Source organism: Enterocloster aldenensis (genome assembly GCF_003434055.1).
GTDB lineage: Bacteria > Bacillota > Clostridia > Lachnospirales > Lachnospiraceae > Enterocloster > Enterocloster aldenensis.
On the sequence record NZ_QVEX01000001.1, the window covers coordinates 173015 to 230169 of the forward strand.

The 57155-nt window shown below is 45.0% G+C and carries 58 protein-coding genes (2 of these 58 running past the window's edge); 20 read left to right on the forward strand and 38 right to left on the reverse strand.

Annotated elements, in window-relative coordinates:
• The 4 genes from DWX59_RS00725 to DWX59_RS00740 form a co-directional block, all read right to left on the reverse strand.
• Positions 1–378 carry the 5' portion of a CehA/McbA family metallohydrolase gene (locus DWX59_RS00725; RefSeq protein ID WP_117555392.1) on the reverse strand. Its footprint begins 537 nt before the window's first position, so the window shows 378 of its 915 coding nt (coding positions 1–378); it begins with the start codon at positions 376–378; its stop codon lies off the left edge, out of view.
• A gap of 28 nt (positions 379–406) precedes the next feature.
• Positions 407–1246, reverse strand: a complete 840-nt coding sequence (locus DWX59_RS00730) for a carbohydrate ABC transporter permease (protein WP_117555393.1) — start codon at positions 1244–1246, stop codon at positions 407–409.
• A gap of 1 nt (position 1247) precedes the next feature.
• Positions 1248–2150, reverse strand: a complete 903-nt coding sequence (locus DWX59_RS00735) for a carbohydrate ABC transporter permease (protein ID WP_117555394.1) — start codon at positions 2148–2150, stop codon at positions 1248–1250.
• A gap of 80 nt (positions 2151–2230) precedes the next feature.
• Complete coding sequence (locus DWX59_RS00740; protein ID WP_117555395.1) at positions 2231–3565, reverse strand: ABC transporter substrate-binding protein; 1335 nt, start codon at positions 3563–3565, stop codon at positions 2231–2233.
• Between the two features lie 209 nt (positions 3566–3774).
• Here DWX59_RS00740 and DWX59_RS00745 point away from each other — a divergent pair, with 209 nt between their 5' ends.
• The 3 genes from DWX59_RS00745 to DWX59_RS00755 all read left to right on the forward strand — a co-directional run bounded on the left by DWX59_RS00745 (position 3775) and on the right by DWX59_RS00755 (position 6277).
• Positions 3775–4581 carry a DeoR/GlpR family DNA-binding transcription regulator gene (locus DWX59_RS00745; protein WP_117555396.1) on the forward strand — a complete coding sequence of 269 codons (807 nt, stop codon included), beginning with the start codon at positions 3775–3777 and terminating at the stop codon, positions 4579–4581.
• Between the two features lie 134 nt (positions 4582–4715).
• Entirely contained in the window at positions 4716–5522 is an 807-nt protein-coding gene (locus tag DWX59_RS00750; protein ID WP_117555397.1) for a MurR/RpiR family transcriptional regulator, read from the forward strand.
• A complete protein-coding gene (locus DWX59_RS00755; protein WP_117555398.1) occupies positions 5519–6277 on the forward strand; it encodes a MurR/RpiR family transcriptional regulator in 759 nt (252 codons plus the stop codon). The genes DWX59_RS00750 and DWX59_RS00755 overlap by 4 nt, the downstream gene beginning before the upstream one ends.
• Before the next feature lie 24 nt (positions 6278–6301).
• Here the strand turns inward: DWX59_RS00755 and DWX59_RS00760 are convergent, their stop codons facing one another.
• The 7 genes from DWX59_RS00760 to DWX59_RS00790 all read right to left on the reverse strand — a co-directional run bounded on the left by DWX59_RS00760 (position 6302) and on the right by DWX59_RS00790 (position 13731).
• Positions 6302–7825: a MutH/Sau3AI family endonuclease gene (locus tag DWX59_RS00760; RefSeq protein WP_117555399.1), complete on the reverse strand. Its 1524-nt coding sequence runs from the start codon at positions 7823–7825 to the stop codon at positions 6302–6304.
• Between the two features lie 164 nt (positions 7826–7989).
• Positions 7990–9513, reverse strand: a complete 1524-nt coding sequence (locus DWX59_RS00765) for a PTS transporter subunit EIIC (protein ID WP_117555400.1) — start codon at positions 9511–9513, stop codon at positions 7990–7992.
• 37 nt (positions 9514–9550) lie between these two features.
• A complete protein-coding gene (locus DWX59_RS00770) occupies positions 9551–10876 on the reverse strand; it encodes a 6-phospho-alpha-glucosidase (protein WP_117555401.1) in 1326 nt (441 codons plus the stop codon).
• Positions 10877–11133: 257 nt separating this feature from the next.
• Positions 11134–11850 carry a CAP domain-containing protein gene (locus DWX59_RS00775; RefSeq protein ID WP_117555402.1) on the reverse strand — a complete coding sequence of 239 codons (717 nt, stop codon included), beginning with the start codon at positions 11848–11850 and terminating at the stop codon, positions 11134–11136.
• 163 nt (positions 11851–12013) lie between these two features.
• Positions 12014–12373, reverse strand: coding sequence for a TfoX/Sxy family protein (locus DWX59_RS00780; protein ID WP_117555403.1), 360 nt, complete (start codon positions 12371–12373; stop codon positions 12014–12016).
• 62 nt (positions 12374–12435) lie between these two features.
• Complete coding sequence (locus DWX59_RS00785; protein WP_117557135.1) at positions 12436–12726, reverse strand: DUF3795 domain-containing protein; 291 nt, start codon at positions 12724–12726, stop codon at positions 12436–12438.
• 75 nt (positions 12727–12801) lie between these two features.
• Positions 12802–13731 carry a helix-turn-helix transcriptional regulator gene (locus DWX59_RS00790; RefSeq protein WP_117555404.1) on the reverse strand — a complete coding sequence of 310 codons (930 nt, stop codon included), beginning with the start codon at positions 13729–13731 and terminating at the stop codon, positions 12802–12804.
• Between the two features lie 259 nt (positions 13732–13990).
• On the opposite strand from DWX59_RS00790, the gene DWX59_RS00795 reads away from it, so the two are divergent.
• Both DWX59_RS00795 and def read left to right on the forward strand, forming a co-directional pair.
• Positions 13991–14251 carry a helix-turn-helix transcriptional regulator gene (locus DWX59_RS00795; RefSeq protein ID WP_117557137.1) on the forward strand — a complete coding sequence of 87 codons (261 nt, stop codon included), beginning with the start codon at positions 13991–13993 and terminating at the stop codon, positions 14249–14251.
• Positions 14226–14678, forward strand: a complete 453-nt coding sequence (gene def, locus DWX59_RS00800) for a peptide deformylase (RefSeq protein ID WP_117555405.1) — start codon at positions 14226–14228, stop codon at positions 14676–14678. Before DWX59_RS00795 ends, def begins: the two co-directional genes overlap by 26 nt.
• A gap of 155 nt (positions 14679–14833) precedes the next feature.
• Here the strand turns inward: def and DWX59_RS00805 are convergent, their stop codons facing one another.
• Entirely contained in the window at positions 14834–15247 is a 414-nt protein-coding gene (locus tag DWX59_RS00805; protein WP_117555406.1) for a YjdF family protein, read from the reverse strand.
• A gap of 253 nt (positions 15248–15500) precedes the next feature.
• Between DWX59_RS00805 and DWX59_RS00810 the strand changes: the two genes are divergently transcribed.
• Entirely contained in the window at positions 15501–16316 is an 816-nt protein-coding gene (locus DWX59_RS00810) for a DUF305 domain-containing protein (RefSeq protein ID WP_117555407.1), read from the forward strand.
• A 90-nt stretch (positions 16317–16406) separates the two neighbouring features.
• Here the strand turns inward: DWX59_RS00810 and DWX59_RS00815 are convergent, their stop codons facing one another.
• The 8 genes from DWX59_RS00815 to DWX59_RS00855 form a co-directional block, all read right to left on the reverse strand.
• On the reverse strand, positions 16407–17630 hold the full coding sequence (locus DWX59_RS00815) for a Na+/H+ antiporter NhaC family protein (RefSeq protein WP_235844834.1): 1224 nt from the start codon (positions 17628–17630) through the stop codon (positions 16407–16409).
• A gap of 816 nt (positions 17631–18446) precedes the next feature.
• A complete protein-coding gene (locus DWX59_RS00825) occupies positions 18447–19406 on the reverse strand; it encodes an ABC transporter permease (RefSeq protein WP_117555408.1) in 960 nt (319 codons plus the stop codon).
• A gap of 35 nt (positions 19407–19441) precedes the next feature.
• On the reverse strand, positions 19442–20947 hold the full coding sequence (locus DWX59_RS00830) for a sugar ABC transporter ATP-binding protein (RefSeq protein WP_117555409.1): 1506 nt from the start codon (positions 20945–20947) through the stop codon (positions 19442–19444).
• A gap of 46 nt (positions 20948–20993) precedes the next feature.
• Positions 20994–22169 (reverse strand): sugar ABC transporter substrate-binding protein, encoded by a 1176-nt coding sequence (locus DWX59_RS00835; RefSeq protein WP_117555410.1) that lies wholly within the window; start codon positions 22167–22169, stop codon positions 20994–20996.
• A 110-nt stretch (positions 22170–22279) separates the two neighbouring features.
• A complete protein-coding gene (locus DWX59_RS00840) occupies positions 22280–23056 on the reverse strand; it encodes an SDR family oxidoreductase (protein ID WP_117555411.1) in 777 nt (258 codons plus the stop codon).
• Between the two features lie 32 nt (positions 23057–23088).
• On the reverse strand, positions 23089–23589 hold the full coding sequence (locus DWX59_RS00845) for a secondary thiamine-phosphate synthase enzyme YjbQ (protein WP_166460139.1): 501 nt from the start codon (positions 23587–23589) through the stop codon (positions 23089–23091).
• 17 nt (positions 23590–23606) lie between these two features.
• Entirely contained in the window at positions 23607–24329 is a 723-nt protein-coding gene (locus DWX59_RS00850) for a triose-phosphate isomerase (protein ID WP_117555414.1), read from the reverse strand.
• A 47-nt stretch (positions 24330–24376) separates the two neighbouring features.
• Positions 24377–25180 (reverse strand): sugar phosphate isomerase/epimerase family protein, encoded by an 804-nt coding sequence (locus DWX59_RS00855; protein WP_117555416.1) that lies wholly within the window; start codon positions 25178–25180, stop codon positions 24377–24379.
• Between the two features lie 397 nt (positions 25181–25577).
• On the opposite strand from DWX59_RS00855, the gene DWX59_RS00860 reads away from it, so the two are divergent.
• On the forward strand, positions 25578–26630 hold the full coding sequence (locus DWX59_RS00860; RefSeq protein WP_117555418.1) for a LacI family DNA-binding transcriptional regulator: 1053 nt from the start codon (positions 25578–25580) through the stop codon (positions 26628–26630).
• A gap of 50 nt (positions 26631–26680) precedes the next feature.
• On the forward strand, positions 26681–28186 hold the full coding sequence (locus DWX59_RS00865) for an FGGY-family carbohydrate kinase (protein WP_166460140.1): 1506 nt from the start codon (positions 26681–26683) through the stop codon (positions 28184–28186).
• 134 nt (positions 28187–28320) lie between these two features.
• On the opposite strand, the gene DWX59_RS00870 is transcribed toward DWX59_RS00865, so the two are convergent.
• The 3 genes from DWX59_RS00870 to DWX59_RS00880 form a co-directional block, all read right to left on the reverse strand.
• Positions 28321–29100, reverse strand: coding sequence for a GNAT family N-acetyltransferase (locus DWX59_RS00870; RefSeq protein ID WP_117555422.1), 780 nt, complete (start codon positions 29098–29100; stop codon positions 28321–28323).
• A 9-nt stretch (positions 29101–29109) separates the two neighbouring features.
• Entirely contained in the window at positions 29110–29376 is a 267-nt protein-coding gene (locus DWX59_RS00875) for a DUF3795 domain-containing protein (protein ID WP_117555424.1), read from the reverse strand.
• 126 nt (positions 29377–29502) lie between these two features.
• The gene (locus tag DWX59_RS00880; RefSeq protein WP_117555426.1) at positions 29503–30294 is read right to left on the reverse strand and encodes an RNA polymerase sigma factor; all 792 of its coding nucleotides are present in this window, start codon (positions 30292–30294) and stop codon (positions 29503–29505) included.
• 739 nt (positions 30295–31033) lie between these two features.
• On the opposite strand from DWX59_RS00880, the gene DWX59_RS00890 reads away from it, so the two are divergent.
• Positions 31034–31582, forward strand: coding sequence for a TetR/AcrR family transcriptional regulator (locus DWX59_RS00890; protein ID WP_117555430.1), 549 nt, complete (start codon positions 31034–31036; stop codon positions 31580–31582).
• A gap of 313 nt (positions 31583–31895) precedes the next feature.
• A complete protein-coding gene (locus DWX59_RS00900) occupies positions 31896–32306 on the forward strand; it encodes a DUF2871 domain-containing protein (RefSeq protein WP_117555432.1) in 411 nt (136 codons plus the stop codon).
• A gap of 883 nt (positions 32307–33189) precedes the next feature.
• Here DWX59_RS00900 and DWX59_RS30210 read toward each other — a convergent pair.
• The 9 genes from DWX59_RS30210 to DWX59_RS00945 all read right to left on the reverse strand — a co-directional run bounded on the left by DWX59_RS30210 (position 33190) and on the right by DWX59_RS00945 (position 44494).
• Positions 33190–33306 (reverse strand): putative holin-like toxin, encoded by a 117-nt coding sequence (locus DWX59_RS30210; protein WP_370804823.1) that lies wholly within the window; start codon positions 33304–33306, stop codon positions 33190–33192.
• Between the two features lie 553 nt (positions 33307–33859).
• Positions 33860–34330, reverse strand: coding sequence for a type III toxin-antitoxin system CptIN family toxin (gene cptIN, locus DWX59_RS00910; RefSeq protein WP_117557141.1), 471 nt, complete (start codon positions 34328–34330; stop codon positions 33860–33862).
• Between the two features lie 475 nt (positions 34331–34805).
• Positions 34806–36440: an ATP-binding protein gene (locus tag DWX59_RS00915; protein WP_117555436.1), complete on the reverse strand. Its 1635-nt coding sequence runs from the start codon at positions 36438–36440 to the stop codon at positions 34806–34808.
• Positions 36441–36452: 12 nt separating this feature from the next.
• Entirely contained in the window at positions 36453–37652 is a 1200-nt protein-coding gene (locus tag DWX59_RS00920; RefSeq protein ID WP_147325726.1) for a DUF4297 family anti-phage-associated protein, read from the reverse strand.
• Positions 37653–37692: 40 nt separating this feature from the next.
• Complete coding sequence (locus DWX59_RS00925) at positions 37693–38715, reverse strand: virulence RhuM family protein (protein WP_117555440.1); 1023 nt, start codon at positions 38713–38715, stop codon at positions 37693–37695.
• 32 nt (positions 38716–38747) lie between these two features.
• A complete protein-coding gene (locus tag DWX59_RS00930; RefSeq protein WP_117555442.1) occupies positions 38748–40496 on the reverse strand; it encodes an AIPR family protein in 1749 nt (582 codons plus the stop codon).
• 57 nt (positions 40497–40553) lie between these two features.
• A complete protein-coding gene (locus tag DWX59_RS00935) occupies positions 40554–43625 on the reverse strand; it encodes a type I restriction endonuclease subunit R (RefSeq protein WP_117555444.1) in 3072 nt (1023 codons plus the stop codon).
• On the reverse strand, positions 43625–43942 hold the full coding sequence (locus DWX59_RS00940) for a GNAT family N-acetyltransferase (protein ID WP_207660388.1): 318 nt from the start codon (positions 43940–43942) through the stop codon (positions 43625–43627). The genes DWX59_RS00935 and DWX59_RS00940 overlap by 1 nt, the downstream gene beginning before the upstream one ends.
• A 78-nt stretch (positions 43943–44020) precedes the next feature.
• Entirely contained in the window at positions 44021–44494 is a 474-nt protein-coding gene (locus tag DWX59_RS00945) for a restriction endonuclease subunit S (RefSeq protein ID WP_166460141.1), read from the reverse strand.
• 114 nt (positions 44495–44608) lie between these two features.
• On the opposite strand from DWX59_RS00945, the gene DWX59_RS00950 reads away from it, so the two are divergent.
• On the forward strand, positions 44609–44998 hold the full coding sequence (locus tag DWX59_RS00950) for a TnpV protein (protein ID WP_117553129.1): 390 nt from the start codon (positions 44609–44611) through the stop codon (positions 44996–44998).
• Positions 44995–45186 carry a hypothetical protein gene (locus DWX59_RS00955; protein ID WP_117553128.1) on the forward strand — a complete coding sequence of 64 codons (192 nt, stop codon included), beginning with the start codon at positions 44995–44997 and terminating at the stop codon, positions 45184–45186. The genes DWX59_RS00950 and DWX59_RS00955 overlap by 4 nt, the downstream gene beginning before the upstream one ends.
• Positions 45187–45248: 62 nt before the next feature.
• Here the strand turns inward: DWX59_RS00955 and DWX59_RS00960 are convergent, their stop codons facing one another.
• Positions 45249–46103, reverse strand: coding sequence for a helix-turn-helix domain-containing protein (locus tag DWX59_RS00960; RefSeq protein ID WP_117553133.1), 855 nt, complete (start codon positions 46101–46103; stop codon positions 45249–45251).
• A gap of 377 nt (positions 46104–46480) precedes the next feature.
• Between DWX59_RS00960 and DWX59_RS00970 the strand changes: the two genes are divergently transcribed.
• From DWX59_RS00970 to DWX59_RS01000, 7 genes are all read left to right on the forward strand, one after another.
• On the forward strand, positions 46481–46774 hold the full coding sequence (locus DWX59_RS00970) for a hypothetical protein (RefSeq protein WP_117553127.1): 294 nt from the start codon (positions 46481–46483) through the stop codon (positions 46772–46774).
• Entirely contained in the window at positions 46758–47063 is a 306-nt protein-coding gene (locus DWX59_RS00975; RefSeq protein WP_117553126.1) for a molecular chaperone, read from the forward strand. Before DWX59_RS00970 ends, DWX59_RS00975 begins: the two co-directional genes overlap by 17 nt.
• A gap of 413 nt (positions 47064–47476) precedes the next feature.
• Entirely contained in the window at positions 47477–48706 is a 1230-nt protein-coding gene (locus DWX59_RS00980; protein WP_117553125.1) for a plasmid recombination protein, read from the forward strand.
• 39 nt (positions 48707–48745) lie between these two features.
• A complete protein-coding gene (locus DWX59_RS00985) occupies positions 48746–49372 on the forward strand; it encodes a CHC2 zinc finger domain-containing protein (protein ID WP_199679559.1) in 627 nt (208 codons plus the stop codon).
• Between the two features lie 25 nt (positions 49373–49397).
• Complete coding sequence (locus DWX59_RS00990) at positions 49398–50717, forward strand: virulence-associated E family protein (RefSeq protein ID WP_165870734.1); 1320 nt, start codon at positions 49398–49400, stop codon at positions 50715–50717.
• Positions 50718–50987: 270 nt separating this feature from the next.
• Positions 50988–51182 (forward strand): hypothetical protein, encoded by a 195-nt coding sequence (locus tag DWX59_RS00995; protein ID WP_173827424.1) that lies wholly within the window; start codon positions 50988–50990, stop codon positions 51180–51182.
• A gap of 91 nt (positions 51183–51273) precedes the next feature.
• Complete coding sequence (locus tag DWX59_RS01000) at positions 51274–52923, forward strand: recombinase family protein (protein WP_117553123.1); 1650 nt, start codon at positions 51274–51276, stop codon at positions 52921–52923.
• A gap of 67 nt (positions 52924–52990) precedes the next feature.
• Here the strand turns inward: DWX59_RS01000 and DWX59_RS01005 are convergent, their stop codons facing one another.
• Positions 52991–53197 (reverse strand): ribbon-helix-helix protein, CopG family, encoded by a 207-nt coding sequence (locus DWX59_RS01005; RefSeq protein ID WP_117553122.1) that lies wholly within the window; start codon positions 53195–53197, stop codon positions 52991–52993.
• Positions 53198–53320: 123 nt separating this feature from the next.
• Here DWX59_RS01005 and DWX59_RS01010 point away from each other — a divergent pair, with 123 nt between their 5' ends.
• Complete coding sequence (locus DWX59_RS01010) at positions 53321–53599, forward strand: DUF6809 family protein (RefSeq protein WP_117553121.1); 279 nt, start codon at positions 53321–53323, stop codon at positions 53597–53599.
• Positions 53600–53782: 183 nt separating this feature from the next.
• Here DWX59_RS01010 and DWX59_RS01015 read toward each other — a convergent pair whose 3' ends face one another.
• From DWX59_RS01015 to DWX59_RS01030, 4 genes are all read right to left on the reverse strand, one after another.
• A complete protein-coding gene (locus DWX59_RS01015; RefSeq protein ID WP_117553120.1) occupies positions 53783–54262 on the reverse strand; it encodes a murein transglycosylase in 480 nt (159 codons plus the stop codon).
• Positions 54263–54352: 90 nt separating this feature from the next.
• Entirely contained in the window at positions 54353–55213 is an 861-nt protein-coding gene (locus tag DWX59_RS01020) for a restriction endonuclease subunit S (RefSeq protein WP_117555452.1), read from the reverse strand.
• Complete coding sequence (locus DWX59_RS01025; protein WP_117555454.1) at positions 55210–55941, reverse strand: hypothetical protein; 732 nt, start codon at positions 55939–55941, stop codon at positions 55210–55212. The genes DWX59_RS01020 and DWX59_RS01025 overlap by 4 nt, the downstream gene beginning before the upstream one ends.
• Positions 55938–57155, reverse strand: the 3' portion of a protein-coding gene (locus DWX59_RS01030) for a type I restriction-modification system subunit M (RefSeq protein ID WP_117555456.1). It continues 513 nt past the right edge of the window; the window shows 1218 of its 1731 coding nt (coding positions 514–1731); its start codon lies beyond the right edge, outside the window — the gene reads right to left on this strand; its stop codon occupies positions 55938–55940. The genes DWX59_RS01025 and DWX59_RS01030 overlap by 4 nt, the downstream gene beginning before the upstream one ends.

Consider the following 57155-nt stretch of genomic DNA (forward strand, 5'->3'; position numbering starts at 1 on the left):
ACCGTGATGCGCATTAATGTCATCAATGACCATCTGTGCTTCCCGGCAATCCATACAATAGGGCGGGGTGAACGTCTTTCCATGTGCATAATCAAACTCCCCCCTTGCTCCAAATCCTACGATATGGTAGCAGCCGGGACGGTCTTTGAACTCAATATTAAGTTCAACTCCAGGCAGCAGCTGAAAATCCTCCTCTTCCCCGAAGGATTTTGCATTAAAAATATTATGATCCGTAAACGCGAGGAAGTGATATCCCAGCTTTTTATAAATTTTTGCTTTTTCCTGAGGAAAACGTTTTCCATCAGAAACATTCGTATGGCAATGAAGGTTTCCCTTCAGCCAACGTTTTTCTCCTGAAAATAGATTAATATCTTTCATATCAAGTACACCCCTTCTCTCTTGAAATTTATGATTTTACCGCGCCAGCCGTCATTCCGCTGACCAGATACTTCTGCATAAATAAAAACAGGATAAGAGGCGGCAGGGCATATATGATGGCCGCAGCCATAATCCAGTTCCAGGGAGTCGTATATTCTCCCTTAAATGAAGCAAGTCCATTGCTAAGAAGCCAGTTACTTTGTGAAGAAAGCAGCATCTTCGCAAAAAGGTACTCACCCCAGGCATTGATAAAGGCAAAGATGGCGGTTGCCATATATCCAGGTTTTGCTAATGGCATGATAATCCTCCAGATTGTTCCCAGCCTGGAGCACCCATCAATGGTTGCCGCCTCTTCCAAATCCGTTGGGATAGAATCAAAATACCCTTTCAACATCCAAATGCAGATTGGCAATGCAAAGGTCGTGTAGGCAATTACAATACCTGAATGTGTATCCATTAGGCTGAACCGATTAAATTCACGGTAAATCGGCAATACAAAAAGCGTGCTTGGAAGCATCTGTGTTGTCAAAATCAAAAAGCTGAATATTGTGTTTGCCTTATTACGGTAACGAGAAAGGCTGTAAGCCGTCAAAGTTGACAGCACCATTGAAATAAGTGTGACAGAAACCGCCACAAGCAGCGAATTTTTCATCCATATTACAATCGGTTTCTTCATGAGTACTTCATAAAAACTGGAGATATCGATTACTTCCGGAAAGAAACTGGGCGGAACCTGAAACATACTGCTATTAGATTGAAAGGATGTTTTTACCATCCAATAAAATGGAAAAATGATAATCAGTGTTGCTGCAGCCAAAATAATAATACCAAAAAACCTTATCATCTTTCCTCGTTTTGTATACTTCATTTCAGACCTCCCCCTTCCTTCCTAAAATCAGTTTATAATACACCACACTAAAAATCAGTGAGATTGCAAATGTAATCATCCCCAAAGAAGAGGCATATCCATAATTGAAGTTATTGAATGCTTCCAGATATGACTGGACAACCAAAGTTTCCGTAGCTCGGGATGGTCCTCCATTTGTCATAATCTGGATAATCGTAAATTCCCTGAATGCCCAAACAGAAGTAAGAAGAAGCACAACGCCTCCACTTGCCGCAATCCCCGGTAAGGTAATGCAAAAAAATTTCTGGATCAGGTTAGCTCCATCCATCTCAGCAGCCTCATATTGAGTATGGTCAACGGTCTGCAGACTTGCAAGATACATAATGCAGGAGATGGGAAACTGCTTCCAGATACATACAATTATCACCGAAACCATTGCCATCTGGGTGCTGGACAGCCAAGGTATACTTTCTTTGACGATTCCGGCAATACTCAATATATAATTTGCAACCCCAAACTGATAGTCTAGAATCCAAATCCAAATCAGTACTGCTGCCACAGCCGGAAGTGTCCATGGAATAATGACCAATGCACGGAAAATACCTCTTCCTTTAAATTCCATATTCAGCAAAAGTGCTAACCCGAGTCCAACTAAATTAGAACCGACCACCGTAACCAATGTAAGCTCCAGGGAATTTTTCAGACCCAGGAAGAAAGATTCTTCATGAAAAAGTTTTATATAGTTTCCCAGCCCAATAAATAAATCCGCATCAGGCCTCATGGGATTCATTTTAAACAGACTGATAACAAAAGTCTCACAAATTGGATAAATTAAAATAACCACAATGGGAATCAGTGAAGGGATTAATAGTAAATATGGAAATAACTTTTTTAGGAAAAGATTCCGGACGGATTTCTGCTTCATACTTCCTCCTTTAGCCGAACAGCGCCCTCAGGAACTCCTCTGTCAGGCAATTATTCCCAGGGCGCAGTAACCATCGTAAATCAATATTCTTCTATAAGTTTATCTATTTTTCCCTGTGTCTCCTGAAGTACGGTCGGAATATCTTTATTCTCATACAGTACTGCCTGTCCTGCATCAATAATCAGTTTACGAATCTGCCCTTCAATTTCCAAGTAATCCATCGCTACAATCAGCTCTGCGTCAGGAGCTCCGTCCACAAATGCCTGGTACCACGGCCGCTCCGCAGTAAAACTGCTGCTGACGGCATCTTTACGACCCGGTATACAGTCCGTCAGTTCAGCAAAGCGGGACTGCATATCTTTCGAGGCACACAATTCAATATATTTCCATGCAATTTCCTTATTTTTACTGCTGCTTGAAAGATAAAGGAGATTGTCTGACGCACTGGAATTTTTATATGGAAACGGTACCCGCGCCGTTCCAATATGTTCCATGATATCCGGGTTAATGGATTCAATCGTCTTAACCAGCCAAGGACCATCAATCAGGAAAGCAATCTGTCCATTCGCAAACATAGTGCGGTAAGTAGCTTTGTCTACACCTTTCGGAACAAGTCCTGCATCAAAAATCTCCTTGTATTTCTTAAAAGCCTCCTGAACTCCCGGACTGTTGATGTTAATACTGCCTCCTACAACATTATCATCAAAACCAATTGACCAGATTAGCAAATCATCATAAAAAGCGCTCTCGTTCGTCGTCATACATGCGTATCCATATTGTTCCGGAGCTTTGGTCAGTTGTTTAACAGCTTCTATGAATTCATCTATTGTTGTCGGTACTTCAATTCCAGCTTCATCCAGCAATTGTTTATTATAAAACAGTTGATGAGAGGTATACATGGTGGTTAGCGCATACGTTTTTCCATCTGTTACGATTGGATTACTGCTCTGAATTGGCTGATACACTGTTTTAAAGTCCTCCAGCAGCTCTGGCGAGGCATAATTGTCCAGGGGCTCCAATGCCCCCAGCCCTACAAGGTTTCCAATACGCACTACTTTTCCCATAAAAATATCGGGTACCGTGCCAGATGATACACTAGCAAACATTTTGTCCCAATAATCCCCATTGGGAATCTGAATCGGTTCTATTTCATAGCCTGGATTTTCTTTTGCAAACTGCTCTGCAACTTCTGCATAAAAATCAGAATATCCTGCCTCCCCCCACTGCCAGGTGGCAAACGTTATTTTCTGTGTTTCTGCTGCGGCCTTCTCCTCCTGACTTTCCTGCAAAGTCTCCGCTCCAATCTCTTCAGCCTGATTTTTATCTGCTGGTGCTGATGAAGAACAGGCGCTGCAAAGTAATGCTGAAAGTACCAATGGCAACGACAAAATACCCCATTTCTTTGTGTAATTCATAAAGCCTCCCTCCTTTTGATTGATATTGACATATTTGTTTCAAGTAATATAATAATTGTATATATACCACAAAAAAAAGTCAACGTGGGGTGTTATTATTTATTATTTTTCAATTTAATATGACTTTATTATTCAAATTCAATCATATTCAATCATTCAAAAAATCACATCCCCGTTCTAAACACTGATTCACACTAAGGAGGGTAACCATGCTGGCGGTCCATAGAAGGAATGAAATATTGGATTTAATTCAGAAAAACCAGTTTATCTCTGTACGAAAATTATGTTCTATTTTATTTTACAGCGAAGCAACCATCCGCCGGGATTTAGAGCAGCTAGAGAAAGATGGTGCCATTATACGAATCCGTGGCGGAGCCATGATACGGGAAGGATTGAACATTGAACTTCCTCTCAATTTGCGGCAAGTAAACAATATCCGCCAAAAAAATGCAATTGCAGCCAAAGCAGCCGAACTTATCGAGGATAATGATGTCCTATTTTTTGACACCTCCAGCTCTGTCCTCAGCCTGCTTCATCACCTTGACAAATTCAAGAACATTACCGTTATCACGAACAGTCTCCAAACCGGATCTGCATTGACAGAGCTTAAGAACTGCAAGGTTTATTCCACTGGCGGAGCTAGTTTTTCCAAAGCCAGACAATCTTTAGTAGGAGTACATGCTAGGGATTACATTCGAAATTTTTATGCGGCCAAATTCTTCTTTTCCGCACGTTCTGTAAGCTTAAAATATGGTTTAACGGATTCCTATGAAGAGGAGGTAGAGATAAAACGTGAAATGATGAATCAATCGGACATGAAAATTCTTTTAGCTGATTCCAGTAAAATTAATCAGAAGTCCTTTTATCATGTTTGTGATTTGTCAGATATTGACATTATGATTACCGACCCTGGCTCAACTGTCACGACACCTGAGTGGTCTCAAAGTATAAAAAAGCTTGTTCTTTGCAGCCCCGTCATTTCCCCGGAACATCCTCCACAGAATGATATCAAATAAGTCATTTTAATAAATCTTTTGAACAAATTACTAAAATTCTGCTATAATAAACGGGAACGGGTTGATATGAATACGGTGCCGGTCAAAATCCCTAACGATATGGTGATGTCTGAGAAAGAAACAAGGAGGTTCCCATGGTCACACTTCACCTTGATGATACTGTCATCAAAAGCCTGAGCAACAATGAGCTGAATATCCTGAAATTCGTCTATGAGCACGGCGAGGATGTGCCGGACATGAGCATCCAGGCCCTGGCCTCCCAAGTATGCTATTCCTCCGCAACCATTCTGCGGTTTTGTAAAAAGCTGGGATATTCCGGCTTCGCGGAACTGAAGTACGCACTGAGGGCAGCGGCTAAGAAGGAGCCATCCCAGCCTGGCACCCATAGGGCCCGGGATTTTTCCACCTGGATGATGATGGACAGTCTGTGTTCTGATATTGAAGGGACTTCCAAGCTGATATCCGAGGACCAGCTTGGACGCACCTTCCGCTATTTTGACAGCAGCTGCCCCATCTATCTTTGGGCGCCCGGAGGAATCACCAGCATACTGAGCGACTATTTTGAGAAACTTCTGTTCTCCATCGGGCGCCAGAACGTATATAAGATTGAATCCGCCAAAATGGGGGAACACATATTAAGGAATGTCCATACTGAATCCCTGCTGATACTTATCAGCACCACCGGTAATTTCGGCCCAACCGTGCGCCTGGGCAAAATTGCCCGCATGAATGATATACCAATCCTATCCATTACCCCATACACCAGTAACGAGGTGGCGGGCCTGGCCACGGTCAGTTTCCGCTTTTTCACCGACCAGCGGGAGAACCGCGGCGCGGAGTTCACCTCAAGGCTCCCCGTATTTTATGTAATCAACAGCATCATACGCTGTTATCTGGGTTATAAACGGTCCGGAGAACAGCCCCAGGGAGGAAACCCATGATCCCCATATTTGAAAAAGCCCACCAGCTGGACCTTACAGGAACAGAGGAGGAAATCCTCCAATATTTTGAATCCAACCTGCCTGCTTCCATATACACCAGCCTCAATGACCTCAGCGCCAGCCTCTACACCTCCAATGCGACCATTGTCCGTTTCTGCCAGAAGCTGGGCCTGAAGGGTTATAATGAATTTAAATACCAGGTACGGGGCGAGTTAAAGCAGCTTCATATGACCCCGACTTCAGATGACCTGATGCATCATACCCTGGCCCTGTTCCGGGATAACCTGGAGCAGATTGACGTTGCAAAGCTGGAGGAGATTGCCGGCCTGCTCACCAGCGGGCGCCCCATCTATATATACGGCTCCAACCTGAGCTCACTGTCTGCCAAATATCTTCAGACAGTCCTCACCTCCCTGGATTACCCCTGTATCCTCATTGAGTGGCAACGGCTTCTCAACGGGCTTGCCTATGAACTCTGCAGCGACGCCGTGCTCTTCATCATCACGGCCCATGGGGATGCCAGACGTTACCTCTCCGTGTTCCAAAGGGCCAGGGACCGGGGAACCACCACGGTCCTGCTTACCTGCGAGGAGGACAGCCCCCTGATTCCATACAGCACCATTGCACTCTGCACAAACGACCAGAATGAAGAATACCGCCATGTTGATATCAATCCCCGCCTGGGCATACTCACCATCATCCAGCTGCTGATTGAACTGGCCGCACAGACCAGACAGGATTCCCGGATTGATTAGGACAGATACGTATATCCCCGGCATTTATATGAAATCAATTTTCCTTAACATATCGGTTATGTATCTTCCTTTTATCCATATCTGCTGGGAATAGGCATGTATGGTATCTGTCCCATCCGCTGCACGGCCTTTAAATACCCACGGTTTGGAATTGCTGTCCGTACCCGTACCTCTTACAAAAACAGATGACTGGGCCTGTTTGGGAAAATTCAATGCTGTCATGGGAACCCCGGTATCATTAATCCGCTGCGTACCGTCCTTCCGGTACACATAGCGTTCCACGACACCGTTGTTATTAATCTTATCAGTTATCTCGTTATATACATTCCTGATTGGCCCGTTTATCATTTCATCCTCAAAAACCAGCCTCTTGAATCCCTGGAATACATTGTCATTCAGAGGCGCCGCCGTGCATGGCTCCTCAAATAGGATGCACAGCATCTGATGATTGCTGAAATACTCATAATAACTTGTGTCTTCATAATCAAGTGAGGCATCTGTTATTTCATCCAGGTCCATGGTAAACAGTTTCATCTGCTCTGTTTCCATCCCCTTTCTCGTGACAGTAATGGTCTTTGCTATCAGCCCGATTTTTTCAAATAATTCTATGTTGCTGATTTTTTTGGATTTTCCGCCCAGCATATGCACGACAATTGTTTCCGTTATATGTTTGCATAACTTATGAATGTCCTTTACTTCTATGCCAAATATATGTATCAGCTCTTCCACGGTCCTGCCGCGATACTGTTCCGTCAGCGCGTGCAGCCTCCGGTCTAATTCACTGTATGAATTAAATTCCTCACTGAGCTTTTCTAATTTATGATTGTAGAAGTTCTGGAATAATGTGTTTACATAGGATTTCTTAAGCCGGAATCTGGGCGTCTGCCTGGGCTGCAGCTTAAATCTTGGGGCAATGTCAATGTAAAACAGGTCCTTCTTTATTTTCTGATGCAGCAGCGGATATAGATCATACCGGTCCTCCCGGTTTTCTATGCTGACCAGGTAATCATGGACCTGGGTCCAGTCATTTTCAAACTTTGCCAATTCATCCTTATCATCTGCAATATCAAGGAATTTATATCCCAAAACCGGAAACCTGTCATATTCAGCATAGGGAACCACCTTCTGTCCGCTTTTTCTGTCATAAACATAGAACACGAACAGCATATGTGCAATCTTATTATAAAAATGGGATTCCAGAAATTTCTCATGTTCGATTACCCCGATGCTGACGGCGGTCAGTGACATGGGCTCCTTTGCCGCGTACTTCTCCCCCTGCTTATTGGAAGGTTCTACCCCGGTAACCTTTAATTCCGTATCCTTATAACTGCCGTCCGCCTGTAAAATTGACAGGTCGGCTTCCTGTGTGGAATTCTGTTTCATGGACAATACGCTCTGTTCAATGACGCAGCCGGCAATTCCCTTGGCAGGCACCTGTGTATGGAATACATCCCTCACATCCACCTCGCCAAGTGTCTTTTCACCGTCAAATACCTGGAATCTCCGGATGATCTCTTCTCTTGTAAAATATTTATCATGATGTTTCATGGCATTCCTCCGTCTTATGATTTTCCATATATTTGAATTTTACCAGAAATACATCTATTTTACTATCACTAACCTGGGCCGCATAATAAAAAACAGGTCTTCTAACAAGTTCAAATCTTGATAGAAGACCTGCCGTATGGCCAAGCCAATGCTTCTTACACAGCCTAATATTTCAATACTTCCCTTACATGGGATGCAATCCCTTCGACCTTTGGTCCATAAATCACCTGGATATGCACGTCACTGGGACGGACAAATCCCATGGCTCCGGTCTTTTTTAATATCTCATCGCTTACCAGCGCCATATCCTTTAAATCAACCCGAAGCCTTGTAAGACAGTTATTCACCACCACGATATTCTCCCGTCCCCCAAGTCCTTCAATGATCCTGGATGCAAGGATGTGCTGTTTCTCATCAAGGCTGCTCCCCCGGGTTTCCTGTTCCGGTTCTTCGTCGGACACGTCAATGGACAGCTGTTTTCTGGTAAGATACCATTTAAATACATAATAATATGCCACTGAGAAAAACGGTCCTGTGATTAATACCCAATACCAGTGTGAGCCTGGCTGGAACACGCCCCATATAAGGAAATCAATGAGGCCGCCTCCCGTATTTCCGATGATGACGTTACATGCGGACATCAGCATGAAGGAAAGCCCGCCCATCAATGCATGGAACAGATACAGAGGAGGCGCGATAAACATAAAGGAGAATTCCAGCGGCTCGGTAATGCCGGATACAATACTGGCGGCAACGCCCGCAATCATCAGCGCCTTCACCTTGGCCTTTTTCTCTGGCGGGGATGTCCTGTAAATAGCCAGCGCCGCTGCCGGAAGACCGAACATCATCATGGGCATCTTGCCCTGTCCCAGGAACACGGTAAAAGGCTTAAGCTCCGAGATATCCACCTTATCAATAAACTGCAGGAAAATGTTCAGGCAGCCCTCCACCCCTTCATAGACACCGCCGATGGAAGTGGTACGGAAAATGCCGTTAAGCACATGGTGAAGCCCGGTGGGAATCAGCAGGCGCTCCAGGAAGCCATACCCGAATACCCCTGCCAGCCCGGTAGCAGATATCAGCCCGCCCATGCCGTCAATGGCCATGGATACAGGTGACCAGACAAAAGGCGCCGCCAGGCCCACGGCAGCCATTGCCAGAATGACCACAATGGCCACAAAACGTTTGCCCCCATAAAAGGAGACTGCCACAGGGAACGTGATTTTATGGTACTTATTGTGCAGAGCTGCAGTCACCACACCGGTGACAATACCTGCCACCGCGCCCATATCCAGCGTTTCCACCCCAAGGATCGTGGATATCTTCAGCGCCCCGAAGTCCATGAATCCTGAATGAATCATACAGGAAGAGGCCACTAAAAACGTATAATATCCGATAAAGCCTGCAAAGGCGGCTATCTCCTTTTCCTCCCTTGCCATCCCGAAGGAGATGGAGATGGCAAACAGGACCGGAATCAGTGTAAATACAACGCCTGCAACCTTATTTAACGTAGAGATGATGAAATACAGAAGCTCCTGCTGTAAAAACGGAGCCGCCGCCTGTACCTGTGCTTTCATCAGCGCGGAAGTCAGTCCCAAGACAATACCGCATGCTGCCAGGGCCGCAATGGGCATCAGCAGGCTGCGCCCCAGCGCCGAGAAAAAATCCATTACTTTATTCTTCCCCATAATCTTACTATCCTTTCCCTCCAAATTATCCTGCGGATTATCTTAACTCGGGCCACATCCCCCGGTTTGCTTCAATCAGCGCGTCCAGCACCTTCCTTGCCTTCTTGGCATCGTTGATCAGGCGGTTAAGGGTAAATGCCTCCAGCGCCTTCTGGTAGGAGTTCTCAAAATACGCGTCTACAATCAGCTTTTCACAGGATACCTGGTTCACCAGAAGTCCCAGGTTGAACTGCGGGATATTACCCACGCTCATGGGACGCGGGCCGTTGGCTCCCAGTTCGCACACAACCTCCACCATGGCGTCGTCCTGCATATTGGCAATGGCCCCGTTGTTCTCAACAATCAGGATGTGTCTGTCATTCTTATTGTAAGCAATGGCCTCGGCAACCTTGATCATCATCTCGGCATGGGCATCGGAAATAGCATCAAACCGGTCTCCCAGCTTACCTTCCCTGATTACCTCCTCACACTCTTTAAATACCCGCTTCTCCCTTCCTGCCATGACCTCATCCGCACGGGTGAAATCAGGATCCAGGTGGCTGGCCTTATATTCCGGGTACAGGTAATACTGGTCGTATGTGTTGGGCAGGAAATCCGGGAAATCCGCCATAAGGGTCTGCACCATCCCGTAGGTATCCAGCCAGGATTTGTCCCTCTGCTCGGCGTCCTGGGGAAGGAAACCGTTCCTGGCAACCATTTCCCTGATTTTAGGAAGCAGGTCCTCGCCTGTGCGGCTGTCATACATATGGGTAAACCATCCGTAGTGGTTCAGTCCGAAGTATACCGGGTCCAGGTCTTCCCAGCTGCAGTTTAAGAGACGGCTGCAGGAACGTACCACGTTCTCCGGCTGGTCGCAGATATTTAAAAGCCTCCTGTCCCCGGGGAATTCCCTGCGGAGCGCCTCCGCCACAATGGCTGCCGGATTGGAGTAATTGAGGATCCAGGCGTCCGGCGCATATCTGCGGATATCGTGCACTGCTTTAATCATGTCCACGCAGGATCTGAGTCCGTAGGCCATGCCGCCTGCCCCGCATGTCTCCTGTCCGATGATTCCCATGCTCAGCGGTATATGCTCGTCCTTGGCACGCATGGGAAGCCCGCCTGCGCGCATCTGCATGAACACAAAATCCATGCCCTCGTACGCTTCCCTGCAGTCGGTGGTATATGAAAAATCCAGCTCCGGGAACCGCTCCCTGAAAAGGATTTCCCCATATTTTCCAATGGGTTCCTGGCGCTCTGCATCAATATCGAACAGCACCAGCTTCTTCAAAGGAAATTCTTCCCTGAGCCTGACAAATGACTTCAGGAATCCAAGGGTAAAGGTACTTCCGCCTCCTACGATACATAAATTAAATGCTTTCATTTTCCTTCTCCTTTTTCAACTTTTATAGTTGTCTGTCTCTGATGCCCTTATGATACTTCATTCTGTTTTGGATGTAAATAGTTCCAGATTCATACGGATAGCATCCCTTATTTTAATATTTATGACTCATATAGTAATTTTTTTCACAAACCATATGGATACTGGAACAAACCAGCACAAAAGGCGGCCGCACCGATTGATAATCCGTGCGGCCGCCCTGATTTTACTTCGTGAATACAGTACGGTCAATATGTATGTCAGCGGATAAATAACTGGGTCCAGTAATTAACGCCAGATGCGTTCTGGTAATGTCCCACGCCGATTGAGGTATAGCTGCTGTTCAGGATATTGGCCCTGTGGCCGGAGCTGTTCATCCAGCCCTCCATCACCTTCTCCGGTGAATTCTGTCCATAAGCAATGTTCTCCCCTGCGCCCCTGAAGTTCACACCCGCTTCGGTCAGGGCAGAATTAAAGCTGCTGCCATCCGGTCTGGTGTGTGAAAAGGATCTCTCTATCTCCTTGGCTCTTACCTGGGCTGCGCTGGCAGCGCCTCTATCCACGGTAAGGGCCGGCAGTCCGGCCTTGGCCCTTTCTTCATTTACCAGTCTCACAACTTCATTGGCAAATGCGTCCTGGGAGCCGTCTGTCCCGGGCTGGTCCGGAAGCATACCGCCCGGCTGGTCCGGAAGCATATTATCCGGGAAATCCGGGATTGGGAAATCCGGGGCAGGCAGGCTGTTGTCCGGGATGTTGGAACCTGGAATATTGATGCCCGGAATATTGATTCCCGGAATATTAACACCTGGGAAGCCAGGCACCTCACAGTTGGAACCATTCATGCTGCCGCCGATGACAATCATCTTTCCTCCTGGGATGTTGTATGTACCGGTTGCTGCTAATGCGGTTACCGGAACCGCGCCCGCTGCCGCCATGGCTGTTGCTGCTGTTAAAAGGCAAACTGATAATTTCCTCATGGTATGTCCTCCTATTATTACATAAATATTACATTTCTGTTACAAAAATATAATACCACATAATCAATGGAAATTGTTTAGGAAACCAATGGTAAATCTGGAAATCCAGTTTCCAGTGCTCCATCACACAGTGCCAGCGCCTTCCTTGGAATGGATTTGAACATCATTTTCCGTTATCTGTGCCATGTATTTTCTTTGCTTTACCCGCTTTCTTCTTCGCTTTGGGTTCAGGCAGTTCCTCACAGGTTTGGATGACCAGCTTAGCAAGGAAATCCGCATCATCCAGATTCTCCACCAGATACATGCCCGGCTCCCCTCCATGAGGAGCTGCCGGTTCTGCGTCCGGTAAAAGCAGGCGGCCTGCATTGGTCATCTTCACATAAAACTGGTTGTCCTCCACGGTTCCAAAGAACTTGCCCCCGCACCAGAGACCGTATTCCCCAAATAATTTCTTATAGGTAATCACGCCCGCATCCGCCAGCTGGGATGCAACATATTGTACATATCCTAAACTTGAAGCCATAGCCATTCTCCTTATCTTTCACGTGCCGGGTTCTTAATACAGGAAACGCAATGATCCTGATTCTACTTCATCGACTTCAGCACCTCAATCATCTGCCTTAACCCCTCTGCGTTCTCTTCCGGTGTCCGGGTGGGGTCCTGCTGGTCAAACCGCGCACAGGGCAGGGAACCGCAGCGGCCGCAGTGGGGCAGTTCCTTTTCATTCACACAGCACTGGTATATGCTGCATACATCCTCCTCCTTATATTCCAGCCAGAAGGGCTTCCCATCTATCTTTGGACACCCTTGGCAGTCCACAGGATAATAGGGGCATTCATCACATATACATCCACAGCACGCCACTATCTTTTCCATAACCATACCCCCTTTTTTCCAATTATAACACCCGAAACATGACATCAGCATGTCATATTCATACATTTTATCCGCCTAAATAACTGAAGCCCCATCCTTTGGCTGATACAGTCCGCATATCCTGCCTGCTGTCTCTGCCAGTTCTTTTCTAAAGGCCTCCGGCTCCAGCAGTTCTATCTGGCTGCCAAGGCTGAGGACCCATCCCATCAGATTCTCCTTATCCGAATAACCTGCCTGGAACAGAATACGGCCGTCTTCCATTTCCTTCAGGCTTTCAATCCCAAACTCTTCGATAATACGCCATTTAACTGCCGGCTGGCAGATGGCTTTCACCTGGAATCTTACCGGAAACGGGCCTGTGGGTTCATTTTCATAAGCAGGCATATCACGTTTTGTAAAATGCTCCTGGCAGAGTTCCAGATCCGCCATACGGTTCAGTTTAAACATCCGGTAATCTTCCCTGAGACAGCAGTATCCCCATACGTACCAGGATGACCATTGAAATACCAGCGTATAAGGTTCAATGCATCGGGCAGACTCGCCGGACGGGGAAAAATAAGAGAACCGGGTCAGCCTGCATTCCTCAATGGCTTCCTGGAACAGATGGATTTTAGGCGCAAGGGTCTCTTTGTACCAGGAGGACAGATTAATCATAATGTGGCTGTCAACATGGATTAAATCATGGTTCCCCACAGCCAGCTTGTCCATCAGCTGTCTGTACTGTCCGGTAAAGGATACGCTGTCCAGACTGCGGAGACCTGCCAGGATGGACTGCATTTCCCGGGATGTAAGCAGGGTCTTATCCATCCTGTACCCTTCCATGATGGAAATGCCTCCGTTCACACCCCTGGTGGTCACAATGGGGATTCCTGCCTTGCATATATCCTCAATGTCGCGGTTGATGGTGCGCCGGGATACCTCAAATTTATCCGCAAGATAGGGCGCGGTCACCTTCTCTTTCTGGAGAAGGATGGATAAAATACCGATGAGACGGTCAATCTTCATATGGCTGAAACCTCCTTTGCAGCATCTGGCACGAACAAGAAACATTTGGCCTGAACCGCTTCCGGCCCAGGGCGTATTCTGCTTGCTGCTTCCATACCTTATCTTACTATCAATACTTTATTTGTTCAATTCCTTTTTGCCCTGGCAATCCCTCTGGCAGGAAATGGGATTTATGTAATGTTAACTTGACTTCATGCAGGAATGGGATTATAATCCAAGTAAGGTAAACATTACATATATGAAAGAAGGGAACCATGACGTGAAAAACAGAATTAAGGAATTACGGGAAAACAAAGGACTAACCCAGGAACATCTGGGAGAACTTGTGGGCGCATCCCGCCAGGCAATCAATGCCATAGAAACAGAAAAATTCGAACCATCCATATGGCTGGCCTATGACATTTCACAGATATTCGGCTGTTCTATTGAAGAAGTATTCCTATTTGAGGAAAGTACAAAAAAATCCAGGGCAGACAGCAGCAGGAGGGATAACAATGGCGCTAAGGCAGCTTCGGTATGAAGGCGACATATCATTAAAGAAAACATGCAAGGAAGTCCTCACGGTAGACGACAAAATACGGGAACTGCTGGATGACATGATGGACACCCTGCGGGCAACCGGGAACGGCGCTGCCCTGGCGGCGAATCAGGTCGGTATACTAAAGCGTCTGGTGGTTGTGGATTATGGGGATTGCCAATACAAGCTGGTCAATCCTAAAATCATCGGACAAAGCGGTGTACAGGAATGCATCGAAGGCTGCCTCAGCTTCCCCAATCGTTTTGGCATGACAATACGGCCGCAATCAGTAACCATACAGGCACTAAATGAAAACGGGGAAGAAATCATACTAACCGGTGAATGGGAAATGGCAAAATGCTTCTGTCACGAGATTGAACATCTGGACGGAGAATGTTTTCTTGATAAGGTCATTAAATTTATCGATTAAATGAACCGTCCGATTCTCCAGAAGCAGCAGAAAAGGGGTGGTCACAAAATGTAAAATCCCAACAAGATATGGTTTATGGCTTACAAACCATTACCGGCATCTTGTATGAGAAAATTATTTTGCAGCAACCCCTTTTTATGTTCCTATCTCTGGATTTATCTTCCCCGGTGCTTTTCTTTCTGCTTTTGCCGCCTGATTTCAAACTGGCGCTGTTTTTCTTCTTCCTTCTGCCTGCGGCTCTTTTCCTTGCGCATCACTTTATTTTCTTCCTTCTGCAGACTTAAGGCCTGCTGGGATTTTGTTCCGGTCCCATGTGCTTCCAGCTGTTTTTTTACATTCCTCTGCATGCGCTTGGGATTCATCTTCCCTTCCTTCTTTTCACCCGCGTCCACCGGCGGACTGAACCTCAGTTTATGCCAGTTCTTAAGAATGAACCCGTATACCTCATAATCCTTTGGTTCTGCCCCGAATGTGATTTTGCAGGCTTCCAGCTTTCCATCCTGGATGCGTTCATAGATACCAATCCAGAAAAGGCCGTCAAAAAATACTGTCAGTTTACTTTTTTGCACAAAAAACACTCCTCGCTTTCAACAGCAAAGAATGGACAACCGAGGAGGCAGGTTACTGACAGATTTGTGATACTGCGCCCGGACTACCGGCCGGGACTGTGTTTTTATCTTTGCGTTATTTAGTTTTATGGTATCATTTTACCTTATTGGCTTCTTATTTGCAAGTATTGACATGGTATATTTTCCAGCAACCAGCAGATACTAAACCCATCTATTTTAAACCACCAATCTAACAATACAGGAGACTTTAACTATGAACAAAAACATGCGTATCTGGATTATCGGAGTCTGCGTTGCACTGGTCATCATCATCGTAGCCGCGGCAGCGTCCATGAACAGGAACAGCGGCAGCCAGGAGCAGACCGGCACCACATCGGAAAGCGGGGTGACAGAGGATCCAAACGCCCCATCCTCATCCGTGTCCGGCGCGGACAACAGTTCCATGAACGGTTCAGGGGATACATCCATGGCTGACAGCCACATGGATCATTCCTCCCACGGCGGACAGGCCTCAGGCAATGGGGATAACCTGAGCCGTTACCTGACTGAGCAGGATTCCATCATGATGAATATGATGGAGGACATGATGATCCGGGAAAAGTCCGGCAGTGCTGATATTGACTTTCTAAAGGGAATGATTCCCCATCACGAGGCGGCCATCAAAATGTCGGAAAGTTATCTGAACTATGGCGGGGAAGTATCTGACCTTGAGACCCTGGCGCAGGATATCATCACGGCGCAGAAAAAAGAACTGACCGAGATGAATGACCTGGTTAAGAAGTATGAAAAAGAAGGAAAAAAGAATCAGGAAAATGAGGATGCTTACCTTGCAAAATACAGCGGGATGTTCTCCGATGACTCCATGTCCCATCATATTAATCCGTCCGGTGTGGACAACATTGACCAGGCATTTGCAGAGGGCATGATCATGCACCACCAGATGGCTGTGGATATGGCCAGGGATATCCTGGATTATTCAGAACAGGAAGAAGTAAAGAAACTGGCCCAGGATATCATTGATGTCCAGGAAAAAGAGATTGAACAGATGCAGAAGCTGATACAGAAATAATAGAAAAACCCGGAAATACGGTTTATCATCCGAACGCGGCCTTCCTGCCGGGAGGTGCATTCAATCCGTATTTCCGGAGTTTTTTTATCCCTATTCTTTGCCAGCCAGACGCGCCGCCGAAATCCGGTTCAGCACTGCCATCACAACGATTAAGGCAATCACCGCAAAGCCCAGGGCTGCCTCGCTGCCGGTCAATCCTGTTATGATATAAGCAATGAACGCTATGGTTCCATTGACAGCCGCATAGGGCAGCTGTGTCTTGATGTGCTCCACCAGGCCGCCCCCAGCGCCCGTGGAGGACAGTATGGTGGTGTCTGATATGGGTGAGCAGTGGTCGCCGAACAGCCCGCCGGACAGGACCGCCCCAACCGCAATGTAAAATGGTATTCCAAAAGCATGGGCCATCGGGATTGCAAGCGGCATCATGATGGCGAAGGTCCCCCAGGAACTGCCGGTTGAAAAGGATATGAACGCCCCGAACAGGAAAACGGCAGCCGGCACCAGGGATGCGGAAAAACTCATGTCCTGAAGGAATTTTACTATAAATTCGGCCGTCCCCAGCCCGCTAATCATCTTCCCCAGGGACCATGCCAGGATCAGGGTAATGGCCACGTCTGTCATCCCCTTCATCCCGCCAACATATACCTTGAATGTCTCATTAAAATCCATGACTTTAAGCAGACAGATTAACGCCATCAGGACAGCCGCCCCCAAGAAATATCCCATGGTCAGGGCCACGCGGAATGCGTTTCCATCCACCTTTGCAAACGGGAATCCCAGAGGCGCCAGGGTCCCGAACAAGGTTGCAAACACAACCACAATGGGAAGGATTACCATGATTGGCTTTGCATGCTTAAGGGAATACCCATTCTTTATCTCATGCACAATCTCCTCCTGCACCAGGTCAGCGGCCCTGTTTTCCTTCTCAGCCCGCATTTCCGCCTTTTTCATCTGAGAAAAATCCAGCTTCGTAAATGCCACCAACGGAATCATGATGATTGCAAGGATAGCATAAAACTGGAACGGTATAGCGCGGACAAAGGTCGTATAATCAGACTCCGCCACCCCAAGATTCTCAAACTCCGCCTGAATCAGCCCCATGATATAAACGCCCCATCCAATGAATGGAATCAGGATTGCCACAGGGGATGAGGTGGAATCCAGTACCCAGGCCAGTTTTTCCCTGGATATCTTCAGTTTGTCAAACAGCGGCCTAAACACCGGCCCCACCAGCAGGGGCGTTCCCAGGTCTGAGAAAAAGATAAGGATCCCGCTGGCCCATGCGCAGATCTGCGCCTTCAGCTTTGTGTTCACATACCGGTACACGCAAATGATTTTAATGGATGGGTGAGAAAATAGCAAGAAGTTATTTTCAAATTGCCTCCTTTATTATACAATAACCTTATATGACAGGGTGTATGCGGGGCTGGCATGACAACCCGCAAAAGGGAGGAGATATCATCACGAAAGTAAAACTCGATTACAAGGATGGCCTATCATATCTGATAGGGTCATATGAAAAAACCCCTGGTCACAGGGGGCAGTTTACTGCTTATGAAGATATCATCATATATTTTCCAGGTTCTAAAAAAAATGGTGATTACAGACTGGAAATAAAAGGCGCGAACGCTCCTTTGCATTCTGATATTTGCAGGATTCTGTATGATTACATTAAATCAAATCAATACTCTTACACTGTATTGGTACAATTCCTGGAAGACATATATTATAACGGCACTAAGACATGTTACGTGGATCCTGATTTGGAATACTTACAAAATCTCATATTCTGGATTACGCTGCAGGAAGAGATTAATTATCCTAGTACGAATCCCCGATATGCAGGCAGGAACCTTGCCTACTGCAGGTACGTTGAGGCCATCTACTGTACAAGGGAAAATGTTTCCTTTACAATCGGGACCGTGTGTGACAGATGTAATAACCACAAAGGTCCGCGGCCTGATTTATATGTACTGCCTGACTGTCCGTCCATTTATCACTATTAAATAGTATAGGCCGTCTATTTTAATCTGTCCCTGTCCGAAGAGATACGGAACATGCAGATGGCAGGAACACAGCCGGGAAAGGCGCGGCTCCTACGGAACATCAGAGCGCGCCGTCTGACTTTCATCAGCCCTGCTGTGTCTTTAGCCTGATTGCGTCTAAAAGCACTGCCACAAAGATAATCAGACCATTAATCATCTGCACATAGTAGCTGGATACCCCCAGTATCTGCAGTCCCACCTGGATAACGGTGAGGAGAAGGACGCCGCCCAGCACCCCCAGGACATTTCCCTGTCCGCCGCTGCAAGCCACGCCGCCGATTACAGTGGCTGCAATGTTGTTCATGTCATAGGAAGTGCCAAATGTGGAGGTGACAGCCCCCATATAGGCGGAAAGGAAAAACCCTGCGACGCCTGCCAGAAAACCCGAGATGGTAAAGGCAATGATTTTTATCCTGTCAACCTTGATGCCCGACACATAGGCCGCGTCCTCATTGCCGCCTACCGCGTACAGGCTGCGTCCATAGGGTGTCTTGTTCCATAAAATATATACAAACACAAAAACCGCAACCAGCGCAATGGGAAGTGTGGGTATGCCTGCAATGCTTCCCTGCCCGAACCATTTATAGGAATCCGGCATGTTGGTAATGGCACGCCCCTGGGTGATGACCAGGAATGCACCCAGCAAGGTCAGCTTCACGGCAAGGGTTTCCACCAGCGCAACTGCTTTCAGCTTTGCTATCAGCACTCCGTTTAAGGCGCCTATGCAGGCTCCAGTCAGGAAGATGACAAGTATGGCAATCACGGCAGGACAGCCTTTTTCAAGCAGCAGGAGTCCGCATGTTGCGGAAAATGACATCACGCCCAGCAGGGACAGGTCGATTAAGCCCAGCATGATTGCAAAAGCCTGGGCAAAGGAAAGGATTCCAAGTACCGTTGCCTGTGAGAGGACATTCCCTAAAATCGTAGGTTTGAAGAAGCTGGGTTCCAGGCCGCCCACAACGGCTACCGCCAGGACCAGCAGGATCCAAACGATATTATTCAGCAATTTTCTTTTTAATTTGAACCAATTTATATTCACTTTCATCCCTCCATGTCTCATACATTCACAAACAGCGGCATTTAACCCACAGAATCACGGATGTTGATTACATCCTCATGGCTCAGTCCAAGATTCCTTACATCCTTTTCTAACCTGCCGTTTTTAAAGAACAGTATCCGGTCAACGGTACGGATCAGTTCATCAAAATCATTGGTCAGGTACAGTACGGATGTATTGTCCTCTTCTGCTATCTTATTGATATTTTCAATAATCTCCTCACGGCTCTTAATATCAATCCCAATAGTGGGTTCATCCAGCATCAGAAGCTTCGGACCCGTGCTGACTGTCTTTGCCACAACTACTTTCTGCTGGTTTCCCCCGGAAAGGCTGCCCAGTTTATCATCTGTGGAGTTTGCCTTAACATGGAACAGTTCAAAATAATGCTCTGATATGGCCCTGGATTTTTCCATGTCCACAAATCCCAGCTTATTCTTAAGTGTGGTGTACAGGGATGGAAGGCTGATATTCTCACGGATGGACATAAGGCCCACGATTCCTTCCTTATGCCTGTCGTAGGAGACATAGGAAATCCCATTCTTCATGGCATCGGATGGGCTGTGGATTGACACTTTTCCACTGCCTCCTGTCCGGATTTCACCCTCTGTCATTTTATCCAGGCCAAAGAGGGTACGGCACAGTTCCCTTGCACCTGAGCCTGGAAATCCTACCAGACCAGTAATTTCACCACGGTATAGCTTTACGGACACATCCTTCAGTATATGGCCGGATATGTTCCTGCATTCCAGCAGCAGTTCCCTGCCGCTGTTATCCGGAAGCTTTTCCCGGTTTATCAGTTCCACTTCCCCGCCTGCTATCAGGCTTGCCAGACGCTCTTCATTGAGTCCGCCGCCCTCGGAACCGGAAAAAGAACGCCCGTCCCTTATGACCGTCACATCATCTGACAGTTCCACCACCTCCTGCAGATAATGGCTGATAAAAATAAACGCAGTCCCTTTGGCCTTTAATTCATTGACAAATACAAACAGTTCCTGACGCTCAACAGATGAGAGGGCGGTGGTGGGCTCGTCCAGGATAATCAGCTTTGCGCCGCCATGCATGGCCCTGATGATGTTTACTTTCCTCTGGTCCACACCATTTAAGTTGCGCACCTTTTCTTTTGGGTCCACATCCAGGCCGTATTTACGCAGTTCTTCCCCTGCATCAACAAATAATTTCTCCCAATCCACAAAGCCGCTTTTTTTCCTGGGCCATATGCCCATGAAGACATTTTCCCCCACAGTCAGTTCCGGAACAATACTGGCGTGCTGTGGTACTATCTTAACTCCCATATTCTGTCTTTCAAAGACAGAATATGGGGTGATATCATTACCCTCCAATGTAACAATGCCGCTGTTCTGTTTATAGATTCCGGCTATGATGTTGACAACCGTGGATTTTCCGGCTCCATTCCTTCCAAGCAGGGAATGTATGGTCCCCTTTTTTATGGTAAAGCTCACATCCTCCAGGGCCTTTGTTGCACCGAAGTTCTTGCTGACGTGTTCAACCTTCAGGAGTATTTCTTCCATGTTCCACCTGTCCTTTCCTATGGCTACCTGGTAAATGCCGCATGGGTTATTTCCCTTCTGCCTTCAGGGCAGCCACACCCCAATGGCCATCTTCATTTACATTGCTGCTGTCCAGGGCATAGGGAGGAACCTGAAGGATCGGACCGGTCTCTCCATCCATGAATTCAGCTGTCTTCCAATAGAAATCCTCATTGGTATAGGTTCCGGAAGTGGGGACCGGCTCACCCTTGAAAATATATTGTACCAGCATATCAACTGCCATTGGCCCATATGCATATGCATCTTCTACGATAATTGCATCGTAATACCCTTCCTGAAGGTACTTCACGGCGTCTGGCTCCCCATCTCCCGTAACAAATATCACATGATTTTCATCCCCCACCGGGTACCACATACCGGCAATCTGCATGGCTTCCGCACATCCCAGGCCAGGATCATCCGACGGGCAGTGCACTGCATCGATTTCCTTATCATATTTGGCAATGACATTGGTCAGGGCTTCCTGGGATTTGGAGCGCTCACCTTCTCCAGGCACTTCAATCTTCTCAATGTCCGGATACTTAGCCATCACTGCGTCAAAGCCGTCCTTACGGAGGCGCCAGCACTCGGAGCTCATGGCTCCATACACATTGACCACGCGGCCCTTAGGTGAACCGTATTTTGCTTCCAGGGCTTCTACAATCCGCTCTGCTGCCATTTCCCCGCATTTTAAGTTGTCAAACTTGATGGAGCAGTCCACCACTGCCGTGGAAGCAGGGTTATCCACCATGACCACCGGAATCCCCGCTGCCACCGCCGCATTGGCAGCGTCATTGAGGGCGTCCGAGTCAACGGTATTGGCAATAATCGCCTTCGGATGCTTGGAAATGAAATTCTGCATCTGGTCATTCTGAAGTGTGGAGTCGTTGTTGCAGTTAGCCACTTCCGGCTGATATCCGGCTGCGGTGATTGCTTCCTCCACCTTCTGCTGCAGCGCCACATGGAAATACTGGTTCATGGTTTTCTGGGTATAAACAATTAGTCCTGAATCTCCGGAAGCATTATCTGCAGCCGGGACCGAACCGGACTCAGAGCCGGCTTCTGAACCGGTCTGGGCCGTTGTCTGGGCGCTTTTAGACGTGGATGTATCTGCGCCTGCATTGGCAGCTGTCCCGCTTTTGCCACAGGCGGTTAAACTTGTAATTGTCATGATTGTCATTGCCATACATAATATTTTCCTCATAATTCCCCTTCTCCTTTATATTGGATTCCTTTGTGTCTGATTTCTTATCATTACAAAAAACGGTTTGTTCCCCAAACATTACATATCAATTTTTACAGCTGCATGTTACATCAGAAACAGGTGTATGCGCCGTCCACGCGGAAATCCGCGCCTGTTGTGTAAGAGCTCATATCACCTGCCAGGTATACGGCAATGGCCTGCAGCTCCTCCGGCTTCCCCATACGGTGGACCGGAATCAGTTCCTCCCACTTTCCAATTAACGGAACCAGCCCGGGGTCATTAAGCGTCATTTCCGTGGCCATATAGCCGGGGCTTATGGTGTTGACCCTTACATTCTTATCCGCCCACTCCACAGCCATGTTCCTGGACATTGCAATGACGCCTGCCTTGGATGCCGCGTAGGAACATTCCTTTTGCGGGATGTTGGTGATATGGGCGGACATGGAGGCCGTGTTAATGATAGAGCCGCCGCCCTGCCGGATCATTACCCTTCCGGCTGCCTGGGCGGTCAGGAATGTTCCGTTTAAATTGACCTGGATGACCCGGTCCCAGTCAGCCAGGTTGTCATCCTCCACCGGGACGCCATGACCGATTCCCGCGTTGCAGAATGCCACATCCAGCCTGCCGAATGCTTCCAGTATCCGGGCCATCATATCATCCACTTCCTGCGGTTTGGTGATGTCGGTCTTAACCGCAATTGCCTTGATGTGGTTTGCAGCTTCAATCTCCCGGGCAGTCTTCTCTGCCTCCTCCAGGTCCACATCCACAATGGCAACATCCGCTCCTGCCTCTGCCAGGGCAATGGCAATGCATTTTCCGATTCCGCGTGCGCCGCCTGTTACAAACGCCTTTTTTCCGTCCAGCCTCATTTTCTCAAGAATTCCCATGATTACTCCTCCTCGTCTTATCCATATATGATTTATTCCCCTACTACCTGTACCCGTACCTTACGTTCCCTGGCCCTTGTCTGGTCCATATCTGAAAAATATATACGCCCGAATTCTCCCAGCGTCATCTCCCCCTCAACTAACGGAATGTTCTCGGAACGGCCCAGCAGCACGGAACGCAGATGACCATCCGTGTTCAGGAGCCATTCTGACTTCTCATCCCTGAGTTCCATTGCATTCTTTGTGTGGATTGGTCCCGGATGTAGATACTGGCCTTCATTCTGGCAGGTGGGGAACAGTTTCTCCATGGCATTGACCATATCCTGCAATATCAATGGCGTATGCCAGTAGGTTACATCCTCCGAGTCCTCCTGAATGAATATACAGCAGCTTGTATGCTGTGAAAAGACATTCACCAGCCCGTTGCGTATGCCTGACTGTTTCACAATATCCTGTACCTTTTCCGTCACATCCTCAAAACTTACCCTCCTGTCTGTCTCAACAGGAATGATTTCATGATATACCGCCATCATCCTCCTCCTTATCGTCCTCAGTCCTGGCATGGGCGTGTCTGATGCCGGGCAATCCACGCAGCTGCTACGGAGGCAATCATTTTCTCCATCATTTCACATGGATTGTCTGCCTTCATGATCCCGCTGGTGGAGCCGGTTGCATCCGCTCCTGCTTTTATGACCTCATATACATCCTTTTCATCACTGATTCCTGCGCCGTGCAGTATCATCATTCCAGGCGCCACCCTGTGCACTGCCTGGTTAATCCTGGCTATCTCCTCCATGTCCCCGGGTCCTCTGGCGCCTTTTCCAATCAGTCCCGGGGCTTCTGCCAGTATCATATCAGGCCCCAGGGAAGCAGCTGCCGCTGCCTCCTGCGGCGTTCCCGCACACACCAGAGCAGCTAACCCCACTTCCCCCGCCCTTTCAACCGACCTGCGGATTTCATCCAGGGTTAAGGGCCTCTCCGCATGATTTAGCAGGACTCCCACCGCACCTGCCTCCTTAAGGGCTTCCGGCAGCACGGCCCCTATCCCCTTGCCAGGATAGACCGGGTCCATATGCTGGGCAAATACCTTGATGCGGCTGGTGGCTTCTGCTATGGGCCGGATATCCGTGTACTGGGCTGAAAAAATAATATCCACCTGGTATTTCCTGCTGGCCCGGTCCGCCGCCACGGCCAGTTCCAAGGCCTTCTTTCCATATATGTATGTCTTGGGACCTATTTCAAAAAATGGTTTCCTGATTCTGAAGCCTTCCATATTGTAAATCCTTCCCTTATCTTATACCTGCAGGTCCGACAATGTTTTTATACAATCAGCTTCCTTAGGAAATCAGCCGTTTCAGGCAATGTCACCGCCGGATTCCCGCAGGTGCTGCACTCCAGGTTCACAAACCCCTTGTACCCCACTTCCTTAAGCGCATCAAAGCAGGCCTTCCAGTCCGTCATCCCATATCCCGGAAGCAGTCGGTTGCTGTCGCCCAGATGGACATGTTTTATGTATTCCCCTGCATACAGGATACTTTCCCTGTAATCCGTCTCCTCAATGGACATATGGAAGAAATCCGCCAGGACACCGGCCTCCTTTAAGCCAAGGGACCCAACTATATCCCTGCAGTCCCTGATGCTGTTTAAATAGGGACTTTCGTAGCGGTTGATTCCTTCCAGGAGCATTTTCCCTTTTGTGCCTTTTAAAGGTTCCGCCAGTTCCCGGTACATCTCACAGAACTCCCGTTCTTCCTCCTTTCCCATCTTTGTATATGGATGAAAAAGTGGCAGCGGGGACTGTGGGCCATATTCGAATTCAAGCTCAGTCACAGCACCAATCTCACCGCTGATCCTGGCAGCCAGCTTATACATGTCCCTGCTCTTTTTCCTTATGTCAGGGTCCCTGTCCATCAGATGCCCATATATCCCATCTCCAAAAGCAAACTCACAGGGAACCACTCCTGTGCATTCCTCCAGGGATAAAAGCTCCTGGTACAATTCCTGGTTCCAATCCACATAATCCACAAAAACAGCAATCCCTTCATATCCCCACCGGCTCAGGTTCCTGGCCTTTTCCGTAAGGCTCTTTCCCGGAACCATGGTACTGGTACACGATAATCTCATGAATCTCCCTCCTAATTTACAACGTTGTAATTATTAATCAAAAAATTTTGGCTCATTGAGCCTCCGTTCAAATATTTCAAACGTTGTAATTATCATATAATTGCATGTCGTATTTGTCAATAGATTTTTGTTTTTTCTTTTTATTTTGTACATTATGCTTTATTTTCTACCATATTTTCGTGCAAATAGCAGAAGTATCCTTGATTATAATGGATTTACAACTGGTATATTTTCAAAAATTTTTAATATTCTATAAAACGACTATTGACAACGTTGTAATAAAAGTGTAAGCTGAAACCAATGAAATCATGTTACCATAACCATGTTACATAAATAACAAAGGAAAGGGGTGAATTTATGTATTGCAGCAGATGAATCTGCACAATACATTCATCTTATGGCCGATACCGCTTCTAATAAACCTGTTACAATTAAATCCATTGCCAAGGAACTGGGAATATCCTTCTCCACTGTCTCCAAGGCCCTTAACAACAATCCCCTGGTCAAGGAGGAAACCCGCAGACTGGTCCTGGACACAGCCAAGGAAATGGGCTACACCCCCAATTCCCTGGCCAAGGGCCTTCGGAGCAATTCCACCAAAACCATTGCCGTTATTTTCAATGATATTGAGAACCCTGCCCTGACTTATATTTTCCGCAATATCTCCATCGAAATGGCCAATCACGGATATACCACCATGATATTTGATTCCCAGTTCAGTGAGAAGCAGGAACTTGCCAATATTTTAACAGTCTTATCGCGGCAGCCGGACTTTGTCATATTGGAGCCAACCACCACCAACCCCAAGAACCTGAACCTGCTCTCAGGCATTACCCAGAAACTCATCCTCCAGGGCGCCCGCTATGAATCCGTAAACTGCCATCATGTGCATGTGGACTATGCTCAGGGAGGTTATATGGCTGCCTGCGAAATGCTCTCCAAAGGCCATCGGGACTGCCTGGTCATTACCACTCCCCTGACCATCCCCATCAGCAGCCAGTTTGTCATTGGAATCAAACGGGCGTTTGAGGAGTACGGGGTTCCCTTCCATGACAATATGATAAAGGACACCTGTAACTCCTCCATCATGGGCGGATTCCAAATCATGAATGAACTATGGGACCATGAACTGGGATGTTTCAGCGTGCCGTTCACAGGGGTCCTGACTTTTGATGATACACTGGCCCACGGAGTCTATAAGGCAGCGTCCCAGTTCGGCCTGCGGGTGCCTGAGGATATCAGCGTCATTGGATTCGATGATAATCCTCTGTCGGCATTTTCCATGCCTCCCCTCACCACCATCCATCTTCCCAGGGAAAAAATGGCAGAAAGCTGCATCAGCATATTAAATGCTGTCCTGCTTGAAAACAGGACCGATACCTGCGTGTTCTCCCTGGAACCGTACCTGGTTAAACGAAGCTCTGTATATAATCTTTATAAGAAGAAATAATGCGGGGGCTGGTCAGCGCCCCATCATCATGTTACAGGAGGATTTGGGTTATGAACATTATTTCCATTGATTTAGGCACCACCAACATTAAAGTCTCGGTCTATGACCAAAAGCTTCACCTGATTGCCACTCTTTCAGAAACCGTCCAGTATGACAGGAATGGGAACTTTGTGGAATTTGACAGCGACAGGTATTTTCATTCCATCGAAGATATGATACGCAAGGCTGCCGGCACAGGGAAGGATGCCAATGCAGAGGATGTTGTACAGATCATACTGACAGGACAGGCCGAGTCCCTGATTCTCCTGGGTCAGGACAGACAGCCCATCCATCCGGCCATCTCATGGATGGATATGCGTTCCGGCAAAGAGTGCGCCCAGCTGTCTGGGCATTTTCCAGCTGACCTGTGCTATCGTACCACCGGACAGCCGGAACTGATTCCCACCTGGCCCATTACCAAGATGCTGTGGATGCGGGAACACAAACCTGAAGTGTTTAGGAATACGGCCCATTACCTTCTTTTAAAAGATTATATCATATTCCGGCTTTGCGGCCGTATGGCCGGTGATTATTCCATTTACAGCTTTTCACATTATTTTGATATTATCCGGAAATGTTACTGGGAGGACATCTTAAGCTTCTGCGGCGTGAACCTGTCACAGCTTCCGGAGCTGCTGCCGCCCTGCAGCATTGCGGGAACGCTGCTTCCAGGACTGGCCCATGGCAATGCAGGCCTTACTTCTGACACAAAGATTAACGTAGGGACGCTGGACCATTTTGCCGGAATGATCGGAACCGGCAATATCCAGGAAGGGCTGGTCAGCGAGTCCGCAGGCACAGTGCTTTCCATTGCAGCCATGGTCCGTGAACCCCTCTTTGACGACAGCCGCCTGCCGCTGAACTGCGGTCCGTTTCCCGGAACTTACGTATTGCTGCCTGTATGCGAAAGCGGCGGCTTCAGTTTGGAATGGTATCGGAATACATTCCTGAAGGACGTATCATTTTCCCAGATAAACCAGATGATTGAGGCGCGTCCGGACAAGGTGCCCCCGGTATTCCTGCCATATCTTACCGGCGTCAATTCACCTGACTTTAATGAAAATGCTTCCGGCGTTTTCTTTGGGCTCCATGCATCCCATGACCAGTATGACCTTGCCCTGGCAATCATGGAAGGGGTTGCCTGCCTGTTAAAAAAGAACCTGGATTACATGATAAGGTCCGGAATCCCTGTCAGCAAAATCATATCCACTGGCGGAGGCGCCAAATCCCCGCTCTGGACCCAAATCAAGTCCGACATCACAGGGCAGGTAATCGAGGTACCGGAAAATGAAGAAGCCCCCTGTCTGGGAGCCGCCATTATCGGTGCTGTTTCGGAAGGTTTCTTTCCTTCTTATGAAGATGCGGTTAAGGAATGCGTTTCCATCAAAAAGAGATATGAACCTTCCAGCCATGAAAAATATGAGAAAACATATGAAGTATTTGAAAACGTGTATGATGCACTGGCCGGGGCTTACCGTATGGATGCGGTCAGGCGGGAGCCTGGCCCGAATCATTAAAGTAAAATCAATCCGTTCCGTAAACCACCCATATCCGTTTTCTGCTAGAGTGTGTTTGAAAATTGCTTTCCGCCAGATGTGCATCAGAGGCGTGTATGTGAATCTAATGTGGATAATAGGTACTGCTTACTGCATTACTTGCGCATAGATGTACTGGAGTGGATAAGGAATGCCGTATATGGGCGGTCGTAATGGTACCCCAGTTTTTCTGCCAGTGCGGCCGATTCCAGATTGTGCGCATCCCAGCTTGGATATATACCGCGGGCAAGGCATTCCAGAATCAGCCTGGCACCGCATGCATATGCCAGACCCATGCGCCGGTATTCCTCCCGGGTATCGATTTCTATCTCAATCCCCTCCTGATAGGCAGTATAGGAGGACGCGCCGGAAACCGGCTGTCCGTCCTTTAACGCCACGACTCCCAGCCCAAGCCTTTCATACATTCCATAATCCGGGTATTGGGAAACCAGGTCCCGGCTCCAGGCGTTTGATTTGCACATGTTATATAAATCCTCATCAATCATCCTGATGGTAAAACCAGGCGGAAGTGACAAAGCAGCCTGTCGGAGTTTTGACTGATTAAATACATCCGGCTCTTTTTTAATTGCATGGCGGGTTATCTTTTCTGCCTTGGTTCCGTAACACGATTCAATCAGACCGGACCAGATGTCATTTTGAGGTACCATTATGACTTCGTCATGGCAGCAATCCGGTCTGTACAGAACCAAATCACGGTTTGGGACTCCTGCCAAAAAGCAGAAATCCCCCAGAACAGCCATTGCTGACATGGGACGTTCCCCATTGTCCGCATAGATTTCCCCCATTATCCCCTGGAGGCAGGACCAGATTATGGTTTCATTCCAATGGTCAAAAAGCAGATTGGCTTTTTGCGGGATGTCCAATTTAATAATCATGACGCCACTTCACTCCTTCTTTTCACAGGCCCACTGCCTGCATTGTTCTAACTTAGGCGCCGGGTCAAATCCTTCTTCCACTCCCATGGTTGACAGCATTTCACAGGGGAACCCACCACATTCCCCGCAATGGTCCAAACCCTTGGATTCACAGCATGATTTGACGCCGCAGACGCCTCCCCAGAAAGGTGCATCCATATTGATACACCCCTTGCAGTTAACAGCCTGTTTCCTTCCGCATGAATCACAGCATACCCCACATCTTGACTGAAACATTGTTCATTCCTCTTTTCTCTTTGTATTTTTGCTTGGAAACTCCTCTTTGTGTATGTTTTTTCCTTACATAATAAGAGATGACACTTTTAGGCAAAAGTCCCGGACAGTACGGATTTTATATTAATATCATGAGGAGGCCGGCTCATACAGCAATGCGGCTATCTTCTCAAACCATTCCTGTGGAGGTCTCTGTTCCGGCAGATTATGATAATAGTAAAGCATTTTCCTGCCAGTTTCAGGGTCGTGGACATATCCCTTTTCCTGATAATTCAGATACGCTTTCTTTTGCCTGAGTTTTTCCTGGAACGTATTCCTATCCTTCATGAACTCAATCCAGGCCGTGCATTGGCAGGGATTATGGATATCCATGAAGCTGCAGTGGTCACTGAAAAATGATTCCAGGTTCATCCTGGCACGGTACAGCAGCCCCTTGACTGCTTTGGGTGTCAAATCAAGGATTTGTGCTGTCTCATTGATGGATATGCCAAACATATCAATCAATGAGAAAACCATCCTCTGGTTCAATGTCAGTTTCCGCGTCATGGCAAGGAAACAGCCGTCCCGCAGGTTAGCAACTTCCTCCGCCGCCTGGATTTCATCAATGGGCAGCGGCCTGGGGTCCACCAGGAATTCCCCATCATGTTCCAGCTCATCCATACTCTCTGCGTAACCCATGGCCCCGCGCTTTTCTTTTCTTAGCATCATACGGAATTCGTTGATGCAGATGGTACGGAGCCATGATTTAACGGCGTCTTCGTTCTTTACCTCAGAGATGTGGGCCCAGGCCTTGATGAAGGTTTCCTGGGCTAAATCCTCAGCTTTGTCCGGGTTGGCTGAGAGTTTGCGGGAAAGGTTGTAGATATAGGAGGCGTATCGGGTGATGATTGATTCGATGGTGAGGGGGGTATGGTTGTCCATTTATGGTTCCTTTCCACTTTGATGGAGGTTTTTTTGTTTTTTGGGGTATAAAGGGTGGACTGCGGTTGTTCTTTTCTACAATATATAACTTATTATGGGAAATGTCCATTCTTTTTCATTTGGGGCAGATGGGTGGGATGTGTAGGCTAAGTGAACCTGTTATTCCCTTTTTCCGGTTTCTAATCAGCCCCATTTAAGACTATTCCAATAAAGGGCATGAACAAAAACAGCTTATGATTTATTTGTATCGGGTCCCTGGTATTTGGACTACATCTGCCTTAATATGCAGACCTACATCTATTATAGCACAGGAGTTACTTTTATCTGAAGATACTCCATCCACCTGCAGATGACATGATACTCCTTATAATCCTTTTCATTGGTGACTGTTTTTCCGTCCATCTGGAATAAAAATATGAATGAGGCGCAGGATTAGGTATCGTTCCTCTCTTTCCTGGCAGTAACGCCCATATTCATAATATTTCATGGAGTAACATGGCCTACCCGAGAGAGCCGTTATTCAATGCCATACCGCCTTCCATAAACTACCATGTATAAAAAGTATCTTCACTTTTACCATGTACTATATGATTTCCGATAAAAATAGTTGGATTTTCTTTTTACATTAAACCAAAAATGAATTATTTATGAACGTGTTCAAATAAGATTGACAACGAATCATTTAAATGTATATAATATAAATGAACCTGTTCACAAAAGAAGAAGAAAGGGGGATTTAATGAGAAGGAAAGATGATACCATGCGTGATACGTTGTTGAATTCAGCGCGTGATATAGCAGACACAGAAGGTATTGACGCTGTGAATATCCGTTCCATTGCCAAAAGGGCTGGTATTGCAAGCGGAACAGTCTACAATTACTTCTCAAATAAAGACGAGATTCTTCTTGCCCTGACGGAAGAATATTGGAAACAAACATTGCTTGAAATGAAAACTAAGATTACCTCCGATTCTTTTTGTGGTCAACTGGAAGAAATATACTCTTTTCTTAAGGGACGAATAGAGCAATCCGCCGGAAAGCTCATGAATAGTCTTAGGAATGTGGAAACAGCAGGACAGATTCGCATGATATCCATGCAGACAGAATTAGAAACGGCTATCATTCAGAGTATGGAGCAGGATGCAGAGATTCGCAAGGATATTTGGGACGAAACATTTACAAAAGAAAAATTTGCACACTTTATTACGATGAACATAACAATGCTTTTAAAAGCACGGGTGCCTGACATTACCTTTTTTATCATTATTGTCAAGCGTACCATCTATTAAAAAGAAACCGTCCGCCCCTTTTGTTTGGAGTGCTTAGCAATATACCTTTCGCAATCATGGGAATTATCATTATTGTCATTTTTGCACAGGAAGCAAAAAAAGCAAAAGACCCTGTATTCCGGTTTATGCCTTTGGCGGTTACGCTCCTGTTCGGATTCTATCATCCGGTTGTCCTGTTCAGCGGGATTGCCCCGACCGTCGGCTTATTTATAATTCCGTAAACACTGGCCTATGTTTGGATTGTCTGGATGTGTTGGAAACTTTACAGACAATTTAAAATACAAAAGAAATGATTTAGAAGGGAGAACCTATAATGGTCAAACGATATGCAAATATGGCTGTGGTTTATGCAGTTATTGCCATGATATTCGGCGTGTTTTACAGGGAGTTTACAAAGTTCAATCACTTTACCGGACAGACAAATCTGTCTGTCATGCACACGCACTACTTTTTGTTGGGAATGTTCTTCTTTCTTATGCTGATGCTGGCTGAAAAAGTCTTTTCCTTTTCCGACCAGAAGACCGGTAAACTCCTGATTGCTTACCAGCTTGGTCTGAACATCACCGGCCTTGGTTTTCTTATGAGAGGATTGACGCAGGTGTGGGGAACAACGTTAAGTAAAGGATTGGACGCTTCTATTTCCGGGATTGCAGGAATTGGTCATACTTTCATGGGCATCTGTATTGTTCTTTTGTTGCTGAAGATTAAAAAGAGCGTAAATTAACAGGATGATACTATGAAAAAAATAATTCCCCATGTATCTGCTTTTGATTGCCGGGATTGTCTGGGTGTTCGCAGGCGGAAATATACTGCGGATTGGCATACCGGATTTCGCACAGAATTCGCAGTCTAACCTATTGTATCTGTTGGGGGCTGCCGGCATTTTCCTTATCTTTATGACACTGATTTTTATCGGCTTGTGCAAAAACACAACGCCCGTATCATGGCCATGAAGGATAAGAAAGTTCCATTTTATCAATTTTTTGTCCGTAAAAATTACTTGGTTATAATTTTATGATTACAGGCGGTCTGGTCCTGCGAAGTGTCCATCTTTTACCGGCAATCGCAATCGGTGTTTTATATTGTGGAATTGGCACCTCATAATAGGGAGCGGGAGTTTTGTTCCTTCAAAAATTTATGACAGCTTTAAAAAATCAATAATAAAGAAATCTGGCAGAAATATAGGGAACTGGGTTAGGTTCTAAATCAAAGGGTATTATTGATGCGGTTATAAACGCCACACACAAAGAGCCGGAAAGTCCGTGAACATCTACCAAAAACAGACACATTTCAGGAAAACGTACACTATCTGACTTTACTGTTTACCGTGCGAAATTAGCTGATAATTCATTCAAGGGCTGCTTCGTGGGCGGCGGCTAGAAATGAGGGCAGTTTTGATGGATATAAGGTGAAAAATAGATATATTTCTCTCTCCGGCGTGAGGATTTAGGCGGAAATTCCAAAGAATCACTTGAATTTAGAAAATGGATTGATTATAATAGAAGTGTAAAAGAAAGCACCCACTCCAAAAGTGGATGCTCCCAAAATGATTCGTTACATGTCCTTACGGACACCGCTCACTCTGTGGATCAGACAGGGTGAGCATTTTATTTACGCTTATTTCTCTTATCGAGAAAGGCGATAATCGCTACAATCAAGCTACCAAAGGACATTAGTAGAGCCAATATCCCTATGAAGATTGAAATAATCTCGTATGCTGTCATGGGCGCTACCTCCTTTCCTATGTATTCCGGCAAGCCGGTTCCTTAGGGTTGGGAGGTTGCCACTCCTGTCGTGAGTGCTTTCCTAATACCCATTTTAGCACAAGAACATATGTTTTTCAAATTTGTTTTTATCTTCTGTGAGATTTGTTATGTTTTATATCATGCAACATAAGACGCTTGTAAATACGTTATTTCCGGGTGTTTTTCTTTTTAATTTTTCTTCCTGTTTTGCTCTTTCTTCTTTTGAAAAGCAGAGAAAACAAAGGGAAAACGGCAGATGGAACTGGGAGTGAAAAACCGGAAAATAAAAAGCAGAAGTACCGGGATTGTTAAGTCCTGATACTTCTGCTTATGTTTTACTTTGTTCTATTTTCGACCGGATAAAAGGGTGAGAACCGGTGGGAAGTTAACAACTATTCAAACTCGGGTGCGGATAGGATAATCTAGGTGCTTTTCAGTACACATTTGTATCGTTTTGTGTTCATATTCTCTAAATTTTATCTAATATTTTTCTTACATCAAATTATTAGAGCCAAAATAGAGCCATGAAACACTATTCTTTCTGCTTTAATTTTTCCAATATTGATAGCACATCCGGTTGTGTAGGCATAAACTTCACACCACGCTTTAACATTCCCAACACTTTTCTTGCTTTTTGTTCGATTACCTTTGCCGTATGCTCACTAGTCAGCATCAAATGATTTCCGGCAATCGTATACTCACGTTCTATGTATTCCTCTGTAATCAGGAACATATCTTGTATTAAAAATACACTTTCTCTACTATCGTCCAGTTTCACAATATGTAGAATATCGCAAGGCTTCCCTGATTGTTCTTTCTTCTCTATTATTTTCCGAAACTTATCTATTCTGCTAGAAAGCGGTATCATCCAATAAATTCCCGTAGCAGTATCCTCAAAACAATAATAATGCGGTCTATTACCTGCCTTATTCCCCTTAAGGTATGGATCAGGCATATCTTCAAAAAATCTCTCCTTTATGATATAAAACCCCGTTTTCTTCATTTGTTCCATCCTCTCTGCCGAAATATGGAAAAAGTCCCTCGCCTTTCGGCGAAGGACTAAACTTTCAACCCAACCATTTATATACCGCATATCGGTCAGCGGTAAACTCTCAACCCGACCATTTATATACCACATATCGGTCAGTGGTAAACTTTCTTTGTACCAATATATTAACAAGTACAAAGCGGAAAGTCAATAGAACTATCCATTAAAATTATATGCTGTTTGCACAAAATTATTCCAGTTCGCAAAATACTTTTTCATTCTAACTAATTTTGTATGGGCGTTTTAGTTTTATTTGATTCCGATTAGCTTGGTTTGTCCATAATGCATAGGTTATCCGAGCTTGTGTTATCAATTTGTTATCACGAAAATGTTATCAAGCGTATTTTCGCACTACCTATTACTCTTTTGTATCCTAAAATTCACACCTGACATTCTCAATGTGATTTCCACATCAAAAATAATATTCAGATTATTTCTCCCATAAATCCTTTACGGTTTCAGCCTCAAAATCAATCCAATTATGTTTCCAAAGCTGATAGTAGGGTATATCGTTAGAAGCTGGAGACGGGCTACATCTATCAATTTGTACGATTGATGGAAGAACAACTGCATCTCCAATTAATAGACACTCACCAGCCCTTAAAGATGGCATTTTATCAACAAGTCCCCCTAAAGTATCTGGCAATAAACGTTTCACATAATTTTGGTCATTAGGGTTAGTCAGTCTAAGTGCCAAAAAGTTATTACACTGTGAAAATATTGTCTCAGATATTTCAGAAGGGCGCTGACTAGCCAATAACAACGATACGCCATACTTTCTTCCTTCTTTTGCAATTCTCTCAATGGATTCCTTTGAAGCTCTGTATTTAGCCATATCACTATTTGGCACATACTTATGTGCCTCTTCATAGACTAATAATAGCGGTATATTATTTGTTTCCTCTTTTTGCTCACGCACTTTTTTATAATAGTATCCAAATTCAAATAGAATGCGTGAAATTAACGAAACAGTAATACTCAAAACTTCAAATGGTATCCCACTTAAATCCAATACCGTAATATTGGACTTGTCCTCTGCATAACCAATTAATTGCTTTAAAGTTTCTTCCAGCGTAGTATGCTTAGACGCATCGCCTAAAAGAAAATCCATTCGCTTATCGCTCAGCTTATTTTCCAATCTACTTACAAAATTTGATAATTGTCCAAACAGCGGACCTTGTTTTAAGCCGTTTTTACCTGGAACCATTTCTTCGTTTTTTTCTTTTGCAAACTTCAAAACCTCATCCATATCAAAATATAATGGTGAATCAAAATGAATTCTATTTTTCAATTCTTCTCCACCTGAAAAATGTACTTTCCTACTTGCAATAACCGCCTCTTTAAAGACATTTCTCTGGTTATGATCGTTAGCTTCCGTATCAATAAACAATTCCTGTAGTTCATCACTATTTAATAGCCAATACGGAAGGACTAAACTATTAATATCTATATAATTAGCATTTGGAAATGCAGCCTTATACTCAGAATGAATATCAAAAATCACAATATGAGAATTATTAAGTCCGCTATATTCACCATCCTTAGCCTCAATCGCACTTTGCAATATCTTTGCTACTGTGTGAGATTTTCCTGACCCTGTAGACCCAACTATCGCTATATGTTTATTAAAAAATCTATCTCCATCAACAGGAACTGTAATATCCTGATTTGTTGATAATGTTCCGAACGAAAACTTTTGTTCTTCTCTAAGTGATTCAACATAGATTTTTCTAATATCATCAGTCGTAGCCGGCTCGACTTTCTTCGGAGGAATAGCTATTGTATCTCCACCACGTTCAAATTTTCCATCTTTTAACAGCCCCAAAGGATTAGCTTCCAATACATATTTTCTTGTTGCTTCTCCATTACTATCTACCCCAACCTCTATTGTAAAGTTTTCAATCATTGCCATCAATACAGCGTTATCATTGTCACAAATTCTAAGATATGATCCTACTTTCAGCTTTTCTTCGGCCAACTGAAAGTCCTCTAGGTCATCAACTAAAATCTTAACTTTATTGGGATGCACCGAAACCACTTCGGCATTAATCTTTGTATCATCCATATATGTATCTCCTTATATCATTTTAAGTATACTTTCCGTTGTAGGAATCTGAATATTATATAATGCACTTTTATTTGTCTCAAAGAATGGCTCTGACAAGTAAAATTGATAAATCTCTTTTTTTCTCTTTTGAACTTCCAATGCCTCTTCTATCTGAGAGAGTTCATTAACAATTTTTACATGTATTTCATTCCTGTAGTCAGGTGTTTTAATTAAAGATTCCGGATTAAATTCTGCACCTAGATAATCATATCCATCACACAAGACAATCCCTTGCATCGATAATCTTTTTTTGATAGCTATCAATCTATCGAAGTCTATCCCATGCAAAAGGACATACGGGCAAAATGGTTTGGGCGTATTTTTTGATAACTTACTCCAATTTTTGGATATTTTACTAATAAGCCTAACCACATCCACATCATCAATTAACCCATCACATTCAATAAGAAAATATCTATCTGAAGGAGCTATATTGATTTTTGTGAAATATTCGCTCTTTATTCTATTGCAGAACTCATTCAAACCACGAAATTGTAAATACCAGTTATCAAACAGCATTTTCTTATTGTCAATGCGGCTAACAAACTCTCTTTTTCTTATTTTCCTATTATCCTCGTTTGATGAAGTTGCTAATTCCTTTATTACTCTCAATGCATTATTGTAATAATAAAGCTCTGACTCAACTTTACTGCAAGAGAACAATATGCTAATTCCATCAATAACACTCTTTTCTAAAGTCTCATACTTTTGTGCTTGGACATCTATTTCAAGCCTTGAAATAAAATCTTCAATCTGTTTATCTGTAGCATGCAATTCATCATGAAGAACGTGCCTTTTCTTTTTCTCCGAATAAGTGAAAAACTTCTGTTTTACAAAATCAACAGTCAATGGCAATACTAACTTTGATTGTCCCGATTCATATGTACCATACAGCTTATATGAAATATAGCTATTCTTAGTGGTGCGTTCCATATAATCTTCAAACATGAGACGTACTGGTTTAGCAATCACTGAATGGTTATACTCCGTCTTAGAATAGTACTTACATTGAATTGCAACTTTTTCATCTCCAGAGGCAACATCAACATCTTCAATACCTTCAATTGTGATTTCGCTATCATCATTTCTGTCTAAGATACACAAAATAGAATAGTTAAACTGATAATAGTATCCTTTTATTGTATCAACAGCATCCCTAGTATTAGCCATACGTCTCACCATCCTTTTATCTACATATTTCAGATGCATATCATAATTTACTGTTTCTTGTTTTCTTTTTAGCTTCCTTCTCAAGCGATTTGATGCTTCCAAGATAAGCTTCTTCTACTGGTGCAATCGTAATCTCCTGATACTTTCTGTATTCTTCTGTCGCTTTCGTAATCGCCTGCTTATGGCTCACTTTACCAGAACCCACAAGAAGCTGACGATTTCCGGATGAAAGAATGGAATCCAACTGTTCAACATAGTCATTCATGTACATTGGCTTATGCTCAATCGCATTGATTTCAGCCAAATCAAAATAACCGGAAACAAGGTTGTTCAGAACTTTAAGTTCTGCTTCCGAGAGATAATTCTTTGCAATACTGATATCCTTCAATGCCGGTAGCTCCCCTGCAAAAGAGGTAAGCCCCATGAATGGCTTTTCTGCATCAGCTCTCTCGTAGATAACTTCTGCTGCTGTATGTCCATGAGCAGCAAAATGCAGCTTGTTCTGAACGATTTTGAAGAACCGGATAGAATCTTCACTATTAGGATTGTAATCTACACTGGTAGCATACAAATCAAGCACCTGGCGATAAAGGACTTTCTCTGACGAACGAATATCCCTGATGCGGTCAAGTAATTCTTTCCAGTAACTACCTCCGCCATTTCCTTTGAGGCGTTCATCATCCATGGTAAAGCCCTTTATCATGTATTCTTTTAATCGCTCTGTTGCCCACTTTCTAAATTTTGTAGCTACAGATGATTTGATTCTATATCCAAGGGAAATTATCATATCAAGGTTATAAAATGGCAGTTCTCTTGCTACCTGTCTATTTCCCTCTAATCGAACCTGTCGGAATTTCCGACAGGTTGATTCTTCATCCAATTCTTCCTCATCGTAAATGTTCTTAATATGCTCTACAACATTTGTACGAGAGGACTGGAACAATTCTGCCATCTGCTGTTGCGTAAGCCAAACCGTTTCATCTTCCATTCGCACATCAATATGCGTCAGTCCATCATCTGTTTGATAAATAATCACTTCGCCTTTATTATCTGTTGAATCCATTGCTACCTCCTATTGATGTGTGTGAAACTTAATTAATCGGCAGTCCATCTAGCCTCGAAATCTTCCGCACTGAGCTTCAAATTCTTATTCAAGTTATCCAAAATATCCTTTCCACCTGGCACCATCTTGAAAGTAGCCAGTTGGTTTCTAATAGCATTTCTGATATCTTTCAATGAACCTTTAGCCTTAATCCAGTTCTGTGGACTAAAAATTCTATTATTATCCGTTGCCTCTGTAGAAGCATTTTCAAATGCCATATTAAGGCAGCTTCCTGCCATATCAACAACAGTGTCTTCTATTCCGTTATCCTTCAAAAGCTTAAGGACTTTTGCTGGATCAGGCACGCCTTCAGCCATCTTGTTAACTTCACTTACAATAGCTGAAATAGCATACAAATGATGATGTGGTGCGTAGGACTTCATAGCTAAGAGTGATTCGTTCAATCCCATAGGATTATCACTTGTCCATTTCTGAATGACAGCTTTGTATAGCTCATTTAATGCCTGCATCTTCTCTGGTGCATAGTCTTTATAGAACAATTGATTGAAATACTTATCAAATATTTTCGTCTCACTATAAGAGATTGTAGGTCTTTGAGAATGCCACGCAATTAACTGTTTGCCCAAATCAGTCAAGTTGACTATGTGATTCGTATTATATTTTGCTGGATCAGCAGTTTCTCCTCGTTTGGTTACGAAATATCCGTCCGTATAGCACTGCTCATACGCTTTCTTCATCAGCAATACTGCTTTATCATTGCTTCTCAAGTCTCTTGCTTTTACTGCGCTTTGAGAGTTTGTGCAGTTACTGATTCTATCTGCATTTTCAGAATCTGAAATCTCATAGAAACGGAACATAATGTATCCATCGTTATTATTTCTCACAGATTCGCTACAGCTATAAATTGTACTTAATGACTGGCATCCATTTACAACATTCAATTCTTTGACGCTTAGGATATCCTTGTCGATATTTATTTTGGAACATATTGCTGTTATACCATTATGTAGGAAAAAGAAATCCTTTGCATCGTTCTTTAATGTTTTAGCAATGCCCTTATTAACCTTGTTGCTTGTTCCAAGTGATTGGCGCACATTTTTTCTAAATAGGCTTCCGTCTTTTATGCCTGGAATCTTGATACATTCTTTTAATGGCAAAGCAACAATTACCGCTTTTGTTCCGCTCAAATCCAGTTCCATATATTTCCCATTTTCCACCTTGAATTCATGGTTAATATAAGGACGATTCCGATTGATTGCTTCATCATACTTAAACTTTAGCGAGTCATTATCAACCAGCACAAGGTTTGCACTCAGGTTATCGCTCTCTGCCAATTCTTTCTGAAATGCTGCCAAGTCTTTTTTCGCATCTTCAGTCAGTTCTGATGTCGTAATCAATTCAAAACAGATTTCATAATCATCTTCCATCGCTGCAGCCAGTTCATTTATCTTAACCTTCAGCTTTTCATTTGCTGCATCTTGCAATTTCTGCAAATCTTTTATCTGTACCCATGAAGAAAGCACCTCTCTCAATGGTTCCGCATTAACGGTATCCCCAGAATAAAATTTTCCCTGGATAATGTAGATCATCGAAGATTGATTATCGATGTATACTGCATCAATCTGTTTATCTCCGGCCCCATCTGTAATGCAGTCCTTCGCCTCAATCGTATCCAAATTATGAATATTTCTGAGATACCAAGCAACAAATCTCTGTCCATCATTCGGATAGTTCTGAACATAATAATCTTTCTTGATGTCTTCTAATATTTTTTGATACATACTAATGCTCCCTTCATGTTGCACAATCACTGATAGTCAAAGACCATACAACTTTTATTATTTATCTTTTCCGTATGAAGTTGGGTCTTCCGCCACCATCGCAAGTGTCGGCTTAATATCATCATACCGAACAATCTTTTTCTTCAATTTTTGATAAAGCACTTCTCCAATAGTAGACATTACTTGCTTCATCATGTCTGGGTCAGAGAACATTTTTACAAAGAAATCATCGTTCTGCTCATATCTGCTTGCAGCCATTTCTGGGAAATCTTTTTCGAACAACAGCATGAAAGTTTTGAAGTCATTATTCTTTGCATAGCTCTTCCATTTTTCTTGCGTTGCATAATCATTCTCAATCTGCAACAGCACTTTATCCATCTCAGTGAAGTTGGTTCCATACTTCTCGTTAATCTTGTCAATGATGATTGTCAGTGGGTCTTTCTTCTTTTCTTTTCTGCCAGACTCTCCGGTAATAGGTCTGAACCCTTCATCAGTAGGATTTAATTCAATACCGCCTTCAAAATCTTTTTCCAGTCGATAGTATTCAAGAAGTACTTTGTCATCCACATCAATGCTTACGCCTTGTCCTTTAGGCAACTGCATATATAGGAATTTAGCGTAGACACTAAACTTATGAATGTCCTTATCAAATAGCCTGCACACCTGCGTTATGAAAGCATATATTCTGTTGAAACGAGCAAGTGTTGATTTAAACAAATCTTTTCGTTCATCTTCCAATGCATTGAAACGGTCAATTGCAGGCTGTATCTGGCTCTGTAGCTTTCCTAAATCGCCTGCATTCTGATTATTGTTTGAGAAGAATACATCGGCAAACTTTGAGATTTCCATTTCTTGATACACATGAAATTCATCAAGTGTATTCTTCAAATCGTATACCACATTTGGATTAGTCTCTTGCTCCAGAACTGTTTCTTCATAGTATGGCTCAAAAGATTTCTGTATATCTTCTGCTGAATTAACAAAGTCGAGAACAAACGTATCCTGCTTTCCACGCATGGTGCGGTTTAATCTGGAAAGCGTCTGTACTGCCTTAACACCAGATAACTTCTTATCCACAAACATTGTATGAAGCAAAGGTTCATCAAAGCCAGTCTGATATTTTTCTGCAACAATCAGCATACCGAATTCATCTGTATGGAACGCTTCCGGCAATGCTTTCTCTTTAATGGTCTCTCCATTCTTATTCTTGTTCATCTTCTCTTCCGTGAAGGTCTCTCCACCATCTTCTATCTCGCCAGAAAAGGCAACAAGTACATCAAGATCAGAATATCCTTTATCGGCTATTTGTCTCTTAAATTCTTGCAAATACCTTACTGCGTGTAAACGAGAAGGGGTAACAATCATTGCTTTTGCTCTGCCACCAATCTTGTGCTTGGTGACATTCATGAACTGTTCCAACATAACTGTTGTCTTCTGTGAAATATTATGTGGATGCAGCGTTTCAAAATTGCGAATTGCATTTACTCCTGCAACGGTATCAAGTTCCGGATCATCAGGAATAGACTTCACAATTTTGTAGTACATCTTGTATGTCATGTAGTTTTTCAAAACATCGAGAATGAAACCTTCCTCGATTGCCTGGCGCATAGAATACACATGGAATGGGTGGTACTTACCATCCTTATCCCGATTGCCAAACATATTCAAAGTCTTGTCCTTTGGTGTGGCAGTAAACGCAAAGAAAGACATATTCTCATGAGAACCTTGTGATGCTAATTCATCAAGCAATTTATCCTCATCGTCTTTGCGTTTACTCTCATCTTCGTATTCCATATCAGCATATTCTTCGAGAATCTTCTCAGTATCTGCCAATGCTCTTTTCAGCTTCTTAGCAGCATCACCAGTTTGGGAAGAATGTGCCTCATCTATAATAATTGCAAATCGCTTATTGCCAGAGTTCACTTCTTTATAAATAACTGGGAACTTCTGCAATGTGGTTATAATAATCGGAACACCATCGTTGATTGCTTCTTTCAACTGCTGTGCGTTCTTGTCTATCTTCTTTACAACACCTTCTACATGGTCTAACTGATAAACCGTATTTTGAAGCTGACTGTCCAAAACTCGTCGGTCTGTAACGATAATAGCGGATTGAAATATTTTCTCGTCATTATCATCATGTAGACCAGATAGTCTATATGCTAACCACGCAATGGAGTTGGACTTACCAGAACCGGCACTGTGTTGTACCAGATAATTCTTGCCAGCTCCGTTGTCCTTAACATCTGACAGTATTTTTATGACAACATCAAGCTGATGGTAACGAGGGAATATCATGCGTTCAGACTTGATTTCGCCTGTTTTCTCGTTCTTTTCAACTTGCAAGTGCAGATACTTATGAATGATTTCAAGTAATCTCTCCTTGCAGAGAACAGATTTCCACAGGTAATCCGTATCGTATCCATCTTCATTAATTGGATTGCCCTGTCCGCCAACATTTCCAGCACCATTACTACCTTGGTTAAATGGTAGGAAGTAGGTTCTATCTCCTTCAAGCTTTGTTGTCATATAAACACGAGATAGGTCAACAGCAAAATGTACCAGGACACGCTCTTTGAAGGCAAATATAGCGTCTTTTCCAGCTCTATCGAACTTATACTGTGCAATCGCATTTGCTGTATTCTGTCCGGTAAATTGACACTTTAATTCCATTGAAACAACCGGAATACCATTGATAAAAAGCACGATATCTATACTGTTCTCATTGCTCAATGAATAATGCAACTGTCTGGTGCAATGCAGAACATTTGCTTCATACTGTGTAACTGTAGTTGGATTGATACCAGTTTCCGGCTTCCAGAAAACTGCCTTGAACTTGATACCTCTATCTGTAAATCCCTGACGAAGTACACGAAGCAAGCCAATCATTTTCACTTCTCTGCAAAAGCGATCAATGATGGTCTTCTCACTGTCAGTGCCGTATATCTTTACATAGCGTTCCCATGCTTTTGGCTGGCTCTCTTTGATAAAGGACAGGAGTGTTTCTGTGTCCAGTGCCAGCTTTCTATCGAACTGCTGAGGATTGCCTTTTTCATATCCACCCTGGGTAATCAGATATTCTTCAATATCCTGTTCAAAGCGTTTTTCTTTCACATCAAAATCTGACATTAGCAATTCACCTCCGTAATTATTTTTCGTATTTCCCCATAATAACAGTCTTTTGGTTCAGGAAATTCAGTGATGATGAATCCAAACTTTTCATAAAAGTGGTACAATCTTCCCTTATGGTCAGCATCTACCAAGGATAGATTTCCATGAATTAATGTATAGCCGTTCTCTTTGGTATACTCAATTAGTTTTTTCATCATCAAAGAGCCGTAACCTTTATTGTAATTACGATTTTGTGTATGAATGATATCCCCAATCAAAATTGAACGATCTGATTCAATAACACATTGCATTTTAGAAACCATCTTATGCTTCACAAAGCATTGAATCATTAGCAGGCAGTCTGATTTAGACATCTCAATTTGTGGCGGTTGTGACTTGAAAAAGAGCATAAATCACACCTCTTTCTTCCCAGTAACAACTTCATAGATGAGAGATTTTTTATATTCTTGAAGTCTTTCAATTATTTTCTGTTTCTTGACTATATTCTCATCAAGCAATTTACATTTTGAATTCAAATAGTTTACAATGTCCAGCTGCTCGCTTTGACTTGGATATGGAATAATAAAGTTGTTCAATGTCCGTAATGAAACATTTGCTATTGTTGAACCAAGCAGACTTAAATCCATTATTAGTTTTGCTACATTGCTTTGTAAATAGTAACGCAAATATTCCTTGTTTTCAGATTGGTTGAAGGTAATATATCCAGCACTTTTTCCCAACAATACTTTTTCCCCTTGGTAGAATGATGTTTTTCCATAAGTAGCTCCGTTGAGGGTTATAAATACTGTATTTTCCGTTAGCAATGGCAATTTGTAATTAGACAATTCTTCATCACTAACCGTATTGGTGCCATCTTTAAATACCAAAAACTTCTCACCAATATGACATACTTGTTTGTGAAGAGTTCAGTTGCCTTGAATTTCACACGGACAGGGACACGATCAACTGGATTCTGAAAATTGAATACAGGAGGTCGTCACATGGAAAAACTACCCAAAAGAATCACGGAGAACGGCATAGATTATGTTCTCGCCGGTGACTACTATATCCCCGCTTTACGGCTGACGGAGGAATCCCGCCCTATCGGGCGCTGGGGACGGCTGCACAAAGCCTATCTGGAAGAAGCCCGCCCCGCCCTCTATTTAAGCCTTTTGCTTTCGGGAAATCTTTGGACGTATCTTGCTGACCTGAACGAACAGGCGCAGGAACGCTTGGAGCTAATTATCATACAGATGAAAGCTGCGGAGGGCGTGACGGAAGCATTAAAAGCCAGTGACCAGCTTGCATGGGTGCAGCACATGAACAGCATACGGAACCGGGCGGAGGAAATTATCTTATCGGAACTTGTGTACGGAAAGGAGCCGCTATGAAATACCGCATTGAGCGCATGGAAGGTCAGCATTGCCACTTTGTAAACGGCAGGACGGAGCTTCTCGCCTACTTGGAGCAGGCGCCGGCGGGGACGGTTACGGACATCCGCAAGGTTTACCAAAACGGCGTCACCGATTCCGTGATGGAAATATATCTGCCATATATCAGGGGCAGGAAATCCTTTTAACCATAAAATAAAAAATCTTCACATTGAAAGCCATTCACCGGTCAATCCGGCGGGTGGCTTTTTTATCGCCGCTTCCTGCCGCCGTTCCATGTGGGCGGGATAGGGCTGCCCTTCCCCCGCATACTCTGGAACTTCCTTGCGTGTTTGGATTTCCCCAGAATCCCTAAAAAAGAGGTAAATTCCTCAGAGGTTATCTTATCATAAGGGATTTCCATCTGGTCGCAGAATACCTGAATAAAGGCTTCTTCTCCGCTGGTTCCTGTCTGGATAAGCTGTGCAAACTTCCTCTGTATCTCCGCTACCGTGGGCTGCCGTTCATCGGCGGTTGTGGTGTCGCTTGTGTGCGCCGTCTGGATGTCCTTTACAATCCGGTCAAGGTCTTTGTGGACGATGTGGTTGAAATAATCGTCACTGTCCACCTGTGCCACTTCAAGGGTACGCATATAAAGGTCATCCTCCCCCGGCGCATAGGTTTCCATGACCGTCTGGCGGGCTGCTTCTAAGTCCATGTTGAGCTGGTTGACACGCATACCGGCGATGCGGTCAACGATGATAGTAATGTCTGTCAGGAGCCGTGGAAAATCCTCATGGGTGGCAATCTCGCAGAGCAGCCGGTTGTTGATTCTTCCGCTTTTTAAAAGCTCTATCATGCTGTCGTTTAAGTGCAGCGACTGGACTTCTATGTTCGGGATCTCCTTGTTTTCCGTCAGCCCCATCAGGTAATCGGCAGACACGCCGTAAAAATCAGCCAGCGTTGCAATGGCAAACGGGCTGATGTCCTTATAACCGTCTCCCTCGTATTTTGCAAGGGCAGACCGGGACAGTCCGGTTTCATTTGCAAGCTGCTCTAAGGTCAGGTGCTTGTCTACCACCCTTAAATCCTTTAGCCGTTCCGGTATGGATAGCTTCACATACATAAAAATCAATCCCCTTTCTTCTTTAAAATCCGCTGATACAAGGATTATACCACGATTTCCATAAGCGTGGAAATATCCGGTTTCTGCGGATTTTTCCATCGTCTTGGACATACGGGGAAAGCCGCTTTTTTTCGATAAGATGGAGAGGTCAGAAGGAACATTGAAAACAGAATGACCGGCTGCAAGCGGATATGGCTCTGGGGGAAGTGCCGCCATGACAGGAGCGCACCAACAGGGACGATACGCCGGGAGAGAACCTCCGGGCAGGAACGGCTTGCAGGAAAACGGCAAATGAAACTGGTTGACACAAAAGGGAATCCGGGAGACGGATGCCCTTTCACACCGGGGCAAAAGCCCCAGAAAGAATGAGGTGCAGAATGAAATTAAATATCAAAGAAAAGAAGGCGTTGTATGTGTTTGGCTGCCCCAGCCATAAAAACACGGTGACACGGTTTAAGCTGCTGGTTTCACTGACGGTTGACCCGGAAGCGAAGCACTGGCTTTTGGGGCTTACACGCAAAATTGAGCAGGAAGCCGGTGAAGAATGGTTCCCCGATTTTTACCGCCACCTCCGCATGGAAATGGACGGTTACTTCCGCTGCAAACGCTGCCTGCGGGTCGTGGAAGCCAGCACTGATTATGAGGAGGGAATGTATGAGGAAGCCGTCTAAGTATGAGAAGGAAACGATTGTGAATTTCAACGAAGCCGAACAGGAAGCCACCATTTATACATTCAATGCGGATTTAAAGCGGCGGCTGGCGGAGTTCTCCCAAAAATATCCGCTCCTGTGCCGCATGGAAAGAGCCACGCCGGAAGGAAGCGTGACCTATGTTCTGGATAAATCCCGTCTGTCCATCCGGCTGGTGCCGCCATACAGTGAAGAACGGCGGGCGGCGGCAAGGGCTTATGCAAAGGAACATGGCTTCCAGCCCGTAACAGTAGGAAAGAAAACAGCATGATTTGGGAGCGTTTTCGGTCAAAACAGCGGGTGTGGAACCGGCGTTTTTCCTGCGGGATGATTAGCCGGTATCAGACATCAGGAAAGCCCCGGACGGCGAAAATGCCCGTTCCGGGGGCATTTTCCGGGCTGTCATGCGGCGGCGGGTTAAGGGCGGCAAGCCCTTATCGGGTCAAGGGCGAAGCGCCTTGGCAGGTTGAGGGCGGCAGCCCCATCGGGTCAAGGGCGAAGCGCCTTGGCGGGTTGAGGGCGGCAAGCCCCATCGGGTCAAGGGTGAAACGCCTTGCCCAGCTAGAGTTGATGCTTGCGTCAACTCGTACTGGGTATTACCTGACGCAAAATCACTCAGGTTCGGCAGCTTCGCAGCCCTCCCCCTCACGGGGGAAATCTTCAAACAGGAAGGAGGATGCAAACTTGAAACTGACACGGCACAATGGGCGTTCCGGCAAGAACGGCACTTATAATCCCCGCCACAATGACCGGCGCTTCGATGTGGGAAACAGCGAGCATATTGATTCGGAACGGGCAAAGAAAAATATCTATTGGGACTGTTACCGGGGCTACACGACAGCCGGGAGCCGGGAGGATTCCTCCCAGCCGGATTGCAGCTTTGAACAGGTTGAGCGGATGTATTACACGGAGCATTATTCCGATTTTGTGGATGCCCAGAACGCAAGGAATGAAAAGACCCGGCACACGGAGCGCAACCGCACTGTGGGCGATTTGTTAAAGAACAGCAAGACCTGCCCGGAGGAAACCATCTACCAGATTGGGACGGTGGAGGAATCCGTCCCGCCAGAGGTGTTATTTCAGATTGTAAATGAATTTTACGGGGAGTTTGAGCGGCGTTTCGGCGCTCATGTCCATCTCCTCAACTGGGCGCTTCATCTGGATGAGGGTACGCCCCATATCCACGAACGCCATGTATTCGACTGCCAGAACCGGTACGGCGAATTATGTCCCCAGCAGGAAAAGGCGCTGGAGGAACTGGGGATTCCCCTGCCTGACCCGGATAAGCCAAAAGGCAAGCATAACAACCGCAAGCAGACCTTTGATTCCGTCTGCCGCACCATGCTCTTTGACATCAGCAGGCGGCATGGCGTCCATCTGGAGCAGGAGCCGTCCTATGGGGGACGGGAGTATCTGGAAAAGCAGGACTATATCCTGATGAAGCAGAAGGAAAAGCTGGCGGCGCAGGAGCAGAAGCTGGAAGAACTGACATTGAAAATTGAGGATGTGGAGACGCTTCTGGACGATGTTTCCGATGCCGCCTATGACAAGGCGGTGGAGGTCGTGGCGGATGCCGTCCGGCTGGAAACCCATAAGGAGGACATCCGGCTGGTGGAGGAATCGAAAAAGTGGGTTCTTTCCCCGGAACGGAAAGCCCCGCAAAAAGAGCGGGAATACGCCGCTGCCCGTCTGGATGGGGTGATTGGGAAAATAAAAAATACGATGCAGACCGCCTTTGCCAAAATCCAAAAAGCGCTTATGCAGCCGGAAACCAAACGGGCAGGCAAGGAAAGAATCAAGGAAAAAGCAAGGGAATCCATCCGGGAGCAGCTAAAAAAAGCGCAGGAGGAAATGGAAAGACGGGAAGATATGCGCCGCAGACCGGAACGGAAAAAGCCGGATATGGAACGGTAGGAGATTTTCCCCTTATGGAGATTGGAAGGAGGATTGCGTTTGGATGTATTTGAAGCGGTAAAGCAGGCTGTCACCACAAGGCAGGCTGCGGAGCATTATGGAATCCATGTAGGAAGGAACGGCATGGCGTGCTGCCCCTTCCACAAAGATAAAACGCCCAGCCTGAAAGCGGACAGACGCTTCCACTGCTTCGGCTGTCAGGCAGACGGCGATGTGATTGATTTTGCGGCAAGGCTCTTTGACCTGTCCGGCGTGGAAGCGGCAAAACGGCTGGCTGCGGATTTTGGAATCCCCTATGACAACCGGGGCAGACCTTCGCCAAAGCCTGTAAAACGGAGCATACCGGCGGAGCTTCGCTTCTTGCAGGCGGAGCAGAAATGCTTCCGGGTGCTTAGCGATTATTACCATCTGCTGGGGAGATGGAGAACGGAACACGCCCCCAAATCGCCGGGGGACGCATGGCACCCGCTGTTTGTAGAAGCCTTGCAGAAACAGGAGTATATAGGGTATCTGCTGGACACGCTGCTTACCGGCGGGGCGGAGGAAAAAGCCGATATTATCATCGGGCATGGGAAGGAGGTGGAACTGATTGGAAAAAGAATATCAGAGCTTACCGGCAGCCACAAGGAATGCACTGCAAGCCGCAGCCGACAGCCTTGTCGGTGACAAAACGGTATCCGAAGTCCGGGATATGCTGGAAGTGACCCAGAAGGGGCAGACTGCAAACACGCCGGGGAACTACCGGACAGTGTTCCTCCATGACCCGCTCTTAAAAGGGGCGTTCAGCAACAACTTACTGACCGATCAGGTGGATATTGTGAAGCCCCTCGGCTGGTATCGGGACGGGAACCGGCTGACGGATGTGGACATCCAGTATCTGGTTTTGTATCTGGAAGAACACTATGGACTGACATCGGAAAAGCGGATTGAAGGGGCAATCAAGGTCGCCGCCAATGAATACCGCTACCATCCCATCCGGGATTATTTAAACAGCCTTTCATGGGACGGGACAGAGCGGGTGCGCTTCGCTTTACACCGGTTCCTCGGCGCAGAGATAAGCGATTATAACTATGAGGTTCTCCTGCTGTTCATGCTGGGAGCTATCACACGGGTATTCAAGCCCGGCACAAAGTTTGAGGTCATGCTCTGTCTGGTGGGCGGTCAGGGAGCCGGAAAATCCACCTTTTTCCGGTTCCTTGCCGTCCGGGACGAGTGGTTCTCCGATGATTTACGCAGGCTCGATGATGATAATATCTACCGCAAGCTGCAAGGACACTGGATTATTGAAATGTCAGAAATGATTGCTACCGCAAACGCAAAGAGCATTGAGGACATCAAGGCTTTTTTAAGCCGCCAGAAGGAAACCTATAAGGCTCCTTATGAAGTCCATCCGAAAGACCATAAGCGCCAGTGCGTCTTTGCCGGTACTTCCAACACGCCGGATTTCCTGCCCCTTGACCGTACCGGCAACCGCCGGTTTCTGCCTGTTCTGGTGCAGGCGGAAACAGCAGAGGTTCACATTTTGGAGGATGAACCGGCTTCGAGGGCTTATGTCAGCCAGATGTGGGCGGAGGTCATGGAGGTGTACCGGCGGGGAGAAGGGAAGCTGAAACTAAGCGCAGGCATGGAACGGTATCTGAAAGAACATCAGAAATTATTCATGCCGGAGGACACGTTTGCCGCCCGGATTTTAAACTTCCTTGACGGATATGGAGGAAAGATGGTCTGCTCCCTGCAAATCTACTATGAAGGGCTGGGGCATCCGTCCTATGAGGAACCGAAACAGTATGAAATCCGGGACATCAATTCCGTGATGAAGAATTATGCGGCAGGCTGGAAAGCTTTTGAAAATCCCAGACATTTTCCTGCCCCTTACCACCGGCAGAAAGGATGGGAACGGGCAGCGCCTGACAACGGAGGTCAGGAAAAATCCGGTTTCCAGTTTTTACCGGAACAGGAAGCCGTCCAGCTTGGGCTGCCGGAGGAATGGCTGCAAGGGGAAAAGGCGTAGCCGGTTGTCAGCCGGTTGCCGCCCCCGTTGTCAGCCCCGTTGTCAGGGGGAGAGCCTGCAAACGGCTTATTTTAAGGATTTTTCCCTGCTGACAACGAAAGCAACGAAAAAATCAGAAAAAAAGAAATCAGGAAAGGAAACGGTATGCCGGGGATTGTGTACGGGGTTTTTAAACGCCCGTTGTCAGACTTCGTTGTCAGGCTCCCACCCAACCGGCAGACCGCACGCAGCACCCGGACGGCAACGCTCCGGGTTATTTTATGGAGGTAAATGCCTATGGCAGAAACAAAGCAGAGCAGCTATCCGGCAAAGGCGCCGGAACCGGAACGGAAGCGCAGGGGCGTCCGGTTCATCGTCTCCCGTGAGTTTGCAGGCAGCCAAACCATGCAGCAAGCCTTTGAGCAGCTTATTGAGCGGCAGACCTGTGAACGGTTTGAGGAATGGATGGGGCAAAAAGCCAGTTAAAAGGCTAAAATCCGGCGAAAAACAGTTGAAAGGACGGCGGGGGCATGGTACTATAATAGTATCGTGTCCCTGTTCGTAGAAGGAGAACACTATGAACAGGAATAAAAAAATAGTCAAAAAAGTAACCGCCCTCTATTGCAGGATTTCCCTTGACGATGGCAACGCAAACGAGAGCATGAGCATTTCCAACCAAAAGCTCCTGCTCAAAGATTATGCTGAAAAGAACGGTCTGCTCCCCTATGAATACTATGTGGACGATGGCTACACGGGGCGTAATTTCAACCGCCCTTCGTTTAAACGCATGATTGCCGACATCGAAGCCGGGAAGGTTGGCTGCGTCATTACCAAAGACCTTTCAAGGCTTGGCAGAAACTATATTGAAGCGGGCGGCTATATCGAAGTCTTTTTCCCAAAACACAATGTAAGATATATTGCCGTCACGGACGGCGTGGACAGCCTGACCCGTCAGGAAATGGACATCACGCCCTTTAAAAATATCCTGAATGATATGTATAGCCGGGATATTTCCAAAAAGGTGCTGGCTGGACGCATGACCCGCTCCCGTCAGGGAAAGTTTTGCGGAGGTCAGCCGCCCCTCGGTCTGATGCGTGATCCGGCTGACCGGGGGCATCTGGTGCTTGACCCTCAGACCGCCCCCACAATCCGAAAGATATATGACCTTGCTTTAAACGGCTGGGGCTGTATGCGGATTGCAAAGCAGCTCATGGAGGAAAAAATCCCTATCACACGGGTAAAAAGCAATACGGCTTGTGATGTCAATTATTATTCGTGGGGGAGCGCAAGAATCAGCCATATCCTGCGGAATCCTTTTTATAAGGGCGCACATCTGGTTTGCCGGACACACCAAAAAGGAATCCGCTCCGGCACTGTGGACACCATCCCCCGCAAGGATTGGGAGGTCATAGAGGACTGCCATGAAGCCATTGTAAGCCCGGAAGATTGGGAGAAGGTACAGGAACTGATTGACCGCCGCCCTCCTATCATGCAGGGGAACGCCTGCCCCTTTTACAACCTGTTCCACGGTATGGTTTACTGCGCTACCTGCGGCAAATCCATGCAGGCACGCTATGAAAAGGTCGGAAGGACAGGGAAGAACCGGTTTACCGGTAAGGAACGGGAACCGATTGACAAGGCGTATTATATCTGCCAGACCTATAACCGGCTGGGGAAGGATGCCTGCACCAGCCACAAGATAGAAGCAAGGGACTTGTATAACCTTGTGTTGAAGGATATTCAGGAATTGGCGGAAATGGCGCTGAAGGATGCAGACGCTTTCTACCGGCGGCTGTGCAGCCGCATGGAACGGAGGTATTTGTCGGACGCTTCCGAAATGGAGAAGGAACGGGAACGGCTGGAAAAGCGGAATCAGGAGATTGACGAAATGTTTTTAAATCTCTACACCGACAAGGCAAAAGGAATCCTGTCAGAACAGCGTTTTTTAAAGCTGACGGCGGCGATGGAAAAGGAGCAGGAGGAAAACCAGAGCCGCATAAAGGATTTATCCCTTCTCCTGCACCGTTCCAACGAACAGGAAAACGATGTACGAAGCTTTATCCGGGAAATCCGCCGGTACGCAGCGATTCAGGAACTGGATGAAACTGTCCTGAACCGCCTTATCAGCCGGATTCTGGTAGGCGAGATAAACAAGGTTGATGGCGAAAAGGTTCAGGAAGTCAAAATCATCTATAACTTTGTCGGGGAAATACCGGCGGCGCAATAATGACAGCAGCCCTTCTTCCATTCCGGGAGAAGGGTCTTTTTTTCGGGCATGGAAAAAGCCGGGGCTTTTATTCTCCGGCTTCCGGGATAAATTCCAGATGTTCCAACGCATAGCGCAGAGCCATGCACATAAGTTCATTGCGGGAGCGGTCGCTTTTAGCTGACAGTTTATCAAATTCCTCCTGCAATTCCCTGTCTATCCGAAGCGTCATCACTACGGATTTATCTTCCTTTCTGTCCGGCTTCTTCTGCCTTACCACAAACTTATCCGCCATGTTACACCTCCGTATTACAAATATGCAATCATTATAGACGATTTTTCTTGACTTTTATATATCACATGATAGAATACAAATATGTAATACAAAACTATAATACAAAACAAGGAGGATGGACAAATGAAAAGTGTACTGGAACAGCTTTATGACGGGGAAATCTACCCAGCCGAACAGGTCAATGTCAGGACGGAAGGATACCAGAAAATGCGCCGGGAGCATTACAGCCACTATGAGGATTTCATCGAACAGCTAAAAGCATTTAACCCGCCGCTTAGCGAACGCTTTATAGAGATTATGGACGAGCAGCTTGACGCACTCCCGCTTGAGACAGCAGAAACCTTTATTTTCGGTTTCCGGCTTGGGGCAAAGATTATATTGGAAGTGCTTGAGGACAGGTAAAAGAAATGAGGAAGGCAGCCGTGGGCGGGAAGCGGCTGCCTTTCCTGTCTGTAATAAAAAATATTTCAAAGCCGGGAGTAATGGATTCTTTATTCCGGTATAAATAATTCTTCCACTGTAACGTGTAATTCCCTTGCAAGATTCAATGTTACGATTTTTTTATAATCTCTTCCCGGATTGTTTTTAATTATCCAGAATCATTTTTTCATCAATCTTAGAAAAAATAAAAGGAATACTGTATTTATATTGTTTGCCGTTATCATAATCAGATAATGTCAGGGTAATTGTATCTTCTCTTATTTTTTCATCTTTAGGAACTGTATAAGTAAAAGACATAGCGGATAAATCGGATATTGTTCCATTTGCCGCAGAAACAGTATAATCCCAATTTTCTATGTCCGCAGTAATAATTACAGTTGTTTCTTTTTCTTTTCCCATTTCTAAAGTGGGTTTATCGATTTGCACTTTAAATGGCGAAGATGCCAATGTATCTTCAGTTATTTCAACAGTCTCGCTATTGTTTATGTTTTCTGTAGTTACTTTTGGTTCTTGAATAGATTCAGTGTTTTCTCCATTCGCGTTTGTATCTAAAGTATTTTGGGAACACGCACAAAAAAACAAGGAGCATAATGTCAATATTGCCACCGCTTTATTTACTTTCATATTCGTCCTCCTGAAATCAAATGTTTTTCAATCCTACAAAGATTTTACTTTATTGGAGCATATCTGGTTGTTGAAATAAGTTTAACATATCTATGAACAATCTACAACGTATTTCCTCTTACATGCGAAAAAACCGAATTTACCACTTGACAAGATAGCAAAGATATTATTTCCGTTGATGAAGTAAGCACTTCCGTTTTCATCATAATTCGGTGTTGTATGAATTCCATCACCGATTGCTTGTGATAGATACTTGAATTTTGATACAGTCCAATGAGCCGGTATTTTTCCAATAAATTCTATTCCACTATCTTTCATTTCAACATCCAGGTTCAATCCCTTTGTGACCGCTTCTGTGATAACGGATAATTTGTATGCTTTCAACTTTTCAATTACTGCTTGCTGTTTCTCAATGATTGCATCAATCTTGGCACACTTGCTATCAAGATAATCTGCTATAAGAAGTTGCTCGGCATAACTAGGTAGAACAACCGGTAAAGTAGAAAAATCCTCATAATTCAGAGTGTATCTGATGTTCTTAGCATAGTGATTGAACTTTCTGCCATCAGATATATACCTAAACCAATAATCAGCATATTGTGGAACCATATTAGAGCGACATGTCATCAATTTATATGCTGGCGATATCATTCCCTCAAATGGACTTATTCCAGAAAAAACTGCTGATACATCTAAATCAAACAAGCACATGACAATATCATTTTTCTTTACGAATTGATAAGTGTCAAAACTTTCAGGGAGTTTCCCCTCTGGATTGTTAATGTCTTTTTTCTTGACACCACGAGTTGTCAAAGAAAGTAATTGCGTCGTAGCAGATTTACTTCCAACCAGTTCCTTGTTGCAGGAGAATACATTTTTATTTCTAGTAATACTCCATGATACTGGTATCTCTCCAATGTAAGATACTCCACTGTCTTTCATTTTTCTCATCGTGTACCTCCAAAAGAACTATATGCCATTGCAAAACTTTCTTTAATATTCTCTGTACTCCATTTGTAATTAAAGAAAGATTCATATTGTTCTTTTTCTGATATCCACCATGATGTATCGCCGTTCCAATTTGTATTAGAAATAATTATTCTTAGTTGTTCAGTTGAATCATTTATAAATTTCTCAGCTAAATAGCCACCAGAATTATGGTAAAATGCTCCCCAATCAGTAATGTATCTATCAAAATAAGATCTTTCATTCTTTTCCGGCAAATCATATTCCGAAATATAATCTTTAAGAATCGGGTCAGAAGCACAATTGCGAAGAATAATTGGCAAAAGATAATGTGCTGATTTATTCCTAATATTTTTTGTTATAGCTCTCCACCAGTTTTCATCACACCCATTAAAAACAGGATTCTGAACAGCCTCATCAATTATATTAACCAAACTATTATACTTATCAATCTGCTGAACAGATTCGGGTCTAACCAACCCACATTCATCTTTATTTATTACTGCAAGACGTAATGTATGCTCCAGCAATGCACACATCGCCATAATTGAGCATTCATAATTTCCTACTAAAAATGAGTTTACACTTTCCATATGTAAACAATTTATAGAAGGCTCAATCCACGGAAGTGCTGACGGCATTTTTTCACTGTTGTGTGCCAAATGATGGAATAGATGACCTGCATAATCTGTGACTTTCCATACATTTATCATTGGTCAAACACCTCCTCAAGACTGCCTGACAGTTCTGTTTCCAAATCCATGATTTCTGCCATAATCTCTTGTGAAGGCTGTGGAGCTTGATACTTGTAAAAATAGCGTGTAAATGGGATTTCATATCCAACCTTAGATTTCTTTTCGTCAATCCATGCATCTGGTGCAAAAGGAAGCACCTCACGATTAAAGTATTCCTTAATATCCTCAGTCAATGGAACATTTTCTGTATCTCGTAAAGATGCATCTGGCTGCGCCTTACCTTTTTTCAAGATAGGCTTCCCAGCTTCATCGCATAGTGGTCTTTCAACAGTAATCTTTGTATAACCAAAATCAGCATTGTCATATATCTGGCTAATCTCATTCGCTACAAAATCTCCGTAAATCTGTGTTACTTCTGTAATCGCACTCTCAGGAATATCATTTCGTTTATTCCCCAGTGCCTTACGGCGTTTCTCAAACAATTCATTGGCATTGATTAACTGAACCTTGCCTTCACGCTTTGTACCTTCCTTTTTATTGGACAATACCCAAATGTAGGTAGCAATACCTGTGTTGTAGAAAATGTCGTTAGGAAGAGCAATGATAGCTTCCAAAAGGTCATTCTCCAAAATGTACTTTCTGATATCAGATGGTCCACTTCCTGCATCTCCAGTAAAGAGTGGCGAACCATTGTGAATGATTGCAATACGGCTTCCACCATCTTTCGGCTCTTTCATCTTTGAAATTGCAGTCATAAGGAACAGCATCTGTCCATCAGAAACTGCCGGAAGTCCAGCACCAAATCTACCGGCAAACCCTTTCTTAGCTTCTGCCTCTACTTTTGCTTTCTCGTTTTTCCATTCACGACCAAATGGTGGATTAGAAAGAATATAGTCAAAAGTCTGTCCGTCAAATTGGTCATCAGACAGTGTGTTTCCATCTTTGATAAATTCAGCATTATTACCTTTGATAAGCATATCTGCCTTACAGATAGCAAATGTCTGGTCGTTCAATTCCTGCCCGAATGCCATCAGCTCCGTAGCCTTATTCAACTCATGCAGATATTCTTCTGCAACGGATAACATACCACCAGTACCACAAGCTGGGTCATAAATGGTTTTTGCCACATTATTGCCGGAAAGAATATCACTGTCATCATAGAACAGAATATTTACCATCAATCGAATAACTTCTCTTGGGGTGTAATGCTGTCCTGCATCTTCATTATGTGA

Excerpts from the sequence above, each read along its gene's own strand:
- DWX59_RS00730 (WP_117555393.1), bottom strand. The coding sequence starts at position 1,246 with ATGAAGTATACAAAACGAGGAAAGATGATAAGGTTTTTTGGTATTATT.
- DWX59_RS00735 (WP_117555394.1), bottom strand. The coding sequence starts at position 2,150 with ATGAAGCAGAAATCCGTCCGGAATCTTTTCCTAAAAAAGTTATTTCCA.
- DWX59_RS00740 (WP_117555395.1), bottom strand. The coding sequence starts at position 3,565 with ATGAATTACACAAAGAAATGGGGTATTTTGTCGTTGCCATTGGTACTT.
- DWX59_RS00745 (WP_117555396.1), top strand. The coding sequence starts at position 3,775 with ATGCTGGCGGTCCATAGAAGGAATGAAATATTGGATTTAATTCAGAAA.
- DWX59_RS00750 (WP_117555397.1), top strand. The coding sequence starts at position 4,716 with ATGGTCACACTTCACCTTGATGATACTGTCATCAAAAGCCTGAGCAAC.
- DWX59_RS00755 (WP_117555398.1), top strand. The coding sequence starts at position 5,519 with ATGATCCCCATATTTGAAAAAGCCCACCAGCTGGACCTTACAGGAACA.
- DWX59_RS00760 (WP_117555399.1), bottom strand. The coding sequence starts at position 7,825 with ATGAAACATCATGATAAATATTTTACAAGAGAAGAGATCATCCGGAGA.
- DWX59_RS00765 (WP_117555400.1), bottom strand. The coding sequence starts at position 9,513 with ATGGGGAAGAATAAAGTAATGGATTTTTTCTCGGCGCTGGGGCGCAGC.
- DWX59_RS00770 (WP_117555401.1), bottom strand. The coding sequence starts at position 10,876 with ATGAAAGCATTTAATTTATGTATCGTAGGAGGCGGAAGTACCTTTACC.
- DWX59_RS00775 (WP_117555402.1), bottom strand. The coding sequence starts at position 11,850 with ATGAGGAAATTATCAGTTTGCCTTTTAACAGCAGCAACAGCCATGGCG.
- DWX59_RS00780 (WP_117555403.1), bottom strand. The coding sequence starts at position 12,373 with ATGGCTTCAAGTTTAGGATATGTACAATATGTTGCATCCCAGCTGGCG.
- DWX59_RS00785 (WP_117557135.1), bottom strand. The coding sequence starts at position 12,726 with ATGGAAAAGATAGTGGCGTGCTGTGGATGTATATGTGATGAATGCCCC.
- DWX59_RS00790 (WP_117555404.1), bottom strand. The coding sequence starts at position 13,731 with ATGAAGATTGACCGTCTCATCGGTATTTTATCCATCCTTCTCCAGAAA.
- def (WP_117555405.1), top strand. The coding sequence starts at position 14,226 with ATGGCGCTAAGGCAGCTTCGGTATGAAGGCGACATATCATTAAAGAAA.
- DWX59_RS00810 (WP_117555407.1), top strand. The coding sequence starts at position 15,501 with ATGAACAAAAACATGCGTATCTGGATTATCGGAGTCTGCGTTGCACTG.
- DWX59_RS00825 (WP_117555408.1), bottom strand. The coding sequence starts at position 19,406 with ATGAAAGTGAATATAAATTGGTTCAAATTAAAAAGAAAATTGCTGAAT.
- DWX59_RS00830 (WP_117555409.1), bottom strand. The coding sequence starts at position 20,947 with ATGGAAGAAATACTCCTGAAGGTTGAACACGTCAGCAAGAACTTCGGT.
- DWX59_RS00835 (WP_117555410.1), bottom strand. The coding sequence starts at position 22,169 with ATGAGGAAAATATTATGTATGGCAATGACAATCATGACAATTACAAGT.
- DWX59_RS00840 (WP_117555411.1), bottom strand. The coding sequence starts at position 23,056 with ATGGGAATTCTTGAGAAAATGAGGCTGGACGGAAAAAAGGCGTTTGTA.
- DWX59_RS00845 (WP_166460139.1), bottom strand. The coding sequence starts at position 23,589 with ATGATGGCGGTATATCATGAAATCATTCCTGTTGAGACAGACAGGAGG.
- DWX59_RS00850 (WP_117555414.1), bottom strand. The coding sequence starts at position 24,329 with ATGGAAGGCTTCAGAATCAGGAAACCATTTTTTGAAATAGGTCCCAAG.
- DWX59_RS00855 (WP_117555416.1), bottom strand. The coding sequence starts at position 25,180 with ATGAGATTATCGTGTACCAGTACCATGGTTCCGGGAAAGAGCCTTACG.
- DWX59_RS00860 (WP_117555418.1), top strand. The coding sequence starts at position 25,578 with ATGGCCGATACCGCTTCTAATAAACCTGTTACAATTAAATCCATTGCC.
- DWX59_RS00865 (WP_166460140.1), top strand. The coding sequence starts at position 26,681 with ATGAACATTATTTCCATTGATTTAGGCACCACCAACATTAAAGTCTCG.
- DWX59_RS00870 (WP_117555422.1), bottom strand. The coding sequence starts at position 29,100 with ATGATTATTAAATTGGACATCCCGCAAAAAGCCAATCTGCTTTTTGAC.
- DWX59_RS00875 (WP_117555424.1), bottom strand. The coding sequence starts at position 29,376 with ATGTTTCAGTCAAGATGTGGGGTATGCTGTGATTCATGCGGAAGGAAA.
- DWX59_RS00880 (WP_117555426.1), bottom strand. The coding sequence starts at position 30,294 with ATGGACAACCATACCCCCCTCACCATCGAATCAATCATCACCCGATAC.
- DWX59_RS00890 (WP_117555430.1), top strand. The coding sequence starts at position 31,034 with ATGAGAAGGAAAGATGATACCATGCGTGATACGTTGTTGAATTCAGCG.
- DWX59_RS00900 (WP_117555432.1), top strand. The coding sequence starts at position 31,896 with ATGGTCAAACGATATGCAAATATGGCTGTGGTTTATGCAGTTATTGCC.
- DWX59_RS30210 (WP_370804823.1), bottom strand. The coding sequence starts at position 33,306 with ATGACAGCATACGAGATTATTTCAATCTTCATAGGGATATTGGCTCTA.
- cptIN (WP_117557141.1), bottom strand. The coding sequence starts at position 34,330 with ATGAAGAAAACGGGGTTTTATATCATAAAGGAGAGATTTTTTGAAGAT.
- DWX59_RS00915 (WP_117555436.1), bottom strand. The coding sequence starts at position 36,440 with ATGGATGATACAAAGATTAATGCCGAAGTGGTTTCGGTGCATCCCAAT.
- DWX59_RS00920 (WP_147325726.1), bottom strand. The coding sequence starts at position 37,652 with ATGGCTAATACTAGGGATGCTGTTGATACAATAAAAGGATACTATTAT.
- DWX59_RS00925 (WP_117555440.1), bottom strand. The coding sequence starts at position 38,715 with ATGGATTCAACAGATAATAAAGGCGAAGTGATTATTTATCAAACAGAT.
- DWX59_RS00930 (WP_117555442.1), bottom strand. The coding sequence starts at position 40,496 with ATGTATCAAAAAATATTAGAAGACATCAAGAAAGATTATTATGTTCAG.
- DWX59_RS00935 (WP_117555444.1), bottom strand. The coding sequence starts at position 43,625 with ATGTCAGATTTTGATGTGAAAGAAAAACGCTTTGAACAGGATATTGAA.
- DWX59_RS00950 (WP_117553129.1), top strand. The coding sequence starts at position 44,609 with ATGGAAAAACTACCCAAAAGAATCACGGAGAACGGCATAGATTATGTT.
- DWX59_RS00955 (WP_117553128.1), top strand. The coding sequence starts at position 44,995 with ATGAAATACCGCATTGAGCGCATGGAAGGTCAGCATTGCCACTTTGTA.
- DWX59_RS00960 (WP_117553133.1), bottom strand. The coding sequence starts at position 46,103 with ATGTATGTGAAGCTATCCATACCGGAACGGCTAAAGGATTTAAGGGTG.
- DWX59_RS00970 (WP_117553127.1), top strand. The coding sequence starts at position 46,481 with ATGAAATTAAATATCAAAGAAAAGAAGGCGTTGTATGTGTTTGGCTGC.
- DWX59_RS00975 (WP_117553126.1), top strand. The coding sequence starts at position 46,758 with ATGAGGAAGCCGTCTAAGTATGAGAAGGAAACGATTGTGAATTTCAAC.
- DWX59_RS00990 (WP_165870734.1), top strand. The coding sequence starts at position 49,398 with ATGCTGGAAGTGACCCAGAAGGGGCAGACTGCAAACACGCCGGGGAAC.
- DWX59_RS00995 (WP_173827424.1), top strand. The coding sequence starts at position 50,988 with ATGCCTATGGCAGAAACAAAGCAGAGCAGCTATCCGGCAAAGGCGCCG.
- DWX59_RS01000 (WP_117553123.1), top strand. The coding sequence starts at position 51,274 with ATGAACAGGAATAAAAAAATAGTCAAAAAAGTAACCGCCCTCTATTGC.
- DWX59_RS01005 (WP_117553122.1), bottom strand. The coding sequence starts at position 53,197 with ATGGCGGATAAGTTTGTGGTAAGGCAGAAGAAGCCGGACAGAAAGGAA.
- DWX59_RS01010 (WP_117553121.1), top strand. The coding sequence starts at position 53,321 with ATGAAAAGTGTACTGGAACAGCTTTATGACGGGGAAATCTACCCAGCC.
- DWX59_RS01015 (WP_117553120.1), bottom strand. The coding sequence starts at position 54,262 with ATGAAAGTAAATAAAGCGGTGGCAATATTGACATTATGCTCCTTGTTT.
- DWX59_RS01020 (WP_117555452.1), bottom strand. The coding sequence starts at position 55,213 with ATGAGAAAAATGAAAGACAGTGGAGTATCTTACATTGGAGAGATACCA.
- DWX59_RS01025 (WP_117555454.1), bottom strand. The coding sequence starts at position 55,941 with ATGATAAATGTATGGAAAGTCACAGATTATGCAGGTCATCTATTCCAT.